The 49,004-nt window shown below is 58.9% G+C and carries 48 protein-coding genes and 1 pseudogene (1 of these 49 cut by a window edge); 20 read left to right on the plus strand and 29 right to left on the minus strand.

Features of this window, described 5'->3' with window-relative positions:
* The 4 genes from KGB14_RS05135 to cysK form a co-directional block, all read right to left on the minus strand.
* Positions 1 to 98, minus strand: the beginning of a protein-coding gene (locus KGB14_RS05135; RefSeq protein WP_223484398.1) for a DMT family transporter. Its footprint begins 766 nt before the window's first position; only the first 98 of its 864 coding nucleotides appear in the window; its start codon is at positions 96 to 98; its stop codon lies beyond the left edge, outside the window.
* A gap of 108 nt (positions 99 to 206) precedes the next feature.
* Complete coding sequence (locus KGB14_RS05140) at positions 207 to 371, minus strand: hypothetical protein (protein WP_177409388.1); 165 nt, start codon at positions 369 to 371, stop codon at positions 207 to 209.
* A 351-nt stretch (positions 372 to 722) separates the two neighbouring features.
* Complete coding sequence (locus KGB14_RS05145; protein ID WP_223484399.1) at positions 723 to 1,661, minus strand: aspartyl/asparaginyl beta-hydroxylase domain-containing protein; 939 nt, start codon at positions 1,659 to 1,661, stop codon at positions 723 to 725.
* A gap of 223 nt (positions 1,662 to 1,884) precedes the next feature.
* Positions 1,885 to 2,859: a cysteine synthase A gene (gene cysK / locus KGB14_RS05150; protein ID WP_223484400.1), complete on the minus strand. Its 975-nt coding sequence runs from the start codon at positions 2,857 to 2,859 to the stop codon at positions 1,885 to 1,887.
* Positions 2,860 to 2,985: 126 nt separating this feature from the next.
* Here cysK and KGB14_RS05155 point away from each other — a divergent pair, with 126 nt between their 5' ends.
* The 3 genes from KGB14_RS05155 to KGB14_RS05165 all read left to right on the plus strand — a co-directional run bounded on the left by KGB14_RS05155 (position 2,986) and on the right by KGB14_RS05165 (position 6,256).
* Positions 2,986 to 4,062: a DUF748 domain-containing protein gene (locus tag KGB14_RS05155; RefSeq protein ID WP_223484401.1), complete on the plus strand. Its 1,077-nt coding sequence runs from the start codon at positions 2,986 to 2,988 to the stop codon at positions 4,060 to 4,062.
* 144 nt (positions 4,063 to 4,206) lie between these two features.
* Complete coding sequence (locus KGB14_RS05160) at positions 4,207 to 5,052, plus strand: AAA family ATPase (RefSeq protein WP_223484402.1); 846 nt, start codon at positions 4,207 to 4,209, stop codon at positions 5,050 to 5,052.
* Positions 5,053 to 5,077: 25 nt separating this feature from the next.
* Positions 5,078 to 6,256: a vWA domain-containing protein gene (locus KGB14_RS05165; RefSeq protein WP_223484403.1), complete on the plus strand. Its 1,179-nt coding sequence runs from the start codon at positions 5,078 to 5,080 to the stop codon at positions 6,254 to 6,256.
* A 120-nt stretch (positions 6,257 to 6,376) separates the two neighbouring features.
* Here KGB14_RS05165 and KGB14_RS05170 read toward each other — a convergent pair whose 3' ends face one another.
* The 4 genes from KGB14_RS05170 to KGB14_RS05185 form a co-directional block, all read right to left on the minus strand.
* On the minus strand, positions 6,377 to 7,303 hold the full coding sequence (locus tag KGB14_RS05170; RefSeq protein ID WP_223484404.1) for a biotin-dependent carboxyltransferase family protein: 927 nt from the start codon (positions 7,301 to 7,303) through the stop codon (positions 6,377 to 6,379).
* Positions 7,300 to 8,004 (minus strand): 5-oxoprolinase subunit PxpB, encoded by a 705-nt coding sequence (gene pxpB, locus KGB14_RS05175; protein WP_223484405.1) that lies wholly within the window; start codon positions 8,002 to 8,004, stop codon positions 7,300 to 7,302. Before pxpB ends, KGB14_RS05170 begins: the two co-directional genes overlap by 4 nt.
* Complete coding sequence (locus KGB14_RS05180) at positions 8,001 to 8,753, minus strand: 5-oxoprolinase subunit PxpA (protein ID WP_223484406.1); 753 nt, start codon at positions 8,751 to 8,753, stop codon at positions 8,001 to 8,003. The genes pxpB and KGB14_RS05180 overlap by 4 nt, the downstream gene beginning before the upstream one ends.
* A 78-nt stretch (positions 8,754 to 8,831) precedes the next feature.
* A complete protein-coding gene (locus tag KGB14_RS05185; RefSeq protein WP_223484407.1) occupies positions 8,832 to 10,115 on the minus strand; it encodes an MFS transporter in 1,284 nt (427 codons plus the stop codon).
* 173 nt (positions 10,116 to 10,288) lie between these two features.
* On the opposite strand from KGB14_RS05185, the gene KGB14_RS05190 reads away from it, so the two are divergent.
* From KGB14_RS05190 to KGB14_RS05205, 4 genes are all read left to right on the plus strand, one after another.
* Positions 10,289 to 11,218 (plus strand): LysR family transcriptional regulator, encoded by a 930-nt coding sequence (locus KGB14_RS05190; RefSeq protein WP_223484408.1) that lies wholly within the window; start codon positions 10,289 to 10,291, stop codon positions 11,216 to 11,218.
* A gap of 110 nt (positions 11,219 to 11,328) precedes the next feature.
* On the plus strand, positions 11,329 to 13,251 hold the full coding sequence (locus KGB14_RS05195; RefSeq protein WP_223484409.1) for an IucA/IucC family protein: 1,923 nt from the start codon (positions 11,329 to 11,331) through the stop codon (positions 13,249 to 13,251).
* The gene (locus KGB14_RS05200) at positions 13,241 to 14,452 is read left to right on the plus strand and encodes an MFS transporter (RefSeq protein ID WP_223484410.1); all 1,212 of its coding nucleotides are present in this window, start codon (positions 13,241 to 13,243) and stop codon (positions 14,450 to 14,452) included. Before KGB14_RS05195 ends, KGB14_RS05200 begins: the two co-directional genes overlap by 11 nt.
* Before the next feature lie 13 nt (positions 14,453 to 14,465).
* Positions 14,466 to 16,577, plus strand: coding sequence for a TonB-dependent receptor (locus KGB14_RS05205; protein WP_223484411.1), 2,112 nt, complete (start codon positions 14,466 to 14,468; stop codon positions 16,575 to 16,577).
* A 109-nt stretch (positions 16,578 to 16,686) separates the two neighbouring features.
* Here the strand turns inward: KGB14_RS05205 and KGB14_RS05210 are convergent, their stop codons facing one another.
* The 3 genes from KGB14_RS05210 to KGB14_RS05220 are packed head-to-tail and all read right to left on the minus strand — an operon-like array spanning position 16,687 to position 18,549.
* Positions 16,687 to 17,229 carry a DUF2937 family protein gene (locus tag KGB14_RS05210; protein WP_223484412.1) on the minus strand — a complete coding sequence of 181 codons (543 nt, stop codon included), beginning with the start codon at positions 17,227 to 17,229 and terminating at the stop codon, positions 16,687 to 16,689.
* 13 nt (positions 17,230 to 17,242) lie between these two features.
* On the minus strand, positions 17,243 to 18,019 hold the full coding sequence (locus KGB14_RS05215) for a class II glutamine amidotransferase (RefSeq protein ID WP_223484413.1): 777 nt from the start codon (positions 18,017 to 18,019) through the stop codon (positions 17,243 to 17,245).
* Positions 18,020 to 18,051: 32 nt separating this feature from the next.
* Entirely contained in the window at positions 18,052 to 18,549 is a 498-nt protein-coding gene (locus tag KGB14_RS05220) for an MFS transporter (protein WP_223484414.1), read from the minus strand.
* A gap of 246 nt (positions 18,550 to 18,795) precedes the next feature.
* On the opposite strand from KGB14_RS05220, the gene KGB14_RS05225 reads away from it, so the two are divergent.
* Both KGB14_RS05225 and KGB14_RS05230 read left to right on the plus strand, forming a co-directional pair.
* Entirely contained in the window at positions 18,796 to 20,850 is a 2,055-nt protein-coding gene (locus KGB14_RS05225) for a S9 family peptidase (protein ID WP_223484415.1), read from the plus strand.
* 211 nt (positions 20,851 to 21,061) lie between these two features.
* Complete coding sequence (locus KGB14_RS05230) at positions 21,062 to 21,535, plus strand: cyclic nucleotide-binding domain-containing protein (RefSeq protein ID WP_223484416.1); 474 nt, start codon at positions 21,062 to 21,064, stop codon at positions 21,533 to 21,535.
* Positions 21,536 to 21,615: 80 nt separating this feature from the next.
* Here KGB14_RS05230 and KGB14_RS05235 read toward each other — a convergent pair whose 3' ends face one another.
* The gene (locus tag KGB14_RS05235) at positions 21,616 to 21,906 is read right to left on the minus strand and encodes a hypothetical protein (RefSeq protein WP_223484417.1); all 291 of its coding nucleotides are present in this window, start codon (positions 21,904 to 21,906) and stop codon (positions 21,616 to 21,618) included.
* A 95-nt stretch (positions 21,907 to 22,001) separates the two neighbouring features.
* Here KGB14_RS05235 and KGB14_RS05240 point away from each other — a divergent pair, with 95 nt between their 5' ends.
* From KGB14_RS05240 to KGB14_RS05255, 4 genes are all read left to right on the plus strand, one after another.
* A complete protein-coding gene (locus KGB14_RS05240) occupies positions 22,002 to 22,688 on the plus strand; it encodes a spermidine synthase (protein ID WP_218437328.1) in 687 nt (228 codons plus the stop codon).
* Between the two features lie 49 nt (positions 22,689 to 22,737).
* Positions 22,738 to 23,109 carry a YajD family HNH nuclease gene (locus KGB14_RS05245; protein WP_007898702.1) on the plus strand — a complete coding sequence of 124 codons (372 nt, stop codon included), beginning with the start codon at positions 22,738 to 22,740 and terminating at the stop codon, positions 23,107 to 23,109.
* Between the two features lie 211 nt (positions 23,110 to 23,320).
* Positions 23,321 to 23,791 (plus strand): RNA methyltransferase, encoded by a 471-nt coding sequence (locus KGB14_RS05250; protein ID WP_007942196.1) that lies wholly within the window; start codon positions 23,321 to 23,323, stop codon positions 23,789 to 23,791.
* Positions 23,792 to 23,884: 93 nt separating this feature from the next.
* On the plus strand, positions 23,885 to 24,262 hold the full coding sequence (locus KGB14_RS05255; protein ID WP_223484418.1) for a DUF2892 domain-containing protein: 378 nt from the start codon (positions 23,885 to 23,887) through the stop codon (positions 24,260 to 24,262).
* A 95-nt stretch (positions 24,263 to 24,357) separates the two neighbouring features.
* On the opposite strand, the gene KGB14_RS05260 is transcribed toward KGB14_RS05255, so the two are convergent.
* Together KGB14_RS05260 and KGB14_RS05265 are read right to left on the minus strand one after the other, a co-directional pair.
* The gene (locus tag KGB14_RS05260; RefSeq protein WP_223484419.1) at positions 24,358 to 25,587 is read right to left on the minus strand and encodes a hypothetical protein; all 1,230 of its coding nucleotides are present in this window, start codon (positions 25,585 to 25,587) and stop codon (positions 24,358 to 24,360) included.
* Between the two features lie 122 nt (positions 25,588 to 25,709).
* Complete coding sequence (locus KGB14_RS05265) at positions 25,710 to 26,159, minus strand: YcgN family cysteine cluster protein (protein ID WP_052966452.1); 450 nt, start codon at positions 26,157 to 26,159, stop codon at positions 25,710 to 25,712.
* 278 nt (positions 26,160 to 26,437) lie between these two features.
* Here KGB14_RS05265 and KGB14_RS05270 point away from each other — a divergent pair, with 278 nt between their 5' ends.
* On the plus strand, positions 26,438 to 27,031 hold the full coding sequence (locus KGB14_RS05270) for a nitroreductase family protein (RefSeq protein WP_223484420.1): 594 nt from the start codon (positions 26,438 to 26,440) through the stop codon (positions 27,029 to 27,031).
* Positions 27,032 to 27,157: 126 nt separating this feature from the next.
* Here KGB14_RS05270 and KGB14_RS05275 read toward each other — a convergent pair whose 3' ends face one another.
* The 6 genes from KGB14_RS05275 to KGB14_RS05300 all read right to left on the minus strand — a co-directional run bounded on the left by KGB14_RS05275 (position 27,158) and on the right by KGB14_RS05300 (position 33,693).
* Complete coding sequence (locus tag KGB14_RS05275) at positions 27,158 to 28,090, minus strand: D-2-hydroxyacid dehydrogenase (protein WP_223484421.1); 933 nt, start codon at positions 28,088 to 28,090, stop codon at positions 27,158 to 27,160.
* A gap of 120 nt (positions 28,091 to 28,210) precedes the next feature.
* On the minus strand, positions 28,211 to 28,504 hold the full coding sequence (locus KGB14_RS05280) for a YcgL domain-containing protein (RefSeq protein ID WP_007898694.1): 294 nt from the start codon (positions 28,502 to 28,504) through the stop codon (positions 28,211 to 28,213).
* Positions 28,501 to 29,634 carry a ribonuclease D gene (rnd, locus tag KGB14_RS05285; protein WP_223484422.1) on the minus strand — a complete coding sequence of 378 codons (1,134 nt, stop codon included), beginning with the start codon at positions 29,632 to 29,634 and terminating at the stop codon, positions 28,501 to 28,503. Before rnd ends, KGB14_RS05280 begins: the two co-directional genes overlap by 4 nt.
* 123 nt (positions 29,635 to 29,757) lie before the next feature.
* Complete coding sequence (locus KGB14_RS05290) at positions 29,758 to 30,420, minus strand: class I SAM-dependent methyltransferase (protein ID WP_223484423.1); 663 nt, start codon at positions 30,418 to 30,420, stop codon at positions 29,758 to 29,760.
* 73 nt (positions 30,421 to 30,493) lie between these two features.
* Positions 30,494 to 32,143, minus strand: coding sequence for a phosphoethanolamine transferase (locus tag KGB14_RS05295; RefSeq protein WP_223484424.1), 1,650 nt, complete (start codon positions 32,141 to 32,143; stop codon positions 30,494 to 30,496).
* A gap of 167 nt (positions 32,144 to 32,310) precedes the next feature.
* Complete coding sequence (locus KGB14_RS05300) at positions 32,311 to 33,693, minus strand: glutamine synthetase family protein (protein WP_223484425.1); 1,383 nt, start codon at positions 33,691 to 33,693, stop codon at positions 32,311 to 32,313.
* A gap of 477 nt (positions 33,694 to 34,170) precedes the next feature.
* Here KGB14_RS05300 and KGB14_RS05305 point away from each other — a divergent pair, with 477 nt between their 5' ends.
* The gene (locus KGB14_RS05305) at positions 34,171 to 35,358 is read left to right on the plus strand and encodes a cyanate transporter (RefSeq protein ID WP_223484426.1); all 1,188 of its coding nucleotides are present in this window, start codon (positions 34,171 to 34,173) and stop codon (positions 35,356 to 35,358) included.
* 78 nt (positions 35,359 to 35,436) lie between these two features.
* Positions 35,437 to 36,348 (plus strand): DMT family transporter, encoded by a 912-nt coding sequence (locus KGB14_RS05310; protein WP_223484427.1) that lies wholly within the window; start codon positions 35,437 to 35,439, stop codon positions 36,346 to 36,348.
* A 24-nt stretch (positions 36,349 to 36,372) separates the two neighbouring features.
* Here the strand turns inward: KGB14_RS05310 and KGB14_RS05315 are convergent, their stop codons facing one another.
* From KGB14_RS05315 to KGB14_RS05340, 6 genes are read right to left on the minus strand one after another with little or no spacing between them, the layout of a single operon-like run.
* A complete protein-coding gene (locus KGB14_RS05315; protein ID WP_223484428.1) occupies positions 36,373 to 37,770 on the minus strand; it encodes an amidase in 1,398 nt (465 codons plus the stop codon).
* Complete coding sequence (locus tag KGB14_RS05320; protein WP_223484429.1) at positions 37,770 to 39,110, minus strand: aspartate aminotransferase family protein; 1,341 nt, start codon at positions 39,108 to 39,110, stop codon at positions 37,770 to 37,772. The genes KGB14_RS05315 and KGB14_RS05320 overlap by 1 nt, the downstream gene beginning before the upstream one ends.
* Positions 39,088 to 40,215: an aminotransferase class III-fold pyridoxal phosphate-dependent enzyme gene (locus tag KGB14_RS05325; protein ID WP_223484430.1), complete on the minus strand. Its 1,128-nt coding sequence runs from the start codon at positions 40,213 to 40,215 to the stop codon at positions 39,088 to 39,090. The genes KGB14_RS05320 and KGB14_RS05325 overlap by 23 nt, the downstream gene beginning before the upstream one ends.
* Before the next feature lie 9 nt (positions 40,216 to 40,224).
* The gene (locus KGB14_RS05330) at positions 40,225 to 41,106 is read right to left on the minus strand and encodes a TauD/TfdA family dioxygenase (protein WP_223484431.1); all 882 of its coding nucleotides are present in this window, start codon (positions 41,104 to 41,106) and stop codon (positions 40,225 to 40,227) included.
* Positions 41,081 to 42,646: an AMP-binding protein gene (locus KGB14_RS05335; RefSeq protein WP_223484432.1), complete on the minus strand. Its 1,566-nt coding sequence runs from the start codon at positions 42,644 to 42,646 to the stop codon at positions 41,081 to 41,083. Before KGB14_RS05335 ends, KGB14_RS05330 begins: the two co-directional genes overlap by 26 nt.
* On the minus strand, positions 42,643 to 43,260 hold the full coding sequence (locus KGB14_RS05340; protein ID WP_223484433.1) for a thermostable hemolysin: 618 nt from the start codon (positions 43,258 to 43,260) through the stop codon (positions 42,643 to 42,645). Before KGB14_RS05340 ends, KGB14_RS05335 begins: the two co-directional genes overlap by 4 nt.
* Positions 43,261 to 43,434: 174 nt before the next feature.
* On the opposite strand from KGB14_RS05340, the gene KGB14_RS05345 reads away from it, so the two are divergent.
* A complete protein-coding gene (locus KGB14_RS05345; protein ID WP_223484434.1) occupies positions 43,435 to 44,370 on the plus strand; it encodes a LysR family transcriptional regulator in 936 nt (311 codons plus the stop codon).
* A 347-nt stretch (positions 44,371 to 44,717) separates the two neighbouring features.
* Positions 44,718 to 45,632: a LysR family transcriptional regulator gene (locus tag KGB14_RS05350; RefSeq protein WP_223484435.1), complete on the plus strand. Its 915-nt coding sequence runs from the start codon at positions 44,718 to 44,720 to the stop codon at positions 45,630 to 45,632.
* Between the two features lie 17 nt (positions 45,633 to 45,649).
* Here the strand turns inward: KGB14_RS05350 and KGB14_RS05355 are convergent, their stop codons facing one another.
* The 3 genes from KGB14_RS05355 to KGB14_RS05365 all read right to left on the minus strand — a co-directional run bounded on the left by KGB14_RS05355 (position 45,650) and on the right by KGB14_RS05365 (position 47,341).
* Positions 45,650 to 46,015 (minus strand): 5-carboxymethyl-2-hydroxymuconate Delta-isomerase, encoded by a 366-nt coding sequence (locus KGB14_RS05355; RefSeq protein ID WP_223484436.1) that lies wholly within the window; start codon positions 46,013 to 46,015, stop codon positions 45,650 to 45,652.
* A 57-nt stretch (positions 46,016 to 46,072) separates the two neighbouring features.
* Entirely contained in the window at positions 46,073 to 46,999 is a 927-nt protein-coding gene (locus KGB14_RS05360; RefSeq protein ID WP_223484437.1) for a LysR substrate-binding domain-containing protein, read from the minus strand.
* Between the two features lie 150 nt (positions 47,000 to 47,149).
* Positions 47,150 to 47,341: a YegP family protein gene (locus KGB14_RS05365; RefSeq protein WP_008074435.1), complete on the minus strand. Its 192-nt coding sequence runs from the start codon at positions 47,339 to 47,341 to the stop codon at positions 47,150 to 47,152.
* A 560-nt stretch (positions 47,342 to 47,901) separates the two neighbouring features.
* Between KGB14_RS05365 and KGB14_RS05370 the strand changes: the two are divergent.
* Both KGB14_RS05370 and tssD read left to right on the plus strand, forming a co-directional pair.
* Positions 47,902 to 48,090: pseudogene (locus KGB14_RS05370) on the plus strand (hypothetical protein).
* 757 nt (positions 48,091 to 48,847) lie between these two features.
* Positions 48,848 to 49,004: type VI secretion system tube protein TssD (gene tssD, locus KGB14_RS05375; RefSeq protein WP_223484440.1), on the plus strand; the 157-nt coding region annotated here is incomplete at its 3' end.

Consider the following 49,004-nt stretch of genomic DNA (forward strand, 5'->3'; position numbering starts at 1 on the left):
AGGCCCCATTTAGAGAAGATCGCCCCGCTGCTCCACAGCAGAACGAACAGGCTCGTGGACGCCGCCGCGAGCGCGGATTTTTTCGAAAGGACAAACATGAATACCACCTGTAGTCAGGCAAAAAGCCAACTCAGCCGAAGCTGAAATTCAGTAGTTTTTTCAAGCGAGCGCTTTTTCAGACAGGCATGGGAACAGCAGAAAGCTGATCAGCCCGAAAAGCCAACGCCCGGCGGTGATACGACTGCGCACACCGGCGTGCTACTGACAGGTGGAGGGTAATGACTGATCTGCGCAGGCTGCTGATCCCCGCACGGCACGACGCCAGCGTTGACCGCTGAATCGACTACCGCGTTGATGAGGGAAGCTGGCATGGGCTGATCTTTTTTGATGGGTGAAAGAGTGGTTCAGGAAACCACAGAGCGCCGAGAATAACCAGCGTATGACATGGATTGCAATGAGTTAACAGAAAAGCTGAGAAACAGGAGTCTGGCACGATCCCTGTGGTGAGCGCCCATAAAAACGCTCACAAGGAATAATGCTCAAGGTGCGAAACCTTGTGGGAGCGGCGGTGCGACGATTCGACTTGCCCGCGATAGCGGGATGTCAGTCAACGAATGTATTGAATGTAACGCCGCCATCGCGGGCAAGCCCGCTCCCTCATGGATTGCGCTTAACTGACTGGCATCGCTCCCAAGGAGCGGCTTTTCATCCCGGAATCGGCCTTAACCAAACAGCCAATACCCCAACAACGTCAACACCACCACCGCCAGCACCGGCCGCAGTACACGGTAAGCCTTGGGGTTACGACGCTTCCACTGTTTGATCACGCCGCTGAATTTGTCGCTTGAGTTCTTGCTCCAGGCATAGGCCTGGTTGATCCCGCCGACGCGCTCGTCATCAAGATTCTGTGGCGCAGTGGCGCGGCCCAGCAAGCCGCTGATCCAGCGGTTGATGCGGGTCATGAGGCGGTTGCTCAGTGGGCGTTCGATGTCGCAGAACAGGATGACCCGGGTTTTCTCTGTTTCATTCTTGACCCAGTGCACATAGGTCTCATCGAACATCACGTCTTCACCATCGCGCCAGGCATAGACCTGACCGTCGACAAAGATGCGGCAATCGTCAGAGTTCGGCGTAGACAGCCCCAGGTGATAACGCAGGGAACCGGCAAACGGGTCCCGATGCGGGTTGAGGTGGCTGCCACCGGGCAACAGCGCAAACATCGCGCCTTTGACGTTGGGAATGCCACTGACCAGGGCCACGGTTTTCGGGCACAAGGCTTCGGCCGATGGCAACGGTTTGTCGTACCACTTGAGGTAGAAACGCTTCCAGCCCTTCTTGAAGAACGAACCGAAACCGGCGTCGTTGTTCTTCTCGGCGGCGCGGATGTAGCCCTCATCGAACAAGTGCATGGCCTCGTCGCGGATAACTTCCCAGTTGTCCCGAAGCACGTCCAGTTCCGGGAACTTGCTGCGGTCCAGATAAGGTTTTGAGGGCACGCCGGAGAACAGGTACATCAAGGCGTTGTAAGGCGCGAACAGGGCCGAGTGGTTGACGAACTGACGCAGGACCGGCAAACGCGCCTTGCCACGCAAATGCACATAGAGCGTGCTGCCGAGAAACAGCAACAACACCGAAGCCTTCGCGACAAAGGAAAAGCTCATCAACAACTCCTTGATAGTAGGTAACTCCGCACAACGCCCTTTACCCGACGTGGCAGTCGGCCATGATAAACACTACCGGCCTCGGGAAAAACCCGCATAACTCAATATTCAGTGTTAAGCATTGTGTAATAAAGCACTTCTTAACATAGGGTTCCTGAACAGGGGCTGACCTGAATCACCCCCTGTCACACAAGAATCAAAAGATCACAGCCTCCGGCAGCTCTTACGGTTGATTCTCCTGTTCGGTAAACAGATCACTGAACAGCATGCTCGACAGGTAGCGTTCGCCGGAATCCGGCAGGATCACCACGATGGTCTTGCCCTGCATTTCCGGGGTTTCGGCCAGACGCACAGCCACCGCCATGGCAGCACCGCAAGAGATGCCGCTCAAAATCCCTTCTTCCTGCATCAGCCGCAGGGCCATCGCCTTGGACTCATCGTCGCTGACCAGTTCGACCCGGTCGACCATCGACAGGTCGAGGTTCTTCGGCACAAAACCGGCGCCGATACCCTGGATTTTGTGAGGGCTGGGTTTGACCTCTTCCCCGGCGATCGTCTGGGTGATCACCGGAGACACCAGCGGCTCCACCGCCACCGAGATAATCGGTTTGCCCTGGGTATTCTTGATATACCGCGAAACCCCGGTGATGGTTCCGCCCGTTCCGACGCCCGCCACCAGCACATCGACTGCACCGTCGGTGTCGTTCCAGATTTCCGGGCCGGTGGTTTTTTCGTGGATGGCCGGGTTGGCCGGATTTTCGAATTGTGCCGGCATGAAGTAAGTGGACGGGTCGCTGGCGAGGATTTCGGCGGCCTTCTCGATCGCGCCTTTCATGCCTTTGGCCGGCTCCGTCAGTATCAGTTCGGCGCCAAGGGCCTTGAGCACCTTGCGTCGCTCAATGCTCATGGACGCCGGCATCGTCAGCACCAGCTGGTAACCGCGGGCGGCGGCAACGAACGCCAGGCCGATACCGGTGTTGCCCGAGGTGGGTTCGATGATGGTCATGCCGGGCTTGAGCTTACCGCTGCTTTCGGCCTCCCAGATCATGTTCGCGCCGATCCGGCACTTGACCGAATAACCGGGGTTGCGCCCTTCGATCTTGGCCAGAATGGTGACACCGCGCGGGGCGATACGGTTGATCTGCACCAGCGGCGTATTGCCGATGGAATGGGCGTTGTCAGCGTAGATACGGCTCATGGCTGGGTCCTTATACAGCGTTGGATTAGCTGTCCACGGTATGCCTGTTACCCGTGGTCGTCCAGTCAGTCGAACGTCTGCTTACCCCAGCAGTCAATCGCTTTACACCGCCTGAGATTTGCCGCCATGAAGCGTCGATACAGTTGGCCTCTATGGACCCTCGCCGGCCTCGTTGTGCTGCTGGTTGCCCTGCACATCGCGCTGCCCTATATCGTGCGCGATTACCTCAATGAGCGATTGGCGAACATGGGTGACTACCGCGGGCAGATTACCGACGTGGACCTGGCCCTGTGGCGCGGCGCCTACAAAATCAACGGACTGAAAATCGTTAAAGTCGACGGTAAGGTCCCGGTGCCTTTCGTCAACGCGCCATTGATCGACCTGTCTGTCAGCTGGCATTCACTCTGGTACGACCACGCCGTGGTGGCCGAGGCGCGGTTCGACAAACCCGAGGTGAACTTCGTCGATGGCGGCGCCAACAAGAAAAACTCCCAGACCGGTCAGGGCACCGACTGGCGGGCACAACTGGAAAAATTACTGCCGATTACCCTGAACGAAGTGCGGATCAACGACGGCCGGGTGACCTTTCGGAACTTCACTTCAAAACCGCCCGTGAACATGAATGCCACTCAGGTCAATGCCAGCATTTACAACCTGACCAACGTGGTCGACACCAAAGGCAAACGCGATGCCCGACTCGACGGCAAGGCTCTGTTGCTGGGGCATGCACCGCTGGAAACAACGGCAACCTTCGACCCGCTGAGCGACTTCCAGAGTTTCGAGTTCCGCCTGCGCGCCACGAACCTTGAACTCAAACGCATGAACGACTTCGCCTCGGCCTATGGCAAGTTCGACTTCAATGCCGGCCATGGTGACCTGGTCATCGAAGCCGAAGCCAACAAGGGTCAACTCACTGGCTACATCAAGCCGCTATTGCGCGACGTTGAAGTGTTCAATTGGCAACAGGACGTGGAGAACAAAGACAAAGGGATTTTTCGCTCCATCTGGGAAGCACTCGTCGGCGGCACCGAGAATGCGTTGAAGAACCAACCGGCAAACCAGTTCGCCACTCGCGTCGAGCTCAAAGGCAGCGTACATCAGCGAGATATCAGCGCATTCGAGGCTTTTTTGCAGATTTTGCGTAATGGTTTCATCCAGGCGTTCAATGCCCAATACGAACGGCCCAAGCCGGATGCGGGATGAGTCACGAAGTGACGCCCCATTCAGAGACTGAATAAGCCGTCTGCGTTCACAGTCGACCGGACAGCGCGTTATAGTCGAGCCTGACCATTTATTGCGCCCCGCCCTGCCTCGTTCAGGTCGGCGTTACCGTTCGAGGATTAGCAGATGAAGTTCGAAGGCACCCAGGCCTACGTCGCCACCGATGACCTGAAGCTGGCGGTCAACGCCGCCATCACCCTGGAGCGGCCACTGCTGGTCAAGGGCGAGCCAGGCACCGGCAAGACCATGCTCGCCGAGCAACTGGCCGAATCCTTCGGCGCCAAATTGATTACCTGGCACATCAAGTCCACCACCAAGGCGCATCAAGGCCTGTACGAGTACGACGCGGTCAGTCGCCTGCGGGACTCGCAGCTGGGTACGGACAAGGTCCACGACGTTCGCAACTACCTGAAAAAGGGCAAGCTCTGGGAAGCTTTCGAGTCCGAAGAGCGGGTAATCCTGCTGATCGACGAAATCGACAAGGCCGACATCGAGTTTCCTAACGACCTGCTGCAAGAACTCGACAAGATGGAGTTCTACGTTTACGAGATCGACGAGACCATCAAGGCCAAGAAGCGCCCGATCATCATCATTACCTCCAACAACGAGAAAGAGCTGCCGGACGCCTTCCTGCGCCGCTGCTTCTTCCACTACATCGCCTTCCCGGATCGCATCACGATGCAACGGATCGTCGACGTGCATTACCCGAACATCAAGAAAGACCTGGTCAGCGAAGCGCTGGACGTGTTCTTCGATGTGCGCAAGGTGCCGGGCCTGAAGAAGAAGCCCTCGACCTCTGAACTGGTGGACTGGCTGAAACTGCTGATGGCCGACAACATCGGCGAAGCGGTGCTGCGTGAGCGCGATCCGACCAAGGCCATTCCGCCGCTGGCAGGCGCCTTGGTGAAGAACGAACAAGACGTGCAATTGCTTGAGCGTCTGGCGTTCATGAGCCGTCGCGGCTCTCGCTAAGCCCCGATAGAGAGAGGCGATCGCCATGCTGCTCAACCTGTTCAATGAAATGCGCGCAGCCAAGGTGCCGGTCTCGGTGCGTGAGCTGCTGGACCTGATCAACGCGCTGAAACAGCGCGTGACCTTCGCCGACATGGACGAGTTCTATTACTTGTCGCGGGCGATTCTGGTGAAGGACGAAAAGCATTTCGACAAGTTCGACCGGGCGTTCGGGGCCTACTTCAAGGGCCTGGAAAAGCTCGATGACCACCTCCAGGCGTTGATCCCCGAAGACTGGCTGCGCAAGGAATTCGAACGCTCCCTGACCGATGAAGAGCGGGCGCAGATCCAGTCCCTCGGCGGCCTGGACAAGCTGATCGAAGAGTTCAAGAAGCGCCTGGAAGAACAGAAAGAACGCCATGCCGGCGGCAATAAGTGGATCGGTACCGGCGGCACCAGCCCGTTCGGCTCCGGTGGCTTCAACCCGGAAGGCATTCGGGTCGGCGATGCCGGCAAGCGTCAAGGCAAAGCGGTCAAAGTCTGGGATCAGCGCGAGTACAAGAACCTCGACGATTCGGTCGAACTGGGCACGCGCAACATCAAGGTCGCCCTGCGTCGCCTGCGCAAATTCGCCCGTCAAGGCGCAGCCGAAGAACTGGACATTGACGGCACCATCGACCACACCGCGCGCGATGCCGGGTTGCTGAACATCCAGATGCGTCCGGAGCGGCGCAACACCGTCAAGTTGTTGCTGTTGTTCGACATCGGCGGTTCGATGGACGCCCACGTGAAGATCTGCGAAGAGCTGTTCTCGGCCTGCAAGACCGAGTTCAAGCATCTGGAGTACTTCTACTTCCACAACTTCATTTATGAATCGGTGTGGAAGAACAACATGCGCCGCACCTCCGAGCGCACCGCCACCCAGGACCTGCTGCACAAGTACGGCGCCGACTACAAAGTGATCTTCATCGGCGACGCCGCCATGGCGCCCTATGAAATCACCCAGGCCGGTGGCAGCGTCGAGCACTGGAACGAAGAAGCCGGTTACGTGTGGATGCAGCGCTTCAAGGAAAAGTACAAGAAGCTCATCTGGATCAACCCGTACCCGAAAGACACCTGGGGCTATACCTCGTCGACCAACATCGTGAGGGATTTGATTGATGACCAGATGTTCCCGCTGACGTTGCGGGGGTTGGAGGAAGGGATGCGGTTTTTGTCCAAATAATCTTCGTCGTCTGTTCGGCCGCTATCGCGAGCAGGCTCGCTCCCACAGTTGATCTCCAGCGAACACAGTATTTGTGTACGACCGAAATCCAATGTGGGAGCGAGCCTGCTCGCGATGCTTTTAGCGGCGCAAAAACCGGCGCAAATACTCGACCTGTTCCCGATGCGCCACGTCCTGCACCACCGGTTTCAACCGCACCTTCGTCCCTGGCAGACACTGCGCCAATCGTGCCAATGCCAATGGCGTCAACGCCCCCAACCGCGGATACCCGCCAATGGTCTGCCGATCATTGAGCAGCACAATCGGCTGCCCGTCCGGTGGCACCTGGACCGCGCCCAGCGGGATGCCTTCGGAAATCATCGGCTTGCCCTGATACTGCAACGCCGTTCCCAACAGACGCATGCCCATGCGATCGGCACGGCTGTCGAGGGTCCAGGCGCTGTTGAATGCGTCGAACAGACTCTGTCCACTGAACTCGCCGATTTGTGCGCCGAGCACCAGGTCCAGCGGTGCATTGAGTTTGAAATTCGGTACTTGTTCGGGCGCCAACTCCCGCAGCAGTAACAGCGAGCTCCCCGAATAGCTCAACGGCGCATCGTTGGCCAACGCCCGACCCATGCCATCCAGCCCACCGAGCTCTTCACGGACCACCGTTGCGCTACTGCCCAACACCTCTGGCGCATCAAATCCGCCCGGGGCCGCCAAGTAAGACCGAGCGCCAAGCAGCGGCTGAGTGAATTTCAATTGCTGACCTTTGTTCAACCTGAAACTGCGCCACGGTGCCAATGCCTCGCCATCCACCTGCGCTCCCAGATCCGCCCCGGCCAACGCCAGCACGCAATCTTCTTGGGCAACGACCGTAAACCCGCCGAGGGTGATTTCGATCACCGGCGCATCCAGCCCATTGCCCAGCAGCCAATTGGCCCACGACATCGATCGCCAATCCAGCGCGCCGCCCTGGGTCACGCCCAAATGCCGCACGCCAAACCGCCCGGCATCCTGCAACAGGCACAGCGGTGTACTTGCCTCAATCGTCAGTCGGCTCATGCCTGCGCCTCCAACGGTGTGTCATCACCGCCCAAATTGATGAACTCGGCATGGCTGACCGCCTCGAAGCGCACCGTGTCACCCGGTTGCATCAGGCTGTAGCCGTCGCGCTCGCGGTCGAACAATTTGGCCGGGGTGCGGCCGATCAGGTTCCAGCCGCCGGGGGACACCACCGGATATGCCGCAGTCTGGCGTTCGGCAATGCCGACACTGCCGGCAGCCACTTTTTTGCGCGGCGTATTCAGACGCGGCGCAGCCAGCACTTCTTCCACCAACCCCATGAAGGCAAACCCCGGCGCGAAGCCCAACGCGAACACCTGGTACTCGCGTGCGCTGTGACGTCGGATCACCTCTTCCACCGTTAATCCGCTGCGCTGAGACAGCAAAGTCAGTTCCGGACCGACGCTCAGGTCATACCAGACCGGCAACACATGGCATTTGCCCTTGGCCCGCGCGTTGGGCGACAGATCGATCAAGGCTTCAGCGATCAACTCCCGCGCCTGGGCCGGATTCAACGCCATCAGATCGTAATGCACCATCAACGTCGTGTAGGACGGCACCAGGTCGATCAAATGGCCGGCAAACGCCTCTCGCAGACGCTCGCTGGCCGCGAGCATCCAGGGCATGTTGGTCTCGCTGATTTCATCGAACAGACGCACCATCAGGTAATCCAGCGCCACCACTTCCACCCGTAGCTTCATGATGCGCTCTGCTGATTCAAGGCCTCGCGAATGCGCTGCACGGCGGCCACCGAACTGGCGTTGTCGCCGTGTACGCACAGGGTGTTGGCCTGCAAGTGCAAGGCACTGCCGTCGTTGGCAGTGAGGTTGTCGCCACGGGCGATCGTCAACGCCTGTTCGATGATTGTCTCGGGATCGTGATGCACAGCACCCGGCAATTGCCGCGAAACCAGCTTCCCTGCGCTGTCGTAAGCGCGATCGGCGAAGGCTTCGAACCACAACGTCACGCCATATTCATCGCCGAGTTGCTGGGCGGCATTGTTATCACGGGTGGCCATCAGCATCAGCGGCAGCGTCCGGTCATAAGCGGCCACAGCCTGAATCACCGCACGCAATTGCGCCGGGTTGGCCATCATGTCGTTGTACATCGCGCCGTGGGGTTTGACGTAACTCACCCGCCCGCCCTGAGCCCGGCAAATGCCGTCGAGGGCGCCGATCTGGTAATGCAACAGGTCCTGCAGTTCCTGGGCGGTGTAAGCCATGGATCGACGACCGAACCCCACCAGATCCTGATAGGCCGGATGGGCACCGATCTGCACCCCGTGGCTCAGGGCCAGGCTGACGGTCTTGCGCATGATGCTTGGGTCGCCGGCGTGGAAGCCGCAGGCGATGTTGGCGCAATCAATGAAGGGCATGACCTCGGCGTCCAGACCCATGGTCCAGTTACCGAAACTCTCGCCGATGTCGCAGTTCAATAGCAGGCGGCTCACGGTGAACACTCCTGTAGGCATTTATCTTTTTAACTGAAGGACATATGCCCCTCAGATTATCAGTTACCGGACATCTGGTTATTGAGCGTCGAGTTGCTTGCCACGGGTTTCCGGCAGGCTCAGGGCCGCCAGGATCACTACCCCGTAGGACACCGCCGCGAAGGCTCCGATTCCCACGCTCAGTGGCACCTTCTGGCTGAGCAAACCGATCAGCAGCGGAAACAATGCCGCCAGCGCCCGACCGATGTTGTAGCAAAAACCCTGGCCCGAGCCGCGTATCCGCGTCGGAAACAGCTCGGTCAAAAACGCGCCCATGCCGCTGAAGATCCCCGAAGCGAAGAAGCCCAGGGGAAAGCCCAGCCAGAGCATCACGCCGTTGCTGACCGGCAATTGGGTGTACAGCAGAACAATGGTGAACGAGCCGACCGCGAACAGAATGAAATTCTTTTTACGACCGAGGATGTCAGTCAAATACGCGCTGATCACGTATCCGACGTAGGATCCGATGATCACCATGGCCAGATAACCGCCCGTGCCGAGTACGCTCAAGCCCCGTTCGTTCTTCAGGAATGTCGGCAGCCAGGAGGTGATCGCGTAGTAACCGCCGAGGGCACCGGTGGTCAGGATCGACGCGCGAATTGTGGTGAAAAGGATGCCGGGGGCGAAAATCTCATAGAACTTGGCGGGGTTGCTTGGCTCTTGCCTGGCTTTGGCTTCGCGGTAGATTTCCGGGTCCTTGACCAGGCGGCGGACGAAGATCACGAAAATCGCTGGCACAATGCCAAGGATGAACAATGCCCGCCAAGCGTCTTCCGGCGGCAGCACCGAAAACAGCAGGGCATACAAAATCGCTGTCAGCCCCCACCCCAGCGCCCAACCCGATTGCACCATGCCGACGGCTTTGCCACGGTCCTTGGCGCGGATCACTTCGCCCATCAGCACGGCACCGGCGGTCCATTCGCCACCAAAACCGAAACCCATCAACGTGCGGCTGATCAACAGTTGCTCGTAGTTCTGGGCGAAGCCGCAGAGGAAAGTGAAGAACGCGAACCACAGTACCGTCAGTTGCAGGGTGCGCACCCGGCCGATGCGGTCGGAGAGAATCCCCGCCACCCAACCACCGATGGCCGAGGCGATCAGGGTGCTGGTGTGAATCAGCCCGGCTTGCCCAGTGGTAATGCCCCACATCGCAATCAGGGTCGGCACCACGAAACTGAGCATCTGGGTGTCCATGCCGTCCAGACCATAGCCGATCTTGCAGCTCCAGAACGTGCGACGTTCCTGCTTGTTGATGTTGTGGTACCAGTCGAAGGGCCCCGGGCGAGCCGTGGCTTTGGGAACGAGGGTGTCGGGCGCACTCATGGCAAGTCTCCGTGCAAATTTTATTGGTATTGTTCTGAGCCCCGACGACGCCTATCGTGGGAACCGGATGTGCCGATTTTTGGGCCGCCGGCCCTGCTGCGTCCAACTAATAAAAACCCGCCCTAGACATAAGAAAACCTTATCCCACGCGCTGAGCCCCACGAGCCGATCCCATGAACCTGAAGTTTCTCGAGACCTTTGTCTGGGTCGCCCGACTTAAAAGTTTTCGCCTGACGGCAGACAAGCTCTTCACCACCCAGGCGTCGATTTCCAGCCGTATCGCCGTGCTCGAAGGCGAGCTCGGGGTGAAGCTGTTCCTGCGCGATTCTCGCGGCGTGAGCCTGACGCCCGAAGGCCTGAAAGTGCTCGAATATGCCGAGCAGATGATGGACACGATGCAGGCGCTCAAGCATTCGATCGAGACGCGCTCAAGCAAGGTCGGGCGGGTCCGGATCGGCGTCATGGACACGGTGATCCACACCTGGCTCAGCCCGTTGGTGGCGCAGATGATGGATCATTACCCGCTGGTGGAAATCGAGCTGGTGGCCGATACCGCGCTCAACCTCTGCGATCAGCTGCAAAAAGGCTTTCTCGATCTGATTCTGCAAACCGACCTGTTGCGTCAGGAAAGCGTGCGCAGCCTGGAGCTGGCCAGTCATCCGATTGGCTGGATCGTGGCCAGCAATTCCATCTACAACCGCGAGTATTCGGGTGTTGCCGATCTGGCGCGGGAGCGGATCATCACCTATTCGAAAAACTCTCAACCGCACCAGGAAATTCTTGCCCTGATGCAGGCCAATGGGGTCATGGCGCCACGGCTCAACTGCGTGAATTCGGTGTCGGCGATTACCCGGTTGCTGCGGGACGGCTTCGGCATTGGCGCGTTGCCGCCGGTGTTGGTGGCCGAAGAACTGGCGCGTGGGGAATTGACTCTGCTGACCATCGATCAGCGACCGCCGAATTTGCAGGTGGTGGTGTCGTGGCGCGTGGGCGTGGAATGGGTCGAGGAGATTGTCACGTTGTGTCAGCAAGTCGTGGAGCGCTATGCGCAGAAAGTGGGCGAGCACTACATCGTCTTGAGCAAACCACAGAGCAAGATCTGAAGGACATTTTTAAACTCTAAATCTGAACCACTATCATTTGCATTATTTTTTCTAAGAGGTATTCTCTGCGCGCTTTCAGCTAAACAATTGTCCAGAAGGAGTCGGACCTGATGCGCGGTCACACGCAAAAACAGCAACAATTGCTCGCTCACTGGAGCGAAGCGCTTGGCACTCAGGCTTTCCAGTCCCACCGCATCACGCTCGATCATTTGAGCAATGCGCTGGAGCCCGCCGCCCAGCGCTGTTTCCAACGCCTGATCCAGGCGCTGTTTCGTGAAGATCTGATCAACCCCGACGCCTGCGAATACGACGACACCAGCCGTTGCTGGCTGCCGCTTGGCGATGGCGCGCATCTCTGCTTCGAGCATTTGTCCGGCGGCAGAATGAACAGCTGGGACGTGCGCGGCAGCATCGTTCTGCACAGCCCCGACAGACTGCCCCAAAAAATCCAGTTGCCCAGCGAACTGCTCGCTCACCTCAGCACTCAGCTCAACCCGCCAGCCTCTCCACAGGTACTGGAACGCCTGGCCCGGGAGCTGGATGACAGCTTCAGCAACGACACCCTGTGCCTGGCGTTTCACCATGGATGGACCGAGCGCCTGAGAGAGCAGATCAATACCGAGCACGATGACAATCTGCTCGCCTGGCTCAAAACCGGCCCCAGCCACCTGAACCCTACGTCATTGCTCGAACAGTGGGGCACGCTCGGCCATCCGTGGCACCCGAACTACAAGACCAAACTGGGCTTGAGCGCCGCTCAGGTCATCGCTTTCTCGCCAGAATTCGAAGCGAGTTTTCCGATCGTGCTGTGCGCCCTGCACCGCCAATACGCACACGTCGAAGCGCTGGCTGGCTCCAGCGATTACCAGGACTGGTGGCAAGGTCACTTCCCACAGGCCGCCGAGCAATTGCAACGCCATTTGCAGCAGTTGGGCCTGGACGCGAAGGACTACCTCCCGCTTCCGTCGCACCCATGGCAAGCCCATGAAGAGCTGCCACATTCGTTCGCCAACGAGATCGCCGACAACCTGCTGATCGTCACCGACATCGTGGCTTTTACCGGCCATCCAACCATGTCCTTCCGCACGGTCCTGCCGGAGGCGAGTCGCATCGCGCCGATGGTCAAACTGCCGGTGGCTTTGCGACTGACCAGCGTGCAGCGCACGGTGTCGCCGCGCTCCGCCCGGATGGGTCCGCGCATCAGCCAACTGGTATTGGATATTCTCGATCAGGAGCCGCAGATTCAGCGTCTGCTGAACATCGTTCCAGAGCGCATCGGCGTGCACTACGCACCACTGCCGGCCGATGACGAGCGCTCCCGGCATGTTGCCGTGCTGTATCGCGACAACCCGCTTACCCTGCTGCAAGAAGGCGAGTTGGCGGTGCCGGTCGGCAGCCTGTTCGCCGTCAACGAATTCGAACAACCATTGCTGCGTGATTGGGTAAAGCTGGCTCAGGGCACTGACGACAGCGAGGCCATGCTGGCGTTCTTCGATGATTACCTGTCGATTGCCGTACCGAGCCTGCTGGGCATCTACCTGATGTATGGCGTGGCGTTCGAAGCGCATCAGCAAAACAGTTTCATGGTGATGGGCGCTGACGGACAGTTGAATCGGCTGCTGTTGCGTGATTTCGGTGACGTTCGTATCGATCGCAAAACCCTGCACGCCAAGGGCCTGGATATCCAGCTGCACGATCCGAAAATGACCCTGTATGACGACGCAGGCTTTGTCCGCGACAAACTCCTGCACACCACGTTCATGTGCCACCTCGGTGAACTGACGTTGCTCTGTGCCCGCCACTGGAATGTGTCGGACAGTATCCTGTGGGAGCGATTGGCATCGCACGTTGCACAGTGCTTCGAGACCTTGCGCGAGCGCGTTGAACCGGCGCGTTGGGAAAGCGAGCGCCAGGCCTTGCTGGAACAGGATTGGCCCGCCAAATCGTTCATGCGCATGCGCTTGCTCGACAGTCATGCCGACATCGTCGGACGCCTGAATAATCCGCTGCGCCCAAACGTCCATGCTCGCTGACGGTCGCGCCCTGCGACTGCTGATCGTCATCCAGTTTGTCTCCATGGGCGCAATGGAAATGAGCGGTCCGTTCTGGCCCTTGCAGATCCAGCACCTGCTCGGGCCGGAGGGCGCCGGCTACACCGCGCTGTTATCGGCGCTGGTCTATGCCGGTCCGATGCTGGCGGCCATGCTCCTGACGCCCATGTGGGGCCGGTTGGGGGATCGCACCGGACACAAACCGATGATTGTTCGGGCGTTGCTGGCACTCGCGCTGTGCCAAGGGTTGGCGGCCATCACCCTCGACCCGTGGCTGCTGGTGAGTATTCGCGTGATGCAAGGCGCATTGGCCGGCTTTCTCGCTGCCGCGCAAGCCTATGCCTTGGCCTGCTGCGACAGTTCCAGACGTGGCCACACCCTGGCCCGCCTGCAATCGGCAACCGCCGTCGGCTCATTGATCGGCCCCGTGCTGGGTGGCTGGCTGATGGACGTCTCGGGGTTTGCCCTGCTCTGTTATGGCGCGACGGCGATTTGCCTGCTGTGCGCACTGGGGAGTTTTTTCCTGCCGGCCGACAAGGCCCGGACCCCGAAGAAAAAGGCGGTTGAACCGGTGGCCCTGCCCAAAGGCTGGCTCGGTGGAATCCTGTTGGTAATCGTGTTGATTCAGGCCGCGAAGATGATGCCGCAGTCGTTCTACGCGCTGTACGTCGCGAACATTCTGCATGCCCCAAGCTGGCTGATCGGCGCCACCTACGCGGCGAGCGCCGCGACCCTGGCCATTTCCGCACCGCTGTGGGGCCGCCTGTTCGACCGCTGGCAGCCGGCCTACACCTTGCGCGTCATCGAAGGCGTGGCCTGGCTGTGTGCCCTGACGCTGGCAGCCACGGCATTGGCCAACGAATGGCTGGGGTTTCTCGTCAGTCGACTCGTCTGGGGCATCTGGCAAGGCGCCCTGCTGCCCGTCGCCTATGCACTGATCGCCAACACCATTTCCATCACCCAGCAGGGCTTCGCGCTGGGCCTGGGCAACAGCGCGGCAAAGGCTGGCGCTCTGCTCGGTGTCGTCCTTGGCGGGATCGGCATGGGCCTGGTTGGCCTGGCTCACAGTTTCTGGCTGGTGGCGCTGACCTACGCCATCGCCGCCATCGGGATCCGCTGGGTGCGCTCATTCAACGCCGCGCCGGACCGCTCGACCTTATCGCCTCACACTTATCACAACTAAAAAAGACCCCGTCATGATCCGAACCAAACTCTCTCTGCTGATCCCGCTGCTCGGTACCTTCAGCGCCCAGACCTGGGCCGAGGATACCGAGCAGCAGCCCGGCACCTTGAACATGCAAGCCACCGTCGTCTCCGCTACTCGCAGCGAAGCGAGCATTGCTTCGATTCCGGGCTCGGTCCAGGTGATCGACGAACAGCAGGTCCGTGAGCAGAGCGGCGCGGGTCGCCGGGTCTCCGACATCCTCGGGCAATTGGTCCCCGGTCTTGCGCCGTCCAGCGGCGGGATGAGCAACTTCGGCCAGACCCTGCGCGGGCGCAACATGCTGGTGTTGGTCGACGGCGTATCGCAGAACGCCACGCGCGACAACTTCCGCCAGCTCAACAGCATCGCCCCGGCCAGCATCGAACGCATCGAAGTGATCTCCGGCGCCAGCAGCATCTACGGTGCCGGTGCTTCAGGCGGCATTATCAACATCATCACCAAGCGCAATCAGGGCCAGGACATTGCCTACAGCAGCAAACTGGGCCTGACCAGCGGCAACAACCTCAACCGCAAAGGCTTCGCCTACGAAGCCTTTCAGAGTGCAACGGGGCGCAAGGATGCCCTGGACTGGTATGTCTCCGCCGACCTGACCCAGCGTAACGATCAGTACGATGGCAACGGCAACCGCATCCCTCAGGACACTTCCCAGGGCAGCAACATGGACACCGAAACCTATGATCTGCAAGGTCGTTTCGGTTACGAACTGGATGCCGACAAAAAAATCAGCCTGTCGCTGCAGGACTACAAGGACCAGCAGGACACTGGCTACACCAAAGACCCGAAAAACTCGCAGCAAGCCGTGGCCGTCAAAGGGCTGAAGCTCGACGACCAACCCTATACCCATAACCAGGCGGTCAACCTCAACTACACCGACAAGGACTTCTACGGTCAGGGCCTGCAACTGGAAAGCTACTGGCGCCGCGCCGATGCACTGTTCTTCCCGGACCTGTCGCGAGGCAAGGCCGGGATCTCCGACAACAACAGCGTGCAGGATGTCTACGGCCTGCGCGCGGCCATCGACACGCCGCTGCCAGCGATCGGAAGCGCCACGGGTAATCTGGTCTGGGGCGCCGACTATGATAATGAGCGCTCCCGCCAACGCGGCGATCAATACACGCTCAATGGCCTGAATTACACCAAGACCGGCACCACTTACGAGCTGGGCCCGGACATCGAAACCACCACCAAATCGCTGTTCGGGCAGATGTCCTGGGACATCGGTGACTGGACCTTGCGTGGCGGTGTGCGCCGCGAATGGATCGAAAGCGACGTCTCCGACAGCATCGCTTATGGTCAGATCGTCCAGACCGGCGTAAGCGCAACGCTGCCCGGCGACACCCTCAAATACGATGCCACGCTGTACAACCTGGGGGCGGTCTACCACCTGAGTGAAAACCAGGACGTCTTCGCCAATTACAGCCAGGGATTTTCGCTGCCGGATATCCAGCGCTTCATGCGTGATGTCAGCAGCACCTTCGACATTCAGAGTCTCAACGCCCAGGCCATCAAGGTCGACAGTTACGAGCTGGGCTGGCGCGGTAACTGGGACCAGTGGCAGGCCGACGTCACCGTGTATGAAAACACCTCGGACGTGACCCAGTTCTACGATGCCAATGATCGCGTATTGCGCCTGATCAACCAGAAAGAGCGGGTTCGCGGTATCGAAAACAGCCTGACCTACCGCGCGACCGATCGCTGGTCGGTGGGTGGCACTTATGCCTGGGCCAAAGGCGAGACCGAGCAGAACGGTAAATGGATCGATCTGCCGGCTACGCGCATCTCACCAGCCAAGACCACACTGTTCGTCGGCTACACCGAAGACGACTACACCCTGCGCCTGCAAGGCATGCGTTTGTCCAATTACGACGCCGCCGCCAAGGACAACAACGGACGCGAGATCGAAGGCTATACGCTGGTGGACCTGCTCGGCTCCGTGCAACTGCCGGTCGGTCGTCTTGAAGGCGGCGTGTATAACCTGACCAACCGCACGTACCAGAACCTGTTCACCCAGGCCAACGCCAGAGCGCCGTACGCCAACGCCGAAGGCCGCACGCTGAGCATGAGCTACTCGGTCGATTGGTAAAAACAGGAGCCGGCTTGCCACAGTTAAGGATCAATCGGATATGTAGGAGCCAGGCTTGCCGGCGAGCGATCTGCCGGCATACATGTCGCCTGACAAGTTGGCTCCAGCGTTACAACCCGCGCAAATCCCGCTCTTCGATCGGCCGGCTCTGGCGCAAACGCTTGCCGCCCAGCACCACCCAATCAATCAACCGGAACAGGCATTCAATGCCAAACGACAGCAGCAATGCGCCGCTCATGCCCCAGATCATCGCTTCCGGCGTCAGCAGAATCTGGTAGCTGTAGCCATTCCAGGTTTCCTTGCGAATATCCGGGTCGGCAGCCAGGGCTACTTGCAGGAAGCGGATGTACCACGGGCCCTGCATGGCCTGGAATTGCTTGTCGAGGGACAGCTGACGGGTGAGCAAGGCGCTCAGGCTATCGGCATCGCTGCGAAAGATCGGGTCTTCGCTGGCACGGTAATGGGCCACGAGCGCCTGCATATCCCCCTTGAAAAACTGATTGGCGGTGCCCTGAAAACCGCTCAAACCGGTCTGTGCCTCGATCAGATGCGCCTCGACCCGCTTGGCATAGTCACTGATGAACCCAGGCACCTGGACACCGATCAACAGGCCCGCCGCGAATAACACCAGCCGTAGATAACTGAGCAACATGGGTGAGAGATCCTTATTCGGTCTTGCCCTGACTGACGCATTCACCGCGCCGCCAGAGGCTCCATTGGCCCGGTTCGTAGCGGGTCCAGGTTTCGTTTTCGGTCAAGGGTTCGGTGGCGATTACCGTGACCACGTCGTTGGGCGTGGTTTCGGCCTGGAAGTCGACGATCACGTCGACGTCCTTCAATCGTGCCGGGCCGAATGGTGCACGGCGGGTGATCTGCGCCAGTTTGCTCGAGCAGTAGCAGAACAGCCAATCACCGTCGCTGAGCAAGCAGTTGAATACGCCTTTGCTGCGGTACTCGGCGCAGGCGGCCACCAGGTCCGGCAATAGCGCTTCGATATCGACCGGCTCGGGGAATGCTGCACGCACCCGATTGAGCAAATCGCAAAACGCCGCTTCGCTGTCGGTATCGCCAACGGGGCGGTAAAAACTGGCGGTCGGGTTGAAATTGGCCAACTGGCCGTTGTGGGCGAAACACCAGTTGCGCCCCCACAACTCGCGCACGAACGGGTGGGTGTTGGACAGGCAGACCTTGCCGACGTTGGCTTGGCGGATGTGGCCGATCACCACTTCACTTTTGATCGGATAACGCTGCACCAGGTTCGCCACTTCCGACTCGCTACTCGCCGCCGGGTCCTGGAACAGCCGCAGGCCACGGCCCTCATAGAAAGCGATGCCCCAACCGTCACGATGCGGCCCGGTGCGGCCGCCGCGCTGCATCAGCCCGGTGAAGCTGAACACGATATCGGTCGGGACATTGGCGCTCATGCCCAATAACTCACACATGCTCGGACTCTCGATTCAGTACAGGGGCACGGTTACAGACGCGGTTCGACCCGCAAACGCTGAGGGTTGCTCGGGACCGGTGGCCGGCCGTAACGATCATCGCCGGCACCGCCGAAAGGTTGATCGTCATCAGGTTCGTCGGTCCGCGCCGCTGCCTTGGCGGCGGCCGCCTGTTCCTTACGAGCCTTGGAGGCGCGCTCGATGGGAAAACGGATCACCACGAACACCAGGTAAATGCCGAAGGCAATCATGCCGTACATGAACAGATCGGAAATCGCGCGCCAGGCGTTGTTGCCGACCTTGAACAGCAAGTCGAGGGCAGTGATGGCGATGGCCGGAGCGACCTTTTCCTTCACCGGGTCGATGATGGTCGGGCTGAACAGCAACACCGCCATCAGCAGCCGCAACGGCTCACGCAGCCAGCGCCACATCCAGCGGGTGATGCGCATCCACACCAACAGGCAGCCTAAAGCGGCAAAGGCGTAGAGGCCCCAAGCGATCAGATAGTCGTTCTCGGTCATGGTGTCCATGGCAAGGCAGGCAAAGAGGCGCTTATAGTAACGACTTTTCGCACGTCAGGCTTGTCCCAATACCAGTTGAGCAAGACTCAGAGCCTGTAGGAGCGAGCTTGCTCGCGATGAGGTCAGTACATTCAACATCAATGTTGTCTGGCAATCCGCCATCGCGAGCAAGCTCGCTCCCACAGGTCTGCAGAGGCATCAAGATTTGCATGTCGCCTGCAAAACCCTATTCCGCACATTGTTCGAGAGCCATTCATGCCCTTATCCGCCAACGTTACCAGCGCTCCGATTGCCCACAAGGCCGATGGTTCCGACCCGTATGCCTGGCTGCAGGAGCGCGACACCGACGCGGTGCTCGATTACCTGAAAGCTGAAAACCGCTATCAAGAGACGCAAACCGCCGATCAGGCCGGGCTGCGCGAAACCCTGTTCGAAGAGATCAAGGCGCGGATTCTCGAAACCGATCTGTCGCTGCCCTCGCCCTGGGGCCCGTACCTGTATTACACCCGCACCACCGCCGGCGACGAATACGCCCGTCACTACCGCTGCCCGCGTCCGGCCGATGGCAGCCTGCACATCGATGAAAGCCAGGAACTGCTGCTGCTTGATCCGAACGTGCTGGCCAAGGGCGGCTTCTTTTCCCTGGGCGCGTTCAGCATCAGTCCGGACCACCAGCGCCTGGCCTACAGCATCGACTCCTCGGGCGAAGAGATTTACACGCTGTTCGTGAAGGAATTGTCCGACGGCCGCGTCAGCGAACTGGAATTCCAGGACTGTGACGGCAGCATGACCTGGGCCAACGACAGCCTGACGCTGTTTTTCGGCGAACTCGACGAGACTCATCGCCCGCACAAACTGTTGCGCTATCGGCTGGACGGCACGGCGGCCGAAGAAGCGTTCCATGAGCCGGACGGCCGATTCTTCCTGCATTGCTATCGCTCAAGCTCCGAACGGCAACTGTTGTTGTCGCTGGGCAGCAAAACCACCAGCGAAGTCTGGGCGCTCGACGCCTCGCTGCCGCATCAGGCCTTTACCTGCCTGGCGCCGAGGGTCGAAGAGCATGAATACGATGTCGACCATGGCAAACTCGATGGCGAGTGGACGTGGTTGATCCGCACCAACCGCGACGGCATCAACTTCGCCCTGTACCAGGCCGTCGATACCGGCGTCGCGCCGACCGAAGCCGACTGGCAGAACCTGATTCCCCACAGCGACACGGTGATGCTCGAAGGCATGAGCCTGAACGCCGAGGCCATGACCCTGAGCCTGCGCGAAGGTGGCCTGCCGATCATCGAAGTCCGCCCACAGGACTTGGTGCCGTATCGCGTGCAATTGCCGGACGCGGCCTACAGCCTGCATGTGCAGAACAGCCTGGAATTTGTCAGCGACCGGATCCGTCTGCGCTACGAGGCCTTGAACCGTCCGGCGCAGATCCGCCAACTGATTCTGACCAGCGGCGAACAGAAAGTCCTCAAGGAAACCCCCGTGCTCGGCCCGTTCGACGCCGATGCCTACGTCAGCCAGCGGCTCTGGGCCACGGCACCGGACGGTATGCAAGTGCCGATCAGCCTTGTGGTCAAACGCGAATTCCTCGGCAAGCCGACGCCGCTTTATCTGTACGGCTACGGCGCCTATGGCGAAAGCCTCGACCCGTGGTTCTCCCATGCTCGTTTGAGCCTGCTGGATCGCGGCATGGCGTTTGCCATTGCTCATGTACGCGGTGGCGGTGAGTTGGGCGAAGCCTGGTACCGCGCTGGCAAGCAGGCACACAAGCACAACACCTTCAGCGACTTCATCGCGTGCGCCGAACACCTGATCGCCAACGGCTTTACCATCCCATCGCAGCTGGCGATCAGCGGTGGCAGCGCCGGTGGCCTGCTGATTGGCGCCGTGCTTAATCAGCGGCCGGAGCTGTTCGGCGCGGCGATTGCCGAAGTACCGTTCGTTGACGTGCTCAACACCATGCTCGACCCGGAGCTGCCGCTGACCGTCACGGAATACGACGAATGGGGCAACCCGCAAGAGCCGGACGTCTATGATCGGATCAAGGCCTACGCTCCGTACGAAAACGTTAGTGCGCAAGCGTATCCGGCGACGCTGGTGATCGCCGGCTACAACGACAGTCGCGTGCAGTACTGGGAAGCGGCCAAGTGGGTGGCGAAACTGCGCGCGACCAAAACCGACACCAATCCCCTGCTGCTCAAGACTGAATTGGGCGCCGGGCATGGTGGAATGAGCGGTCGTTACCAGGGATTACGTGACGTAGCCCTCGAATACGCATTTGTTTTGAAGGTTTTGGGCATTGCCTGAGGAACTTGGCCCGGCGTCCCGGTCTTAACACCAGTACGCCGGACCGGATGCAACACATATCCCCTGTGGGAGCGAGCCTGCTCGCGATGAGGGCATCACATTCAATACCCATGTTGAATGTGCCTCCGCCATCGCGAGCAGGCTCGCTCCCACAAAGGATTGAGGACATCCAAAAAACCGGAACCAGACACAAAAAAAAGACCGTGACGACATGTCAGAACCGACCTCATTGAACAAAGAAATTCGCGACTGGCTGATGGACTGCGGCCTGTTCGATCAACTGCTGCCGGCAGACTTCGTGGCGGCTTCGGGTTACTTCAGCATCAGCACCATCGCCGAAGGCGAAGAGATTTTCCATGAGGGCGATGCCGGCAGTTTCATGTGCATCATCCACACCGGCCAGGTCGCGGTGCAGAAGACCAACAGCGAGGGGCAGCGGGTGACCATGGCCACGTTGCGCAGCGGTCGGGCATTTGGCGAAATGGCCGTGCTCGATGGCGAACGGCGCTCAGCCAGTTGCGTGGCCGCAAGCAATTGCCAGTTGCTCAACCTGGGCAAGGACTCCCTGGAAAAGATGCTCAACGACGCGCCGAAAATCGCCGCCAAGATCATCCGCGCCCTCGCCGTCTCCCTCTCCAAACGCTTGCGCATGGCCGATGGGCAACTGCTCTCGCAGCAGATTTAGTGTCCGGTCTGACAAATACGTTCCTCTTTTGACGGCAACAGACGCCGTCAAAAAGGAACAGTATTTGTGAGACCGGATACTTACCCTCCTGGCGTTTTGATTTTCGGCGTACCCGGCTCAAGGCCCGGCAAGGTCTGGTCCTTGGGCGGGTTGGGCATTTCGATGCGCGGCAACAACGGTGGCCCGCCACTGCCGGAACCGGCCTTGGGCACGCTGGTGGGGGTGATCTGCGGGTATGGCGTTGGGGTGGCGGTGCCGGGTGAACCGGGCATCGGCGCAGGGCTGGTCGGGATGGTTTGCAGCTCCTGGGCCTGCACTGCAGTTATCGAGAGCGCGGCCAGGGCAATGGCCGTTAGAATGGTGCGCTTCATCAATGGCTCCGTTGGCCTTGTTGTCCTTTTGCAGGCTACTCCCAACTGCGCGTGTTTGCCTTCCTCCGTAGTCAATTTCTCATCAAGAGAGCCCCATGAAACGTTTCGTTCTGCTCGACACCACCCCCATTCCTGAAAACGGCGGTGCCCTGTGCCTGTTCGAATACGGCGAGGACTTCGTCATCAAGATTCAGGGCGGTGACGGCGGGCAGTTGATGAACACCCGCATGCACGGCTCTGAAGATGCCCTGGCCGAAATCCCCTGCCGCAAGGTCGCCGGCCGGCCGAATTCGCGAGTATTGATCGGTGGCCTGGGCATGGGCTTCACCCTCGCCTCGGCGCTCAAGCATTTGGGTAAATCCGCTGAAGTGGTGGTGGCCGAACTGGTACCCGGCGTGGTGGAGTGGAACCGTGGCCCTCTTGGTGAGAAAGCCGGCAACCCGCTGCTCGACCCGCGCACGGTGATCCGCATGGAAGACGTGGCCAAAGTGCTGCAAGCCGAGCCACAAGGTTTCGATGCGATCATGCTCGACGTCGACAACGGGCCCGAAGGCCTGACCCAGAAAGCCAACAGCTGGCTCTACTCCGCTGGCGGCCTGAGCGCGTGTGCCAAGGCCCTGCGGCCAAAAGGCGTGCTGGCGGTGTGGTCGGCCAGCGCCGACCGGCAGTTTTCCGACAAGCTGAAAAAGGCCGGCTTCAAGGCCGAGGAAGTACAAGTCTTCGCCCACGGCAACAAGGGCACCCGCCACACCATCTGGATTGCCGAGAAGCTCAAGGGCTGAGCTAAACTCACGTCATAACCGTCATTAGTCTTTTTACAAAGGTGAACCCATGAGTTCGTCCACCCCAACCAACACATCGAAGCTGGACCGCATCCTCGCCGATAACCAGCGCGACAAGGAAATGGGTTACCGCGACAAGGCCTTGAAGATGTACCCGCACGTGTGCGGCCGTTGCGCCCGTGAGTTCTCCGGCAAGCGCCTCAGCGAACTGACCGTGCATCACCGCGACCACAACCATGACAACAACCCTCAGGATGGCTCGAACTGGGAGCTGTTGTGCCTGTATTGCCATGACAACGAACACTCGCGGTATACCGATCAGCAGTATTTCGACGAAGGCTCGCTGAGTACGCCGAAGATTGCCAAGGCGACGCACAACCCGTTTGCGGCGTTGGCCGGGTTGATGAAGAAAGAAGATTAAAGATCTTCAGTGCCCCAACTGGCCTCATCGCGAGCAGGCTCGCTCCCACAGGGGATCTTCTGTGCACATAGTATTTGTGAACACCCAAGATCTAATGTGGGAGCGAGCCTGCTCGCGATTGCTATTGCCCAAACACCACCAATCTCCAAACTGAACACCCCTCCCCCAATCCCCGTATAATCGCCGTTTTTTCCCCGAAGGCACCCCGCTCGTGGCAGACAAACGGTACAGCTGCATTGGTTTGTATAACCCCAAATCACCGGAGAACGTCGGTTCGGTGATGCGCGCCGCCGGCTGCTATGGCGTGGCATCGGTGTTTTACACCGGCAAGCGTTATGAACGCGCCGCCGATTTCGTCACCGACACCAAGAAAGTCCACTACGACATTCCGCTGATCGGCATCGACGACCTGAAGAAAATCCTGCCCCTGGGCTGTGTCCCAGTCGCCGTGGAACTGGTCGACGGTGCCCGCTCGCTGCCGGAATACACGCACCCGGATCGCGCCCTCTACATCTTCGGCCCCGAAGACGGCTCGCTGGATAAAGAAATCCGCGACTGGTGCGAAGACGTGGTCTACATCCCGACTACCGGCTGCATGAACCTGGCAGCCACCGTCAACGTCGTGCTGTACGACCGCATGGCCAAGGGCAACAACACCCGCTCGGGCCCGAAATTCCGCTGAATCACCTCATGTTCGATGGAACAAGCCGCTCGCCCGGGCAGTCAGCTTAACTATCTATTGCTGAAGCAGCCCTTCCCTGCCTGGAGACAGATCATGAGCGAGTTCAATCCTGTAGAGCGTATCGAAACCACCCCGTTCCAGAGCCAATCCGTACAGAACGTTCATGGTTGGGAACGCGCGGGCTCTCTGGCAGGTGGCGTGGTCATGCTGAGCAAGGGCCTGCGACGCGGTGGCGTGTTCGGGTTGCTTGAGGTAGCCATCGGCGGCATAGCCCTGGCCCGTGGCATCACCGGGCATTGCGCGGCGAAAAGCCTGTTGGAAAAGAACCGTCAGGACATGAGAAACGCACGCGCAAGGATCGAGCGCGCCGGGGATGAGCTGAGCCGCATGAAAGCCAATGCCGAAGCGGCAACCCGCACGGCGACTGTGACGGGTAATGATTCGTTGAACTCGCCGAAGGCCGGGGTTTAACCTTTTTAGATCAAAAGATCGCAGCCTTCGGCAGCTCCTACATTGGGATGGCGTACACCCTGTAGGAGCTGCCGAAGGCTGCGATCTTTTGATCTTTACTGAAGCAACTCGGTATCAAGCACCCTGGAGGACTCGCCAATAACGCTTTGCGCGAGCTGAACGAATGCCTTCGTATCCACACTCTCCAACTGCATCGCCCCACGCAGCACATCATCCAGCGAGCGTTTGTTGCGGGTTTTCAGGCGAATCTCGCGGTCCAGTTCCTGTAGCAACACCACCGCCTTGGCCACCTGCGCCGGGTTGATCTGTTCACCGCGCAAAGTGCTGACCTTTTGGCTGTCCTTGGTCAACTTGCCCTGCAAACTCTCATAGCGATCATCACTCATGCCGCCTGCGCGGCGCACCAGTTCGATGGCGTAATACTCGGCAAACCCTTCACTGATCCAGTTACTGCGCTGGCTGTCGTTGATCGGTCCGAACACTTGAGCCAACTCACGCACCAAGGCACTGCTACCGCTTTCGCTGATCATTGGCAGATGCGTGTTCAGGTAGATCGATTCATGCGCGGCCAGGCTGCCGCGCCACATCGGGTCGTTGGCACCGACAATCAGCAGCTTGCCGGGATGATTTGGAAACACCGCCTGCACTTGCGGCCAGACGAAAGTCAGCAGCGTCAGCACATCCATACGGTGCATGCCCTGCCCTTGGGGTGAGGCGACGGTGACTTCGGTTTCCCCCAGTCGCGTACGACGGCTGCCCAGATGACCGGCGAGCATCCAGCCAGTGGGACGGTCGAACAGGCGCGAGGCGTTATCGATCCGGAACTTGTTTTTGCCGATCCGCGGCCAGGCGGTTTCGACGCTTTTCCAACCGTTGGGCAATTCGAATTCAAGGCGTGAAACCAGCTCGATGCCGTCCTGTTGATCAAGTCTGGCGGCCGGCACCAGATCGTCCCCACGCATCAATGCCCAAGTCGAAGTCATGCGGGTGTCGAAGCTGCCGCTCTTGCGACCATGGCTGATGCGCACGCGATAGGTGAGGCTGGCCTTGTCGGCGGTCGGGCGCCAGACACCACGGGCCTGTTTGCCCGGTGTGAGCTGCCATTGGCCATCGGCCTTGAAATCACTGTAGTGACTGCCGTCACCCAAGTCGAAATCCAGACTGCGCACCGCCGAGCCTTGGGCCAGCGTCAAGCGCACTTCCGCCTGATCGCTTTGCGGCAACAGGCGTACGTGATAATCCAGATCGACTTTCTTCGCCGCCCACACGGGCAAACTCAGGGCCAGCAGCCCGACAGCCAACGCCCGCCGCACTCCCACAGTCATACACACTCCTGGTGTGGCGAGCTTGCTCGCGCTAGGCTATGTAGCGGCCCCAAATTCTTTTAATCACTGCCGATTTTGTGAGTGCTACGCACTCAAGCGGGAGCAAGCGCCCTCGCCACACATTAACCCGCGCGGAAAATCAGGTGATCTTCCCAATCGTCTTCGGCCACGCTGCCTTCGGCGAGCATGCGCCCGGACTGGGAAATACGTTCGTGATGCACCGCCTCGCGGTCACCGCACACCAGGTGATGCCAGAGCGGCAGGTCCTTGCCTTCGCTGACCAGTCGATAACCGCAGGTCGGCGGCAGCCATTTGAACTCATCGGCCTTGCCCGGCGTGAGCTGGATGCAATCGGGCACAAAGTCGCGACGGTTGGGGTAATCGGTGCACTGACAGGTTTTGAGGTCCAGCAGTTTGCAGGCGATGCGCGTGTAGTAGACCGCGTTGTCGTCTTCATCCTCGAGCTTTTGCAGGCAGCACAGACCACAGCCATCGCACAGCGACTCCCATTCCTCTTGATCGAGTTGATCGAGGGTTTTACGTATCCAGAACGGTTCGACTTTGGCGGCCATGGCTCAAGCATCAACATCAGATGGTGAAAAGGCCGCCAGTCTAGTGCCAAGGCAGCGGCGGGCCAAGCATTGGCGACTGCCGGTACAACGACACTTGTGAGATTTCGCGCCGCCCGGTAGCTTTGCCAGTCGCAAGGAGTCGTACCCACGTGCCATTAACGCTCAACCGCGTTGCATTCAGGTGAACGGCCCAGGCTCTCGAAAAACCCTATTGCTCCGTTCAACTGCACCCGCCGTTTTTTAGACGTCCTCACTTTCAAACGTAAAGGAATCTCTTAATGAGTGCTAACCCACGCGTTGCCGATTACGCCATTCACCCTCAGTTCACCGATCGCTGGTCGCCCCGCGCCTTCACCGGCGAAACCATCCCCGAAGAGACCCTGCTGAGCTTTTTCGAAGCCGCGCGCTGGGCGCCATCGGCGTACAACTCGCAGCCTTGGCGGTTTCTCTATGCGCGTCGCGACACGCCGAACTGGGAGCGCTATCTGGGCCTGCTGAACGAGTTCAACCGCAGCTGGGCGCAGCACGCCTCGGCGCTGGTCATCGTGATCTCGAAAACCACCTTTGCGATACCTGGCGCCACCGAAGAAACGCCGGCGCTATGGCACACCTTCGACACCGGTTCGGCCTGGGGGCATCTGGCGCTGCAAGCGAGCATCAGCGGCTGGCACACCCACGGCATGGCCGGTTTCGATCAGGAACTGACCCGTAAAGAGCTGAATATTCCTGAGGGTTATGCGCTGCACGCGGCGGTGGCGATCGGCAAGCTGGGCGACAAAGCGACGCTGGCCGAGTACCTGCAAGCACGCGAAGAGCCAAGCCCGCGTCGTCCGCTGAGCGAATTGGCGGCTGAAGGTGAATTCACCCTCTAACCAACAACATAGAACCCATGTGGGAGCGAGCCTGCTCGCGAAGGCGGTGTATCAGTCTCTATAAGTGTCGACTGACATGCCGCCATCGCGAGCAGGCTCGCTCCCACATTTCTGATTGTGGTGTTTTTAATACCCGCGATTGAAATCCACTTCCCCACGCAACGCTTCGCCCGCCTGATACGCCCGCAGGTTTTCGACAAACAACGTCACCATCTTCGAGGGTGAGGTCGGTGCCGAGCTGTGGCCGGTCAGCAGCAGGCCCCACGCGGTCCAGAACGGATGACGTTGCGGCAGCGGCTCCTGACGACAGACGTCGATCACAGCTCCGGCCAGATGCCCTTCTTTCAAGGCTTCCACCAGGTCCGCATCGACCACCGCCACTCCACGCCCAACGTTGATGAACAACCCGCTCGGCTTGAATTGCTTGAACAGGGCAGCGTCGTACAGGTCGTGAGTATTGGGGGTGTTCGGAAGCAGATTGATCACATAATCCATTTCACCGACCAGGCGCGGCAAGTCAGCCAGCGCCCCGACCTCGACAAAAGGCGCCAGCTCCCGGGCAGTGCTGGCGATGCCATATAACTCGACGCCAAACGGCAGCAGAAACTGCGCCACCGTCTGACCGATGTCACCGGTGCCCACAATCAACACCTTGCGTCCCGCCAGGCCTTGACCCTGCCGGTTGTCCCACTTGCGCTCGACCTGGCTGACCAGCCGCGCCAGCACTTCGCGCTCGTGGCCGAGCATGTAAGTCAGTACGTATTCGGCCATGACCTGACCGAAAATCCCCACTGCGCGAGTCAGGCGATAGTGCCGTGGCAGGCCGTCGGCCAGCAGCGGCGTGATGCCGGCCCAGGTCGACTGCAGCCATGCAGGCAGATGGCCCTGACGCAACAGCGTCGCCAGCAAGTCCGGCTGACCGAGCCAGACCTGGCAGTCGGCGGCCTGCCGGGCCAGTTCGGCGGAGTCGCCACTGGTCAATACTTCCAGATCAGGCGCTGCCTGACGCAACAGTTGAGCATATACAGGGTGGTCGTGTTCAGCAATCAGAACGCGCATGGTTCAAACCTTTCAAAAACAGTGCAGACGGCCGCCGACGGAGTATCACTCCATCACCCTGGCCATCGCCAAAATCATTCCAGTGTTTCATAAAGGCTCTGAACAGAGCCTGTCTGCCGATTACATCGGGTCGTTGCGGCGCAGCAATTCTTCCGGCAAATGCTCGATGTATTCGTCTTCGGCCGGCGGCATTTGCAGGTGGTAGCCCTGCTTCTCGAGGTTTTCCAGCACCACGGTGATGTCTTCGCGCGAGAGCTTGCGCTCGGGCGTCAGCACCAGGTCGAAAGCGTGATGCGGCTTGCCGAAAGCGGCCATCAGACTTTCCGGGACGCGCTCCAGTGCATCGCTTTTGAGCACATAGAGGTACATCTCGTTTTTCTTCAGGCTTCGATAGATGGAGCAAATACGTTTCAAGGCTGTTCTCCGGCGGTGGCCAGGCTGTCGAGCAGCGCCTGGCCCATCAATTCGCGGCGCCAGCCACGCAGCGAATCAGGCAATTGGTAGGGACCATTGGGGAAGCCGCTTTTGAGCAGCGCTTCCAGGGTTTTCTTGCGCAGCATCAGTTCTGGCGCGATGCTCAGGCGCTCGGCTTCAGCCTGGCCAATGGCGCGCAGCTGTTTGACCAGCGCGGCGGCTTCCACCGGCAACGGCTCCGGTACCGCCGGTGGCCATTGATCAGGCGCCACACTGCCAGAGCGCTTGATCAGATCAAGCAGAAACTCGCCGTCCTGACGCACGGTACGCGGGTGCATGTCTTCGATTTTCGCCAGCGCGCCGAGGTTGTCCGGTTGCGTGCGCGCCAACGGCCACAGGGAATGCTCACGGACAATGCGGTTGCGCGGCAGGTCACGGGCGCGGGCTTCGCGTTCACGCCAGGCGCACAGTTCACGCAACACGGCGAGTTGGGCGCGGGACAGCTTCCAGGCCAGTTTGGCATCGCGATAGACCTCGTACGGGTCGACCTCGCGACGCAGGTTGGCCACCAGCTCGGCACCGTCCTCCAAAACCCAGGCGTATTTTTCGTCGGAAAGCTTCGGACGCAGTTGTACGAAAACTTCCGCCAGGTGCAAGGCATCTTCGGCGGCGTAGCTGATCTGGGTGTCGGACAGCGGACGTTGCAGCCAGTCGGAACGGGTCTCGCCCTTGGGCAAGTCGATGCCGAGCACTTCCTGCACCAACCGCGAATACCCCATGGAAAAACCAAGATTCAGGTAAGCGGCGGCCAGCTGGGTGTCGAACAGCGGCGTCGGCAGGCTGCCGGTCAGGCGCAGCAGGACTTCGAGGTCTTCGCTGCACGCATGCACGACCTTGACCACCGCCGGGTTCTCCAGCAATGCGGCCAGCGGCTGCCAGTTGTCGATGGTCAGAGGGTCAATCAGGTAAGCGCGTACGCCATCGCCGATCTGCAGCAGGCCTGCAATCGGGTAAAAGGTGTCGACCCGCATGAATTCGGTGTCGAGGGCAACGAATGGCAGCTGCTGCCACTCGGCGCAAAACTGACCGAGGCTATCGTTGTCGCGAATCCAGTGAATATCGATGGCCACACGGCTCTCCCTTGAAGAATGGCGCGCAGTATATATCGCCCCTGACGATTTCCGCGCATCCACTGAACAAGAGCTTTGGCGAAAATACCTGCTGGACAGCAAGAATAGTCTGACAGGGGAAGACTAACTGCCCTTACGCAACACGTAGACTCGCATCCGGGCGCAACCCGGCAGGAAGTCCTGATGGCTGAGCAAGTGGAAACCCGCCTGCCTGAACTCGGCCTCAAGCTCGGCCTTGCTCGCCTGCGGCTGGACCTGTGCGCCTTCCACACCTGATCGGCGGAGCTTGAAATGCGCATCTACTCGCACCGCCACAATCACCGTATCGCGACTGACCCGATGAAATTCACCCAACATGGCCAAGCGATGCTCAGGACAGGCGATGTGTTGAAACAGTTGCATGCAAATAATGCAATCGACCGCGTTCGCCGATAAACCGATGGTGAAGGCCGAGCTCTGGAAGGTCTTGATCCGCTCCAGCAGATGCTGCGGATGATGCGTACGGGCGTGATCGAGCATGTCCTGCGATGGATCGGTCGCCAGAATCACCCGGTTCGCATGCTCGGCCAGTACCGACCAGAAGCGCCCGGCACCGCAGGCCACATCAAGAATCAATCCCGGCTCACCAGCGACCTGGAGCGCATTACGCACCAGTCGCTCATCGCGCCAGAACGTCAAACGCCCCGCCAGGCCACGCGGTCGCGGCTGATGGCAGACGCGGGCGTGTTCCTGATCGTAGCGCCGGGCGAACTCCAGTTCGATGGCGGATGGGGGCTGCGCAGACATGTGCAATGGCTCTTATTGGAATATTGGCTGACGGCAAATTAACGATCAGGGCGTGAAAAAAAGGTCGGCGGGCTCACTTTTTGGCCAGCACACCGTCGCTCACGGCACCGCGACATCCGGCAAACATGTCCAGCCCCGGGTTATAGACCTTGCTGCTGACCTCCAGCAGACCCAGCATCGAATGGAACAGATTGTCCTGGCTCAGGGGTTTTTCGCGACCCTGTTGCAGGCAATGGGTGTCCACCGAGAACGACTTTTGATAACTGTCGGAGAACCACGCCAGCATCGCTACATGCTTCTGTTGTTCCGGCGCCAGCATGTAAGGCGTGCCATGAAGGAACAGGTTGTATTCGCCCAGCGACTCGCCGTGGTCCGACAGATAAAGCATGGCGGTATCGACTTTGCCCTGATTACTGCGCAACAGATCGATCAGGGTCGACAGCACATGGTCGGTGTACACCAGCGTATTGTCGTAGCCATTGACGATGCTTTCGCGGCTGCAATTGTTCAGCGCATTGCTTTCACACACTGGCGTGAAGTGTTCGTACTCTTTCGGGTAGCGCTTGAAGTATTCCGGACCGTGACTGCCCATTTGGTGCAGTACCAGCACGGTGTCTTTATCCAGCGTGTCGATGAAGTGCTGCAAACCTTGCAGGAGAATTTCATCGCGGCACTCACTGTTGGCACACAGCACCGGGTCTTTCAGGTTACTCACATCATCAACAGTGACCCGATCGCAGGTGCCTTTGCAGCCCGACTGATTATCGCGCCAGATCACCTCGAGACCGGCGTGCTTGAGCACGTCCAGCAAACCTTCCTGATTCTTTGCCTTACTGGCGTTGTAATCCTTGCGGCCCATATCGGAGAACATGCAAGGCACCGACACAGCCGTTTCCGTGCCGCAAGAATGCACATCGGTGAAGGCAATCAAACCGGCTTCTTTATTCAGTTTCGGCGTGGTGTCGCGGTTATAACCCAGGATGCCGAAGTTCTCGGCCCGAGCGCTTTCACCCACCACCAGTACCGTCAGGGATTTACGGTCGTGGGCCTGCCAGGCTGGAGTTTTCCGGGCATCTTCACCCAGTTTGGCAAAAGGTTGCCGTGCAGACACCACTTGCTCACGCAGGTACCCGGCCGAGGCACCGATGTAGTTGCTCGGCACCACCATCAGGCGTAATTCATGGTGATTGCGAAACAACGACGACAGGCCTTGATAGTTGACCAGGGCGACACCGCCGATCACTGCAATCGATGCGACACTCACCAGCACTTTACTTAATAGCTCACGGTGCCAGCGACGGTAACTGACGGGAATCTTCCACAACAACCACGACGGCAAGACCCCGAGAAACACAATATAAATAAACAACTTCACGGAGAGTAAGTCGCGCACTTCCGTGGCATTGGTTTCTGCCAGGTTACGCAACATACCGGCGTCAATCAGCACACCGTATTGGCTCATGAAGTAGGCGACACTGGCGCTGATCATAAAGATCAGCGTCAACACGGGCTTCATCACGGGCCGGAATGCCAGCAAGGTCAGCACAATGTTGAAGGCCGCCAGGATCATCAGCCCAAACGCAACACGCATGACGATACCTTGACCGTCTGCGGCGGTGATATCGAAGAGGTGTTGCCAGAGAACCGAATTGAACCCCGCCAATAAAAAAGTGCTGGCAATCAACGTCACCCATTCAGGGCGCACGGCTTTGAACTTCAACATGGTGATCGGCTGTTCCTGAAAAGAAGCGCCTTCGGCAAATGTGAAAATTTCATTTCCCACGGCAGCACGAGAGCTTATGCAGTCAACCATCAATTTTTCGTGAAAAAGAAGCCAACGAATAGTTGGCTCATGGCATCAGGCCAAAACTTTCAACCCTGAGACGGGCTTCAGGCCTGGTGCAGATACCAGCGCCAGTCCTGCTCACCGACTTCGCCCATGAATTGCCGGTATTCGGCACGTTTCACCGCCAGATACACGCCAAGAAACTCACCGCCGAAGGCCTCCCGCGCCCAGTTTGAAGCCTCCAGCGCTCGCAGGGTGGTCAACCAGTCGGTCGGCAATAATTGCGTGGCCTGAGCATAACCATTGCCTTCCACGGGAGCCCCAGGGTCAAGCTGCTCGCGGATGCCGCGATGAATTCCGGCCAGGATCGCCGCAGCCGCCAGGTACGGGTTGGCGTCGGCACCACAGATGCGGTGTTCGATATGCCGGGAGAACGCCGGCCCGCCGGGCACTCGCAAACTCACGGTGCGGTTGTCCACGCCCCAGGTGGCCGCCAGTGGTGCGTAGCTGTTGGTCTGAAAACGGCGATAGGAGTTGGCGTTTGGACAGAACAGCAGCAACGAATCGAGCAACGTGTCGAGCATCCCGCCGACCGCTTGCCTGAGCAGCGGCGTGCCGTCCCGGGCTTCGCTGGCGAACAGGTTGTTGCCGTCCTTGTCCGCCAGACTGACGTGCATGTGCATGCCGGTGCCGGCCAGGTCATCGAAAGGCTTGGCCATAAAACAGGCCGCCATCCCGTGCTTGTGAGCCACGCCCTTGACCAGCCGTTTGTACCGAACAGCTTCGTCCATCGCCTGCAAAGCGTCGGTGCGGTGTTCGAGGGTAATTTCCACCTGCCCCGGCGCATATTCGGAGATCGCCGTGCGCGCTGGAATGCCCTGAAGTTTGCAGGTGCTGTAGAGGTCGGCCAGAAACGGCTCGATCTGCTCCAGTTCCCGCAGGCCGTAAACCTGCGTGGCGCGTGGCCGCCCGCCGTCGACATCCCGCGCCGGCTGCGGCCGTCCGCTGCTGTCGCGCTGTTGATCCAGCAGATAGAACTCCAGCTCCGCCGCCATCACCGGGTAATAGCCGTCGGCCTGCAAACCTTCGATGACCTTGGCCAGCAGGTGCCGGGGGTCGGCGATGGTCGCGGGCATGCCCTCTTCTGGATGCATGCTGACCTGCACCGCCGCCGTGGGAATCAAGCGCCACGGCATGCGCTGCAAACTTCCGCTGATCGGGTAAGCCCGGCAATCGATATCACCGACGTCCCAGACCAGCCCGGAATTTTCCACATCATCGCCATTGATGGTCAGCCCCAGAATGGTGCTCGGCAGCGGCCGCCCGCTTTCATACACCGCCAGCAGCTCATCGCGATGCAACAACTTGCCTCTTGGCACACCGTTGTTGTCGAGGATGAACAGCTCGAACAGCTCGATATCGCGATTGTGTTCCAGGAAGGTCAGGGCTTGTTCTTTCGTGGCAAAGGATGTTGTCGCACAGCTCATGGGAATTCTCGTCTATCCGCGTCAGGCAAACGCACAAGCGTAGCCAGTTTGATTCCGGCGCACCGCGCGGAACCTGTAAGAACACTCAACGGGACATGTACGAATCCGGCGGGCGCGCGTGGCGGCAGTGCCACAGCGCCCAGAAGGCCAGTTCAGAAGGAAGTGCAGACAGGCTTGGCGCGCAGGCAGGCCTGTAGAGGCGACGTGGCTGAAGGGTTGAAGTGGCGCCAGACGCCCCCTCGTGTTTGATTCCGATCAGCCAGACGTCCATGGAAAAGACCGCGGTAAACAGATGCAAAGCAGCGTCACACGGGCAGATAAGCCGTTAAATCCAGACTTGATGAACCTTGGTTGCAGATTGACTAAACATTTCCTCCAGTAACCAACCTAATTTCTCGATAGCCCCAGCGACATTTCAGTTTGCCCCTGCTGGCATGCAGCGGCCTAATCACAGACTTGTATATTTGGGGCTCCGTTATGGAAAACGTTCGCACTTCAAGCGCCTATGCCGGATGGCTGATGCTCAGCGTGGTATTGGTGGCACTGAACCTGAGGCCTTCGATGGCCGCTGTCGGGCCGTTGTTGTCGGCCATTCGCGGGGATGTTCCCCTGAGTTTCAGTACCGCTTCGCTACTGACCATGCTGCCCGTCATGGCAATGGGCCTGGCGATGTTCCTGGGAATGCGCATTGCGCAACGGGTTGGCGAACACCGCACCATCATCCTGTCCTTGTTGATCATCGGGGTGGCCACGGTCTCGCGGCTGTACCTGGACAGCGCCCTGGAGCTGATCCTCAGCGCGGTACTGGCCGGGCTGGGGATCGCCCTCATTCAGGCGGTGATGCCGGCGCTGATCAAGTCACGCTTCAGCGACAACGTTTCGCTGTTCATGGGCTTGTACGTCACCTCGATCATGGGCGGAGCGGCGATTGCGGCATCGTTCTCGCCTTTCGTCCTGGCGCAAACCGGTAGTTGGCGGATGGGCCTGGCAATCTGGGCACTCCTGACGCTGGTTGCCCTGGTCTTCTGGCTTGCCCAACGCTCGGCGATCCCGCCATTGCCGGCGGCGCCGATGGGGCGCCAGGAGTCCTTTGCCGGTAACTCACGGGCCTGGTTGCTGGCGATTTTCTTCGGTTTGGGCACCGCTTCCTACACCTGTGTACTGGCCTGGCTAGCCCCGTATTACGTGGAAAAAGGCTGGAGCGAACAGAATGCCGGTTTATTGCTGGGGTTTCTCACGGCCATGGAAGTCGTGTCCGGACTGATAACCCCCGCGATTGCCAACCGTAGCCAGGACAAGCGTCTGGTACTGGTCGTTCTGCTGGCCTTGATCATGGCCGGCTTCTGCGGCCTGATCCTCAGCCCGGAACGCTTCAGCCTGCTATGGCCTTGCCTGTTGGGCCTGGGCATTGGCGGCCTGTTCCCGATGAGCCTGATCGTGTCCCTTGATCACCTGGATAACCCGCGTCGAGCCGGCGGCCTGACGGCCTTTGTACAAGGCATCGGTTACCTGATCGCGGGCCTCTCGCCGCTGATTGCCGGGATGATTCGCGACCAATTGGGTAGCTTCGAATGGGCCTGGTGGTCACTCACAGCGGTGATGGCGGTGATGATCGTGATGGTGCTGCGCTTCAACCCAAGGCAATACGCGCTGCATATCCAATAGTTTTCCAAGGTCCTGCTTTTCGTAGGAGCCAGCGGTGCTGGCGCCTACAGGCCCGATCAAACGCAGGGGAAAGAATTCATGAAACACGTCGGTTTTGCAGAAGCTCACTGGGGCATGCTGATCTGGGCGATGCTGATCGCATCGTCTTTCTTTGCGGCGGCAGAGGTCAGCCAATCGGTAGATCCAATCCTGTTGACCGGGCTGCGTCTGTTGTTTTCAGCCTTGATGTTCTTGCCACTGCTGTTATTGAAAAACACCTCACCGATCTCGGCCAGAGGCCTGCTGGCGCATGCAGTTCTCGGGCTGCTGCTGGCGACGTATTTTGGTTCGCTGTTTGAAGCGCTGCGCTATACCAGCGCGGTCAATACCGCGACGCTGTACACGCTGGTGCCGCTGATGACGTTGCTTCTTGAGGTGCTCCTGCTGCCGAGCCCAAGCCTGAAGAGCCGTTTGTTGCCGATGTCGATTGCAGCGATCGGCGCCCTGCTGCTGATTCTCAAAGGGACGGCTCCAGGCGAACTGCCGGCACTGTACCCGGTACTGGTCTTCGGCGTCGGCTGCCTGGCGATGGCGCTTTATTCGCCACTGAGCCAGCGATTCAAGGTCAAGACCTTGAAGGGGCGCAACCCGGTGGCGATGACCTTCTGGAACATGCTTTTCGGTTCGCTGTTTCTGTTTGTGTTCTGTCTGTTCAACGGCGGTTGGCGCAGCGGCGCGCAGTTGTCGTCGAGCGATATGTTCTGGCTTGTATACCTGGCGCTGTTTGGCACCCTCGCGACATTCTGGCTGCTGCATCGGGCAATCGGAGTGATTTCCCCGTCAACGGTAGTTTCCTACGTCTACTTGAACACGCTGTTTGTCACCTTGTTTCACTGGTTCTGGCTCAGACAGCAACCGGTGCTGATAGAAGTCACCGGTGCCGTGCTGGTGGGTGTCGGCATGCTGGCATTGGTGATCACCAGCCGTAACGCTAAAACCGTTACGGCTTGAGATCCTTCAGAGAGTGACGGCGTCCTACGGTGCGACCGGGCTCCAGCGCTCCAGTTCGCGCTCAAGGAAACTGGCCACAACCAGCAGCCGCTCTTCCTGCCAGTGCGGGCCGACTATCTGGATGCCGATCGGCATCCCGCTGACCGGATCATGCCCCGCGCGAATGACCACCGCCGGTGAACCGGAGAGGCTGAACGGAAACACAAAGGCATAGCGATCACGATCCTGCAAGGACTCGCCATGAGCGAACGCCACGTCCGGGAACACCGGGCAAATGAACAGATCGTGCTGATTGAAGAAATTCGCCAGTTGATAGCGAAACGTATCGATCAGAATCCAGTCGCGCTTCATTTCATCCACGCTCAATTCGACCTCTTCGCTCAAGCGAATCAACTCTGTGGTGGCGGGCGTAAAGGTCTGTTTGTCCATGGACTGGAACAGGTGCTTCCAGCCCCGCCCGGCATCCGCGCCCGTGATGAAAACCCGCCATAGCACATCGCAGGCCTCGTCGAGCATCTGCGGAGCCGTCGGTGTAACCTGCGCCACCACACTGCCCAGGCAACTCTCGACCCGTTGCAGAACCTGCTTCACCGCCGGGCTCACCCGGGTTCTGGTGGACTCCCAGGACAGGGCGACACGCAATTGGGCCAGCGGCTTGCTGTCGGCGAACGGCACATCAACGGTGTCCGGGTCGTGACCGTCGGCGCCGCTGATCAGGTGCCCGAGTAACGCCAGATCGTCGACATAACGCCCCATCACGCCAAACGCCGACGTCAGATGAAACAGCCCGGAGCGATCACTGGGAAACTGGCCGGTCAACGGCACACGCCCCTGGGTCAGTTTCATGCCGCAGATACCGTTGAAATGCGCCGGAATCCGTACACTGCCGCAAGCATCCGAGGCCAGCCCGGCCGGCGAGCAACCGGCCGCGATGGCCGCCGCTTCACCGCCACTGCTACCGCCGGCGGAGCGCTGCCCGTCATAAGGATTGAGCGTGCGGCCATACAGCAGATTGTCGGTTTCGAACGCCATGCACAGCTCGGGAACATTGGTGATCCCAAGGATGATTGCACCCGCCTGCCGAAGCCGGGCAACGACCGTGCCATCCTCCTGACTGGCCTCGCCCAGCAGTTCCTCCAAGCCTCGCGACATTCGGAAGCCGCGCACATGACAGACATCCTTGATGGTCATGGGGACCCCGTGTAAAGGGCCACGAAACTTTCCGATGCGGGCCATCTCATCGGCCTCCCGGGCCTGTCGACGCAGTTCGTCGACAGACTCCAGTTGAATCAGGGCATTGATCTGCCGATTGCGTTCGGCAATACGCTGCAGGTAGAACTCCAGCAAGCTGACGCTGGTCAGCACACCGCGGCGCAGCAGACCGGCCATTTCGCGCAGGGTCAACGTATCGGGATTGAACATCAGGGCTTCCCTTTGCTGCGCAGTAGCTTGTTGGGGATTTGGTACATGTTTCTGACCACCAGAGAAAACGCCTTGACCGCCAGCTTCGGGCGCCGGGCGATCGCCTCCAGGGCTTCCTCGGTCATCGTCAGGACATGCCGAAGTGCTTCGGGCGTGATGTTCAGCGGCGGGTAAAACCGCAGAACCGGATGCTCGGCCTTTTCATTCATGGAATGCCCGGCATGCACGCCACGCTTGCCCAACTCCATGCTCATCAGCGCTTCGTAGACCGAACCGCGCAAGCGCAAGCCGGTCATCAAGCCCACACCGGGCACATCCTCGACGATCTGCGGATAACGCTGAGCCAGCCGTTGCAGGCCATGGCGCAGCAAACCGCCATTGATCCGTGATTGCTCGACCAGGTTGTGCTGCTCGATGTAATCGATAGCGGCCAGCGCCGAAGCGCACGCCACCGGATGCCCGCCATTGGTCCGCTGGTCAGGCTCGATCTCGCTCAGCGGGTATTGCGTGGCCAGTCGCCGGCTGTACATCGCGCAGGCAAACGAGGTATAGCCCCCCGTCAGGCCTTTGGAGAGGATCATGATGTCCGGCACGACGTCGTCGTATTGCACGGCGAACCACTTGCCACAGCGGCCGAAACCGGTCTGGATTTCGTCGGCCACCAGCAAGGTTTCGGTGGCATCGCACAGGGCGCGGATATTCGCCATGTAACCCACGGGCGGAACCTGTAAGTGGGCGCCCCCCAGAATCGGCTCGACATACACGGCACACACCCCTTCGCCCACCGCTCTCTGCAAGGCAGCGAAATCACCGTATGGCACGTAAGTCACTTCCGAGGCCTCGGTGCCGTAGCTGCGGTGATGCTGTTTCTGCCCCAGAATGCTCATCGCCGCCAGCGTCTTGCCGTGATAGGAATCGCTCATTACCACGATTCCGCGCCGGTGCTGCTGCACCTTGAGCACATAACGCATGCTCTGTTCGATAGCTTCGGCACCCGAGACCATGAACTGCACATCCCCCCAATCACCCGGCACCAGATTCCGAAGGCGTTCGGACAATGCGCCTTGCAGCGGATGCACCCGACCTTCCGGAACCCAGGCCATCTGGTTCAGCTGGGTCTGCACCTGCTCACGCACCATCGGATTGCGATGACCGACGATAAACACCCCATAGCTGCATGCGCAGTCGATAAAGCGCTTGCCGGCATGGTCAGTGACATAGATGCCATCGGCTTCCTTTTCGACGCTGGTTTTACCCAGGCGATAGAGCTTGGCCGCCGAGGCACTCCAGTGCCGCTGGCAATCATCCAGCAGTTGTTCATGCGGTAGCGTTAAGGACATGGCTTAAAGTCTCCTTGAGGATCCGGGATGCGCGCTGGATGTGTTCGGCTCGTGCGGTGATCGGGCAACGCAGAATCAACTCGCGGCCACGGGGTGCACTGATATAGACACCACGCTGATAAAGTTCCTCGCACAATTCGGCGGGTTTGAGGTCGGCTGGCAGCGGCAGGCTGACCCAGGCACCACAAGCGACAGCGCCGAATGAGGCGAGCGCTTGCGCCAGAATCAGGCCGTTATCGAGGCACTGCCGGGGCAAGTCGTGTGCCTGCACGTAATCCAGTGCCGCCATGGCGGCCACACAGGCCATCGGATTACCGGCCGTGGTGCTGCCATGTTTCGCCGGGCTGCTGCGACCATAGACCTGCCAGGCCATCTGTTCGCTGCAGGTATAGGTGCCGATGGGAATCGCGCTGCCGCCCAGTGGTCCGCCCAACACCACAATGTCCGGGGTATTGCGATAACGCTGGAATCCGAACAGCGTGCCCAGGCTCCCCAGACAACTTTGCACATCGACCGCGATGACCGGCGCCGACACCTTGGCCGCCGCGGCATACAAGTGATCGAGCAGCACCTGCTCTATCAGGCGCAAGCGACCATCCTCACCCATCACGGTGCTGGTGTGGCAAACCGCGAAGCAATCGTTCCAGTCCACCTTGTCCAGGTCACGGACGTGACTGATCGCCACGAGCTCGAAGCCCAGGAAACGCTGCATTTCCAGATAGCCTTGCGGCGTGCTGAGGCAACGTCCGTAACTCAGCGAGCCATAGTCGCCGCCCTGGACAACGACAATGGTCTTGCCCTTGGGCTTGAGGCCTTTGCACAGTTTCAAGGCGCCTTCGAATGCTTCATCGCCGGAGCTGCACACATAAGAGCTGACCAGCGGCTGCGGTAGCAGCTCGGCCAGGCGACGGCACAAAGCGATCAGTGGGTCGGACATCAGCACCCGATTGGACAGCCCCATGCTCTGCGCCTGAAGGCTGACCGCCTCGATCACCGCCGGCACCTGAAAGCCAAACCCGCCGGCCAGATCGACTATCTGGCGACCCTCACCGTCGATATACGTCTCGTACTGACCAGAAATGATCTGATTGTTATTGGTCTTCATTAATAGGTCTCAGCGGTAGCTCAGGGCGTTGAAGATACGGCGGCGCTCGTCGACGATGGCCTCACGGCCATGCATGACCCGGCGGTTGTCGATCATCACCATGTCATGGTCACGCCAGCCGACGGGGTAGGTGTATTGCGCGGAAATCTCGGCAATTTCGCGCAGGAATTCGCCGGGAATGGGCTGCCCGGACGACGTATCGATCACCGGCACTTCATAGTTGAAGGACGGTCCGAGAATGCTGTTGGCAAACGCTGGACGCTGACTGAATTCGGAGACCAGGATCGCCGGGGTAGTGAAGGCGTAGTGAATAGAATCATCAAACGGATTGAAGGAGATCTGTGTCTGCGGATCGTCGCCGATGATCTGCATCAGGTCTTCGATCCCGACCGCCGCCGGGTCCGAGAGCGCCGGCGAATAGTGGCAGACCAGCCGACGCCATTTGTCGCCGGCAACGGTGCGGCTGTAGCGAATCGGGTTGTCCTCGAAAAATGTGCGGCAGGCGGATGACAGCTTCGCCAGTACTTTCTCACCGTCGCACAAGGTGGTTTGCGAGCCTGTGCGCGGCGCCTCCTGGCAATAGAACCAGGTGATGTCCGGCCAGAACGGCGAGTTGCCATTCTCGCAGTGCAGACCGATCGCCTGGCGGCCCGCGTCCACCAGCTGCGCGGCTCCACCGACCATGACCCGCGCCGGGTCGAGGCTCAGCCGCGAGCTGTTCTGCTTCACATAGGCGCTGAAATCCTCGGCATTGTGGATGCAGTTACGTAACAGGACGACGCCGTAATGCCCCAGCAACTCGTACAGCTCGGCCTTGCCCAGGCTGGCGAAATGACGCGGCTCAATAATGGATACGTCGGGGCTTTCACAGTGATAGGCAGGTGTGTTCATCAGATGCATTCCCTTGCAGATTGGCAAAAACAGTTGCGATGTCGGCGCGCTTTGGACGGCCGGTGACGGTGTAGAGTTGCTCGAGCAATGGGTCGTCCTTGGTCAGCAACCACAGGCGGCTCGGGCGTTCGATGTCGGAAAAGCGCCGGGCTGACCAGGTGGCCAGCTCATCGTGATCCGGCGTCGACTCAACGCACAACAACGCCACCAGGCCATGGGCCTCATCGAAAAACACAGCGGCATCGCGCACACCGGGGTATTCGCGGTATTCCAACTCGACCTGTTCCGGGCTGACGTTGCGGCCATTGGGCAGGCAGATCACATTTTTCTTGCGACCGCGAACATAGAGATAGCCATCAGCGTCCAGCTCTCCCAGATCTCCGGTGTCCATCCAGCCATCGTCGGACATCGAACAGGCGCTCGGGTCCTTGCCCGAGTAGCCGCTGAACAACGAACTGCTCTTGACCTCAATGGTCTGGTCGGCGCCGATACGCACCTGAACATGCGGCAACGGCCTGCCCACACTGCCCAGACGTTGGTGCTGCAAGGTATTCATACTGACGACCGAGGCGTTCTCGGAGAGTCCGTAACCCTGGAACACCGGGATACCGTCCTCGGCAAGAGCATGCAGGATATCGATGCTGACGGCCGCGCCGCCGCAGGTGATATGCACCCCCGAATGCAGGTAACGAGACAGGCGCTCGCCCTGCGCGCCACCTTCGGTCAATCGCTCGTGAAAGCGATTGAGCATCACCGGTGGCACCGTCAAGGCCGTCGGCTCGACCCGCAGGATCCACTCGATCAAACGCTGCGGTGACGTCCCCGGCTCCCCCAGCAACGCCTCGCCTTCAGGCAGGAAATGCACGATCCCGCCGGCCAGCAGCGGTAAATACGCGGCGGTCACTTGCTCCAGCAGCAGGCTCAACGGCACCAGCGACAGGTAACTGCGATGGGCATCGACCGGCATCCCTTGGCGCAGGGAAGCCAACACCGCCCCCACCGCCGCCGTGCTCAGGCGCACGCCCTTGGGCCGGCTGGTAGTCCCCGAGGTGTGAATGATTTTGCAGATCCAGGCGCTATCGCCGTCCGGCTCTCGCAACAACGGCTGCTCCAGGGCAGGTTCGCCGATACGTCTGAGGCGGCTGTCGGGAAAGTCGAGCATCCACCGCTCCGCCAACGTCCGCTCGCCTGCGGCATCCACCAAAAACCCGTCACAACGCTCGGCAAGGTGCTCGGCCTGGGACTGACTGAACGCCAGCGGCAAAGGCAGCGCGGTAATTCCGGCAAACAGGCAAGCCAGATCGGCAATCAGCCAGTCACTGCTGTTACGCGTCGCAATTCCCAGCACAACGTGATCGCCGTGAGCCGCCGTGTCGAAACGCCGCTGCAGTTCTGCCGCCAGATTCAGCGCCCGGGATTCCAGCTCGCCATAGGTCATGACAGCGGCGTGCTCCAGACCGGACGGAGCACAATCGATCGCGCAGACCTTCTGACGATTGACCTGCAACGCAAGCCGCAAATCCGCAATGAAGCCGCTCATGGCTGCGCCCTCGCCGGTAAATCGGTTGGCAGCTGAGTGAACAGGGTACCGAGGGTCATGGCTGCAAATCGCGAGCGTTTCGGGTCCACGCGGATAAATCCGGTGACAGGCAATTTCGAGTAGTAGGTTCCCCAGTTCTTGCCACCATCATCGGCCAGGCGCTGGGGGTCCGCCGTGAGCAGCGGTTCGAAATCGATCTGGCAGCTTTCCATCATTTCCCGAACCCGGGGGGTGACGGTGCAAAGCAAATATTGAGCCCCCATGCACCAGGCCAACAGCGGCACCATGTTGACCATGATCATTCCGGCCGTCAGATGATGAGAAATCAAACTACCTATTTCGGCAATAACTGATCGATCGATCATCTTTTCAAAACGCTGGGACAGAATCGTTTCTATCGGTTGCGACAGGTATTGCTCCGAGAACAGTGTGCGGTGATCCGCAAAAGTTATACCGGCGCAAGAAAGAATACGTTCCTCGCTGTCTTGGGTGACCGCAAAGTACTGCGGGCTCGGTTCTACGGACGCCTTATAAGAGCTGCGAAACTTTTCTTTCACAACTTCAGTCGCCTGCATCCATAACGGCGTTTGACTTTCCGTGACGCGTACCAACACTTCGCCCTCCTATCCCTGCTCGGGGTTCTCTGTAAGTGGTACGAGAATATATTGAGGAAATTTCCGACAGACTATTTAAAAAACCAATTGCTTCCACTAATATATAAATAAACAACCTTGTCACAAAACACGACGTAAAGTGACACACATGGATTTTCACCGAGACGGACTTTTATGCTTAATAGCAATCTGCTAAGAAAACTGGATATGCAGGACCTTATGGTTTTCGTGGCTGTGTATGAACAAAGAAGCGTCACCGAGGTCTCCGAAACCCTTTGCGTCAGCCAGTCCACGGTGAGTTACTGCCTGAAGAAGCTGCGCACGAGCTTCGACGACGAGCTCTTCATCAATACCCGCAATGGCATGTGGCCAACACACAAAGCCGCCACGATGTACAGCCATGTTCTCAAAATCCTGAAAACCATAAACATATGCCATTCCGGATTGCACTCATTCGACCCCGCGCAAAAAGAAATCACTTTTAATATTTGCGCACCCGAATATTTTGAACTTTTAATACTTCCAAACTTATTGAAACGTTTTATCGGCAGTAGCTTTCCGGTCATTGTAAACATCCAGAAATTCCACAGAGACATTCCTAACGAAGAACTTATCGATGGCCGCTTCGACCTGGTCATTTGTTTCGGCCCCAACTTTCATCACAGCGCTAAAAACTTGAAATCACAAGTACTGCTGGAAGATGACCTGGTCTGCGTTGTCGATAAAAACTTCGCGCCTCCAGAGGGTGAGTTCAGCCTGGACACCTTTGTCGCACGCCAGCATATCTTCCCCACCCCATGGACTTCAGACACCAATATGGTGGATGGCTGGCTCAGCAAATGGGACTACACCCGCCAAATTGTCGCACGGGCCAATAGCTACGTTGCGGCACTCAACATGATCCCCGGGACCGATTTCGTTCTCACTCTGCCTCGACGCATCCAGATGCTGATCAGTAATGAATCCAGATTCAGCCATTGCAAACCGCCGATGGGTTTACCGAACTTCACACTGGACATGTTGTGGAACGAGAAACCAGGTCAAGACAGCGCCAACAACTGGTTTCGCGAACAAATTGTCAGCGTATGCGCGCAAGACGGCTTTCTGTAATAAGACTTATTAACATATAACTTCAGTTTAGTGATCGACCGCAGCCAAGTGTCCGGGCGTAACTTCAGTGCTTGGCCGGGTGGGATATTCAGCGCCTGGTGGCCTGATACCGATCACTTTCGCGCGGTCCGCGCTGATCCAGATAATCCCTGAACCCCCTCCAGGCCAGAACGCGCTGGGCGATATGGCTGGCGATTTGAACGCGCAGGTCGTGTCACCTACACGTTGTGTCCCACATCTGACAATGAAGTTTCCTACAAAGCATTCTCTTGGCACCATCGTTCCGTTATCCTTTTGTGGATAGGTTGCGCTCAAAACAGAACAGGGAGTTCATCGAGATGGGGCAGATGCTTAACAGCAATTTACTTAGAAAGCTCGATATGCAGGACCTCATGGTGTTCGTCGCCGTGTATGAACAAAGCAGCGTCACCGCCGTCTCCGAAACCCTCGGGGTCAGCCAGTCCACCGTCAGCTACTCGCTGAAAAAGCTGCGCACCGGCTTCAACGATGATTTGTTCATCAACACCCGATCAGGAATGCGTCCGACCTACAAAGCCACCACCATGCACGAGCATGTGCTGAAGATTCTGGAAGGCATCAACTTCTGCCATTCCGGAGCTCAAGCCTTTGATCCGACTCTAAAAGCCGTCACGTTCAACATTTGCGCGTCGGAATACTTCGAACTGCTGGTGCTGCCGCGGCTGTTGAGGAACTTCGACTTCGCCAACCTGCCGGTGATCGTCAATGTGCAAAAACTCGATACCGCCCTGCCCGTCGATGAACTGCGCGATGGCAGTCTCGATCTGGTGATCTGCTTCGGTCCCGACTTTCAACACAGCCACTCTGACTTCAAATCCAGGAGGCTGATCGAAGACGAGCTGATTTACGTCTTCGATAAACGCGCAACCCCGCTGGAATCGCGTCCAGGTTTGCGATCGTTCGTTGAACATCGTCACGCGCCCCCTCCACACAAGACCTTCGACCCCCACAGGGTCGATCACAAACGACAGCTTATCGCGCGATCCAACAGCTACAGGGCAGCCCTCAAGATGATCACCGGCACCGACTTCATCCTGACGCTACCGCGGCGCATTCAAACGCTGCTGGCCAATGAGGCGGTATTCAGTCATTGCGAAGCACCGAATGGCTTGCCAGGATTTACCCTCGACATGCAATGGAGCGAAGCCAGGGATCAGGACAGCGCCAATACCTGGCTTCGCGAGCAAGTGGTCAAAGCCTGTGGTGAACAAGGTTTGCTCTGAACCCAAGACCTAGCCTGTCAGAGGCCGATGGCAGTCTTGGTGTAGGACTCTCGATCAATATCCAGAATTTCCGCACACAACTGCACTTCTACGTTGGCCGGCCATTCGCACAAGTCCTGCACCACGGCCAGCAGGCTTTCAGACAACTGCTTTTTGATCTCCGGCGAACGCCCGCTCAACAGCGCCAGCTTGACATGCACAAAAGCGCGCTCGCCCAATGCGGTGCCAACCTTGAAGCTTTCGACCTTCACTGCACGGCTCTTGATATCGAACTCGGCCGCAAACTGACCGGAAGCCATCAGCGCATTGTTGAGTCGCATCAACGCTACATCGGTATTCAGTTCGGGCAAGTTGGCGGTGTATTCCATGTGCAGGTGAGGCATGACGGGACTCCTGAAGATTGGCAGAAAGGTCGTACATATAACACAGCGCCGCCCTGCTCACCGGGACAGCGGAAGGATCGGCCGCTCACTCATGAACGCTTCCAGGCGCGAACGTAACCAGCGTTCAGCTGGATCGCTGTCAACATGGCTGAGCCAGACCATGGACAAATCCAGGGTCGGTGTTTTGAACGGAAACGGTTCCTTGAACAGTTGGCCGGACGCGGCCATCGCCTCGGCCGTGTAATCGGGCAGGCTGGCGATCAGATCGGTGCCGGCGAGCAAGGCCGGCAAAGAACTGTACTGCGGGACGGACAGCACCACGTGGCGAGTACGACCGATCTCCGCCAGCCATTCATCGGCGTAGCCACTGACATTGGCGGTGTGAGACACCAGCACATGCGGCCGCGAGCAATACTCATCAAGCGTCAGGGGCGTCTCGGAGGCATCGGCGCGCAATACGCTGGGCTGGATGTGTCGCAGCAATTTGCGCTTGGCGTTGGCCGGCAAGCCGCGGGTCTGGCTGATACCGACGGTGATATCACCGGACGCCAGCAGATCGGGAATGCGCCAATAGTCGACATGCTGAACCACGAACACCACCTTCGGCGCTTCCTGGCGCAAAGCACGCAGCAACGGTGGCAACAAGCCGAACTCGACATCGTCCGACAGCCCGATGCGAAACGTCATGGTGCTGCTGAGCGGATCGAAATCGTGGGTCAGGCTCAAGGCCACAGACAGCGAATCCAGCGCCGGCGACAGGTGCAGAATAATTTCCTCGGCCCGCGCCGTCGGCTCCATGCGATGGCCGACCCGTATGAACAGCGGATCATTGAACATCGTCCGCAAACGGTTCAGCGCCGCACTGATGGTCGGTTGACCGAGGAACAGCTTCTCCGCCACCCGCGTGACGTTGCGTTCGAGCATCAATGTTTCGAACACCACCATCAGGTTGATGTCGGCCTTGCGCAGCTCATTGCGATTCATCCATTGCACCCCGGTCCCCAAGACTGGGAGACAGTTTAGGGAGGTGTCGTAATCGGCGTCTATGCAGGCTGGCAAATGACCTGATCCATAAAAACAGGGAGCCCGAAAAAACGAAGCTGCTCCGACTGAGCAGCTTCACCGTCCTGGAGCTTATATCTCCTTGACCGGGGTCTGATCATGAGTCCCTTTGATCAAGCTGATGGCGTGCACGCAATCAGACTTGTTGACGTAAGCCTCCCCGCTGGCAATCGTTTCATGATTCCCCGCCCGCAAACGCCAGCGCCATTGGCCCTTGCCGGTTTGTGCGATACCACGGGTTTGCCTGTAAATCTCAAAATACATTGATCGCTCCTTGCGACTGCTGATTACGACAGATCAGTGATCTGTGAAAACAGAGTAGATGAGGAATTTTTGAGGCAAAGTCTTTCAATGTGAGGGGATATTTCGCGGGAAAACACTTGATTCGCAGGATGACCAATAGATACGGGGGTTGGTAATTAAAGAGACTCGGTGGCGTCAGTTTTCCCGTAAATATGCATATTTTTCTTACGCTGCAGCGCTGACTCATCCGACACCAGAACCCGGGTAAAAGTAGGACGAGAGCGAAAATGGCCCAGCGGAAAAACCTGCGCAAACGAAAAAGCCCCGTAGCTTATTCAGCTACGGGGCTTTTTCTATGTAATGGCGGAGAGATAGGGATTCGAACCCCTTCTTGCGACCCTGCATACCGCTTAAGGCCAGAAAATACGGTGCTTTCGTCCTTTGTTCATGGCGCCCTGCGGTCTATGGCGGCCCTGAATCTGCCCTAATTTTGCCCTAAACCTCTTCACCTCTGCCGCTGCGATGCTTGGGGTTTTCTCGAAAGGAGTCGACCCGTACCAGGTGAATAGTCACTACCCGATGTGCTGGAGAGGATCTACCACAATCAACTCGCCCTGGAGGCGGCGATATTGGATTTGACGTTGTGGGGGGAATAGCGGGATTCGCCAGCTGTAGGCGACAATGTCGGTGGAGCTCTTGAAGCTATTGAGGAAAACGCGAGCCACATCAAACAAGGTTTGGGCAAGCTCAAGTGGTCGTATCTCGGCTAGTCATCAGCCTCCCCAACACGAATTCAGGATCACTACATTGAGCAACTTCGCCGGGCACGCTTCACGGTGCCGCTGAGCGGGTCCGGCACCGAGACGCAAGGGGGGGTGCGGTATAACCAGATCCGCACTGTCGATCTTGAAGCGCGTGGAACCAAGTGCATCGAGGCGGTGCCGGAGGTGGTGAACCCGCCCCCCCTTACCGTGCTGCGGCCAATAGCATGCGCGACGCCCCCCATGCTTTGACTCTCGCCGAATTTGCCACAGACGCGGTTGACTCCAAATCCAAAATCCAAAATCCAAAATCCAGTTTCGTGACGCCGAACAGGCTCGACTTTTCATAAGATCGACCCAGTACCCGACTAATCAGCAGATCTAAAATGCACAAAAGCGTGGTTTTCGCTCCGTTTCAGGTTGCCAATCTTTCTCCATTAAACAGTTCAGACCTAACAGATGCCTTATCGCCATCATGCGCAAGAAGTTGCGCAGTTGTTTTTCTGAAATGCCCTCTAAAAGTGCTACAGGCCTTGTAACCAAAGGCCTGTAGCCAAGTGCGCAAAAAGTTGCGCAGTAGTGCGCAACTTCTTGCGCACTTTTTCGGGTGATCCTTGCCAAAAATCCTTTCGTCGCGGAATAAATCCATTCAACCACCTGATTTATATAGTGTTAATCATTTCTGGCACGCTCCTTGATAACAGTCAGGCACCCACCGGGCGATACCGCCTCCCGGGCACCCTAACTTTTAGCAAGGAGCACCTCCATGGCTACACCAGCGTACATGTCCGTTACCGGCGAGAAACAAGGCCTGATCACTGCCGGCGCCTTCACCGCCGACTCCGTTGGCAACACCTACCAGGAAGGTCACGAAGACCAGGTCATGGTTCAGGGTTTCAGCCACGAAGTGATCATCCCGCGTG

Origin of the sequence: Pseudomonas sp. A-RE-19 (assembly GCF_019956555.1) — a bacterium.
Lineage (GTDB): Bacteria > Pseudomonadota > Gammaproteobacteria > Pseudomonadales > Pseudomonadaceae > Aquipseudomonas.

Excerpts from the sequence above, each read along its gene's own strand:
- KGB14_RS05140 (WP_177409388.1), bottom strand. The coding sequence starts at position 371 with ATGCCAGCTTCCCTCATCAACGCGGTAGTCGATTCAGCGGTCAACGCT.
- KGB14_RS05145 (WP_223484399.1), bottom strand. The coding sequence starts at position 1,661 with ATGAGCTTTTCCTTTGTCGCGAAGGCTTCGGTGTTGTTGCTGTTTCTC.
- cysK (WP_223484400.1), bottom strand. The coding sequence starts at position 2,859 with ATGAGCCGTATCTACGCTGACAACGCCCATTCCATCGGCAATACGCCG.
- KGB14_RS05155 (WP_223484401.1), top strand. The coding sequence starts at position 2,986 with ATGAAGCGTCGATACAGTTGGCCTCTATGGACCCTCGCCGGCCTCGTT.
- KGB14_RS05160 (WP_223484402.1), top strand. The coding sequence starts at position 4,207 with ATGAAGTTCGAAGGCACCCAGGCCTACGTCGCCACCGATGACCTGAAG.
- KGB14_RS05165 (WP_223484403.1), top strand. The coding sequence starts at position 5,078 with ATGCTGCTCAACCTGTTCAATGAAATGCGCGCAGCCAAGGTGCCGGTC.
- KGB14_RS05170 (WP_223484404.1), bottom strand. The coding sequence starts at position 7,303 with ATGAGCCGACTGACGATTGAGGCAAGTACACCGCTGTGCCTGTTGCAG.
- pxpB (WP_223484405.1), bottom strand. The coding sequence starts at position 8,004 with ATGAAGCTACGGGTGGAAGTGGTGGCGCTGGATTACCTGATGGTGCGT.
- KGB14_RS05185 (WP_223484407.1), bottom strand. The coding sequence starts at position 10,115 with ATGAGTGCGCCCGACACCCTCGTTCCCAAAGCCACGGCTCGCCCGGGG.
- KGB14_RS05190 (WP_223484408.1), top strand. The coding sequence starts at position 10,289 with ATGAACCTGAAGTTTCTCGAGACCTTTGTCTGGGTCGCCCGACTTAAA.
- KGB14_RS05195 (WP_223484409.1), top strand. The coding sequence starts at position 11,329 with ATGCGCGGTCACACGCAAAAACAGCAACAATTGCTCGCTCACTGGAGC.
- KGB14_RS05200 (WP_223484410.1), top strand. The coding sequence starts at position 13,241 with ATGCTCGCTGACGGTCGCGCCCTGCGACTGCTGATCGTCATCCAGTTT.
- KGB14_RS05205 (WP_223484411.1), top strand. The coding sequence starts at position 14,466 with ATGATCCGAACCAAACTCTCTCTGCTGATCCCGCTGCTCGGTACCTTC.
- KGB14_RS05210 (WP_223484412.1), bottom strand. The coding sequence starts at position 17,229 with ATGTTGCTCAGTTATCTACGGCTGGTGTTATTCGCGGCGGGCCTGTTG.
- KGB14_RS05215 (WP_223484413.1), bottom strand. The coding sequence starts at position 18,019 with ATGTGTGAGTTATTGGGCATGAGCGCCAATGTCCCGACCGATATCGTG.
- KGB14_RS05220 (WP_223484414.1), bottom strand. The coding sequence starts at position 18,549 with ATGGACACCATGACCGAGAACGACTATCTGATCGCTTGGGGCCTCTAC.
- KGB14_RS05225 (WP_223484415.1), top strand. The coding sequence starts at position 18,796 with ATGCCCTTATCCGCCAACGTTACCAGCGCTCCGATTGCCCACAAGGCC.
- KGB14_RS05230 (WP_223484416.1), top strand. The coding sequence starts at position 21,062 with ATGTCAGAACCGACCTCATTGAACAAAGAAATTCGCGACTGGCTGATG.
- KGB14_RS05235 (WP_223484417.1), bottom strand. The coding sequence starts at position 21,906 with ATGAAGCGCACCATTCTAACGGCCATTGCCCTGGCCGCGCTCTCGATA.
- KGB14_RS05240 (WP_218437328.1), top strand. The coding sequence starts at position 22,002 with ATGAAACGTTTCGTTCTGCTCGACACCACCCCCATTCCTGAAAACGGC.
- KGB14_RS05245 (WP_007898702.1), top strand. The coding sequence starts at position 22,738 with ATGAGTTCGTCCACCCCAACCAACACATCGAAGCTGGACCGCATCCTC.
- KGB14_RS05255 (WP_223484418.1), top strand. The coding sequence starts at position 23,885 with ATGAGCGAGTTCAATCCTGTAGAGCGTATCGAAACCACCCCGTTCCAG.
- KGB14_RS05260 (WP_223484419.1), bottom strand. The coding sequence starts at position 25,587 with ATGACTGTGGGAGTGCGGCGGGCGTTGGCTGTCGGGCTGCTGGCCCTG.
- KGB14_RS05265 (WP_052966452.1), bottom strand. The coding sequence starts at position 26,159 with ATGGCCGCCAAAGTCGAACCGTTCTGGATACGTAAAACCCTCGATCAA.
- KGB14_RS05270 (WP_223484420.1), top strand. The coding sequence starts at position 26,438 with ATGAGTGCTAACCCACGCGTTGCCGATTACGCCATTCACCCTCAGTTC.
- KGB14_RS05275 (WP_223484421.1), bottom strand. The coding sequence starts at position 28,090 with ATGCGCGTTCTGATTGCTGAACACGACCACCCTGTATATGCTCAACTG.
- KGB14_RS05290 (WP_223484423.1), bottom strand. The coding sequence starts at position 30,420 with ATGTCTGCGCAGCCCCCATCCGCCATCGAACTGGAGTTCGCCCGGCGC.
- KGB14_RS05295 (WP_223484424.1), bottom strand. The coding sequence starts at position 32,143 with ATGTTGAAGTTCAAAGCCGTGCGCCCTGAATGGGTGACGTTGATTGCC.
- KGB14_RS05300 (WP_223484425.1), bottom strand. The coding sequence starts at position 33,693 with ATGAGCTGTGCGACAACATCCTTTGCCACGAAAGAACAAGCCCTGACC.
- KGB14_RS05305 (WP_223484426.1), top strand. The coding sequence starts at position 34,171 with ATGGAAAACGTTCGCACTTCAAGCGCCTATGCCGGATGGCTGATGCTC.
- KGB14_RS05310 (WP_223484427.1), top strand. The coding sequence starts at position 35,437 with ATGAAACACGTCGGTTTTGCAGAAGCTCACTGGGGCATGCTGATCTGG.
- KGB14_RS05315 (WP_223484428.1), bottom strand. The coding sequence starts at position 37,770 with ATGTTCAATCCCGATACGTTGACCCTGCGCGAAATGGCCGGTCTGCTG.
- KGB14_RS05320 (WP_223484429.1), bottom strand. The coding sequence starts at position 39,110 with ATGTCCTTAACGCTACCGCATGAACAACTGCTGGATGATTGCCAGCGG.
- KGB14_RS05325 (WP_223484430.1), bottom strand. The coding sequence starts at position 40,215 with ATGAAGACCAATAACAATCAGATCATTTCTGGTCAGTACGAGACGTAT.
- KGB14_RS05330 (WP_223484431.1), bottom strand. The coding sequence starts at position 41,106 with ATGAACACACCTGCCTATCACTGTGAAAGCCCCGACGTATCCATTATT.
- KGB14_RS05335 (WP_223484432.1), bottom strand. The coding sequence starts at position 42,646 with ATGAGCGGCTTCATTGCGGATTTGCGGCTTGCGTTGCAGGTCAATCGT.
- KGB14_RS05345 (WP_223484434.1), top strand. The coding sequence starts at position 43,435 with ATGCTTAATAGCAATCTGCTAAGAAAACTGGATATGCAGGACCTTATG.
- KGB14_RS05350 (WP_223484435.1), top strand. The coding sequence starts at position 44,718 with ATGCTTAACAGCAATTTACTTAGAAAGCTCGATATGCAGGACCTCATG.
- KGB14_RS05355 (WP_223484436.1), bottom strand. The coding sequence starts at position 46,015 with ATGCCTCACCTGCACATGGAATACACCGCCAACTTGCCCGAACTGAAT.
- KGB14_RS05360 (WP_223484437.1), bottom strand. The coding sequence starts at position 46,999 with ATGAATCGCAATGAGCTGCGCAAGGCCGACATCAACCTGATGGTGGTG.
- KGB14_RS05365 (WP_008074435.1), bottom strand. The coding sequence starts at position 47,341 with ATGTATTTTGAGATTTACAGGCAAACCCGTGGTATCGCACAAACCGGC.